Annotated in this window: 62 protein-coding genes (1 of these 62 only partly in view); 37 read left to right on the top strand and 25 right to left on the bottom strand. The window is 64.5% G+C overall.

Translation table 11 applies throughout. From position 1 onward, the window contains the following. The first annotated feature begins 155 nt into the window (after nucleotides 1-155). The 10 genes from SC1_RS02120 to SC1_RS02075 all read left to right on the top strand — a co-directional run bounded on the left by SC1_RS02120 (nucleotide 156) and on the right by SC1_RS02075 (nucleotide 9,278). Nucleotides 156-731, top strand: a complete 576-nt coding sequence (locus tag SC1_RS02120; RefSeq protein ID WP_062176960.1) for a GbsR/MarR family transcriptional regulator — start codon at nucleotides 156-158, stop codon at nucleotides 729-731. Between the two features lie 10 nt (nucleotides 732-741). After that, nucleotides 742-1,410, top strand: coding sequence for a DUF4166 domain-containing protein (locus SC1_RS02115; RefSeq protein WP_238586535.1), 669 nt, complete (start codon nucleotides 742-744; stop codon nucleotides 1,408-1,410). Further along, the gene (locus SC1_RS02110) at nucleotides 1,403-1,810 is read left to right on the top strand and encodes a thiol-disulfide oxidoreductase DCC family protein (RefSeq protein WP_062176958.1); all 408 of its coding nucleotides are present in this window, start codon (nucleotides 1,403-1,405) and stop codon (nucleotides 1,808-1,810) included. The genes SC1_RS02115 and SC1_RS02110 overlap by 8 nt, the downstream gene beginning before the upstream one ends. Continuing rightward, nucleotides 1,807-3,462, top strand: coding sequence for an SDR family oxidoreductase (locus SC1_RS02105; RefSeq protein WP_062176956.1), 1,656 nt, complete (start codon nucleotides 1,807-1,809; stop codon nucleotides 3,460-3,462). Before SC1_RS02110 ends, SC1_RS02105 begins: the two co-directional genes overlap by 4 nt. Nucleotides 3,463-3,547: 85 nt before the next feature. Next, a complete protein-coding gene (locus tag SC1_RS02100) occupies nucleotides 3,548-5,713 on the top strand; it encodes a prolyl oligopeptidase family protein (protein WP_083435626.1) in 2,166 nt (721 codons plus the stop codon). Beyond that, entirely contained in the window at nucleotides 5,713-6,201 is a 489-nt protein-coding gene (locus SC1_RS02095; protein ID WP_062176954.1) for a GAF domain-containing protein, read from the top strand. The genes SC1_RS02100 and SC1_RS02095 overlap by 1 nt, the downstream gene beginning before the upstream one ends. Before the next feature lie 116 nt (nucleotides 6,202-6,317). Continuing rightward, complete coding sequence (locus SC1_RS02090) at nucleotides 6,318-7,133, top strand: glycine zipper domain-containing protein (RefSeq protein WP_062176951.1); 816 nt, start codon at nucleotides 6,318-6,320, stop codon at nucleotides 7,131-7,133. A 187-nt stretch (nucleotides 7,134-7,320) separates the two neighbouring features. Then, nucleotides 7,321-7,854, top strand: a complete 534-nt coding sequence (locus SC1_RS02085; protein ID WP_062176949.1) for a hypothetical protein — start codon at nucleotides 7,321-7,323, stop codon at nucleotides 7,852-7,854. A 184-nt stretch (nucleotides 7,855-8,038) separates the two neighbouring features. Beyond that, on the top strand, nucleotides 8,039-8,572 hold the full coding sequence (locus SC1_RS02080; RefSeq protein WP_062176946.1) for a hypothetical protein: 534 nt from the start codon (nucleotides 8,039-8,041) through the stop codon (nucleotides 8,570-8,572). A 271-nt stretch (nucleotides 8,573-8,843) separates the two neighbouring features. Continuing rightward, nucleotides 8,844-9,278: a PilZ domain-containing protein gene (locus SC1_RS02075; RefSeq protein ID WP_062176944.1), complete on the top strand. Its 435-nt coding sequence runs from the start codon at nucleotides 8,844-8,846 to the stop codon at nucleotides 9,276-9,278. Between the two features lie 152 nt (nucleotides 9,279-9,430). On the opposite strand, the gene SC1_RS02070 is transcribed toward SC1_RS02075, so the two are convergent. Beyond that, nucleotides 9,431-10,360, bottom strand: a complete 930-nt coding sequence (locus SC1_RS02070; RefSeq protein ID WP_062176940.1) for an isopenicillin N synthase family oxygenase — start codon at nucleotides 10,358-10,360, stop codon at nucleotides 9,431-9,433. Nucleotides 10,361-10,494: 134 nt separating this feature from the next. On the opposite strand from SC1_RS02070, the gene SC1_RS02065 reads away from it, so the two are divergent. Next, the gene (locus SC1_RS02065) at nucleotides 10,495-10,920 is read left to right on the top strand and encodes an EVE domain-containing protein (protein ID WP_062176938.1); all 426 of its coding nucleotides are present in this window, start codon (nucleotides 10,495-10,497) and stop codon (nucleotides 10,918-10,920) included. Between the two features lie 23 nt (nucleotides 10,921-10,943). Here the strand turns inward: SC1_RS02065 and SC1_RS02060 are convergent, their stop codons facing one another. The 8 genes from SC1_RS02060 to SC1_RS02025 all read right to left on the bottom strand — a co-directional run bounded on the left by SC1_RS02060 (nucleotide 10,944) and on the right by SC1_RS02025 (nucleotide 15,971). Beyond that, the gene (locus tag SC1_RS02060) at nucleotides 10,944-11,273 is read right to left on the bottom strand and encodes a PilZ domain-containing protein (RefSeq protein WP_193749081.1); all 330 of its coding nucleotides are present in this window, start codon (nucleotides 11,271-11,273) and stop codon (nucleotides 10,944-10,946) included. Nucleotides 11,274-11,360: 87 nt separating this feature from the next. After that, entirely contained in the window at nucleotides 11,361-11,951 is a 591-nt protein-coding gene (locus tag SC1_RS02055) for an SOS response-associated peptidase family protein (RefSeq protein ID WP_083435624.1), read from the bottom strand. Nucleotides 11,952-11,960: 9 nt separating this feature from the next. After that, entirely contained in the window at nucleotides 11,961-12,362 is a 402-nt protein-coding gene (arfB, locus tag SC1_RS02050) for an alternative ribosome rescue aminoacyl-tRNA hydrolase ArfB (RefSeq protein WP_062176930.1), read from the bottom strand. Next, a complete protein-coding gene (locus tag SC1_RS02045; protein WP_062176927.1) occupies nucleotides 12,355-13,038 on the bottom strand; it encodes an RluA family pseudouridine synthase in 684 nt (227 codons plus the stop codon). The genes arfB and SC1_RS02045 overlap by 8 nt, the downstream gene beginning before the upstream one ends. A gap of 24 nt (nucleotides 13,039-13,062) precedes the next feature. After that, nucleotides 13,063-13,863: a class III extradiol ring-cleavage dioxygenase gene (locus tag SC1_RS02040; RefSeq protein WP_062176924.1), complete on the bottom strand. Its 801-nt coding sequence runs from the start codon at nucleotides 13,861-13,863 to the stop codon at nucleotides 13,063-13,065. 4 nt (nucleotides 13,864-13,867) lie between these two features. Then, nucleotides 13,868-14,470, bottom strand: a complete 603-nt coding sequence (gene wrbA, locus SC1_RS02035) for an NAD(P)H:quinone oxidoreductase (protein WP_062176921.1) — start codon at nucleotides 14,468-14,470, stop codon at nucleotides 13,868-13,870. Nucleotides 14,471-14,534: 64 nt separating this feature from the next. Next, nucleotides 14,535-15,131: an FMN-dependent NADH-azoreductase gene (locus tag SC1_RS02030; RefSeq protein WP_062176918.1), complete on the bottom strand. Its 597-nt coding sequence runs from the start codon at nucleotides 15,129-15,131 to the stop codon at nucleotides 14,535-14,537. A gap of 132 nt (nucleotides 15,132-15,263) precedes the next feature. After that, a complete protein-coding gene (locus SC1_RS02025) occupies nucleotides 15,264-15,971 on the bottom strand; it encodes a pirin-like bicupin family protein (protein ID WP_062176914.1) in 708 nt (235 codons plus the stop codon). 134 nt (nucleotides 15,972-16,105) lie between these two features. Between SC1_RS02025 and SC1_RS02020 the strand changes: the two genes are divergently transcribed. Further along, on the top strand, nucleotides 16,106-17,053 hold the full coding sequence (locus SC1_RS02020; protein ID WP_062176911.1) for a LysR family transcriptional regulator: 948 nt from the start codon (nucleotides 16,106-16,108) through the stop codon (nucleotides 17,051-17,053). A 180-nt stretch (nucleotides 17,054-17,233) separates the two neighbouring features. After that, nucleotides 17,234-17,941: a response regulator transcription factor CtrA gene (gene ctrA / locus SC1_RS02015; protein WP_037513859.1), complete on the top strand. Its 708-nt coding sequence runs from the start codon at nucleotides 17,234-17,236 to the stop codon at nucleotides 17,939-17,941. 658 nt (nucleotides 17,942-18,599) lie between these two features. On the opposite strand, the gene SC1_RS02010 is transcribed toward ctrA, so the two are convergent. Next, on the bottom strand, nucleotides 18,600-19,940 hold the full coding sequence (locus SC1_RS02010) for an acyltransferase (RefSeq protein WP_062176908.1): 1,341 nt from the start codon (nucleotides 19,938-19,940) through the stop codon (nucleotides 18,600-18,602). A gap of 99 nt (nucleotides 19,941-20,039) precedes the next feature. Between SC1_RS02010 and parC the strand changes: the two genes are divergently transcribed. Beyond that, a complete protein-coding gene (gene parC / locus SC1_RS02005; RefSeq protein ID WP_062176906.1) occupies nucleotides 20,040-22,343 on the top strand; it encodes a DNA topoisomerase IV subunit A in 2,304 nt (767 codons plus the stop codon). Nucleotides 22,344-22,432: 89 nt separating this feature from the next. Next, nucleotides 22,433-24,115: a bifunctional diguanylate cyclase/phosphodiesterase gene (locus SC1_RS02000; RefSeq protein WP_238586534.1), complete on the top strand. Its 1,683-nt coding sequence runs from the start codon at nucleotides 22,433-22,435 to the stop codon at nucleotides 24,113-24,115. Here SC1_RS02000 and SC1_RS01995 read toward each other — a convergent pair. The 4 genes from SC1_RS01995 to SC1_RS01980 all read right to left on the bottom strand — a co-directional run bounded on the left by SC1_RS01995 (nucleotide 24,088) and on the right by SC1_RS01980 (nucleotide 27,298). Next, the gene (locus tag SC1_RS01995) at nucleotides 24,088-25,308 is read right to left on the bottom strand and encodes a CCA tRNA nucleotidyltransferase (RefSeq protein WP_062183380.1); all 1,221 of its coding nucleotides are present in this window, start codon (nucleotides 25,306-25,308) and stop codon (nucleotides 24,088-24,090) included. The genes SC1_RS02000 and SC1_RS01995 overlap by 28 nt on opposite strands. Next, nucleotides 25,305-25,889 carry a CoA pyrophosphatase gene (locus tag SC1_RS01990; protein ID WP_152682261.1) on the bottom strand — a complete coding sequence of 195 codons (585 nt, stop codon included), beginning with the start codon at nucleotides 25,887-25,889 and terminating at the stop codon, nucleotides 25,305-25,307. Before SC1_RS01990 ends, SC1_RS01995 begins: the two co-directional genes overlap by 4 nt. Then, nucleotides 25,889-26,473, bottom strand: coding sequence for a DUF1285 domain-containing protein (locus SC1_RS01985; protein WP_062176899.1), 585 nt, complete (start codon nucleotides 26,471-26,473; stop codon nucleotides 25,889-25,891). Before SC1_RS01985 ends, SC1_RS01990 begins: the two co-directional genes overlap by 1 nt. Nucleotides 26,474-26,794: 321 nt before the next feature. Then, nucleotides 26,795-27,298, bottom strand: a complete 504-nt coding sequence (locus SC1_RS01980; protein WP_062176896.1) for a GNAT family N-acetyltransferase — start codon at nucleotides 27,296-27,298, stop codon at nucleotides 26,795-26,797. Nucleotides 27,299-27,388: 90 nt separating this feature from the next. Here SC1_RS01980 and SC1_RS01975 point away from each other — a divergent pair, with 90 nt between their 5' ends. Next, a complete protein-coding gene (locus SC1_RS01975; protein ID WP_062176893.1) occupies nucleotides 27,389-27,760 on the top strand; it encodes a dihydroneopterin aldolase in 372 nt (123 codons plus the stop codon). Then, complete coding sequence (locus tag SC1_RS01970; protein ID WP_062176890.1) at nucleotides 27,757-28,518, top strand: SDR family oxidoreductase; 762 nt, start codon at nucleotides 27,757-27,759, stop codon at nucleotides 28,516-28,518. The genes SC1_RS01975 and SC1_RS01970 overlap by 4 nt, the downstream gene beginning before the upstream one ends. 128 nt (nucleotides 28,519-28,646) lie before the next feature. On the opposite strand, the gene SC1_RS01965 is transcribed toward SC1_RS01970, so the two are convergent. Then, complete coding sequence (locus SC1_RS01965) at nucleotides 28,647-30,080, bottom strand: NAD-dependent succinate-semialdehyde dehydrogenase (RefSeq protein WP_062176887.1); 1,434 nt, start codon at nucleotides 30,078-30,080, stop codon at nucleotides 28,647-28,649. A gap of 137 nt (nucleotides 30,081-30,217) precedes the next feature. Further along, on the bottom strand, nucleotides 30,218-30,817 hold the full coding sequence (locus SC1_RS01960; protein WP_062176884.1) for a TIGR02466 family protein: 600 nt from the start codon (nucleotides 30,815-30,817) through the stop codon (nucleotides 30,218-30,220). A gap of 46 nt (nucleotides 30,818-30,863) precedes the next feature. Here SC1_RS01960 and SC1_RS01955 point away from each other — a divergent pair, with 46 nt between their 5' ends. Genes SC1_RS01955 through SC1_RS01945 form a run of 3 tightly spaced genes read left to right on the top strand, consistent with a single transcriptional unit; the run spans nucleotide 30,864 to nucleotide 33,000 of the window. Next, the gene (locus tag SC1_RS01955) at nucleotides 30,864-31,784 is read left to right on the top strand and encodes an SMP-30/gluconolactonase/LRE family protein (protein WP_062176881.1); all 921 of its coding nucleotides are present in this window, start codon (nucleotides 30,864-30,866) and stop codon (nucleotides 31,782-31,784) included. A 27-nt stretch (nucleotides 31,785-31,811) separates the two neighbouring features. Beyond that, nucleotides 31,812-32,276: a heme-binding protein gene (locus tag SC1_RS01950; RefSeq protein WP_083435623.1), complete on the top strand. Its 465-nt coding sequence runs from the start codon at nucleotides 31,812-31,814 to the stop codon at nucleotides 32,274-32,276. A 34-nt stretch (nucleotides 32,277-32,310) separates the two neighbouring features. Further along, complete coding sequence (locus SC1_RS01945; protein ID WP_062176875.1) at nucleotides 32,311-33,000, top strand: VIT family protein; 690 nt, start codon at nucleotides 32,311-32,313, stop codon at nucleotides 32,998-33,000. A gap of 26 nt (nucleotides 33,001-33,026) precedes the next feature. On the opposite strand, the gene SC1_RS01940 is transcribed toward SC1_RS01945, so the two are convergent. Beyond that, complete coding sequence (locus SC1_RS01940) at nucleotides 33,027-33,410, bottom strand: DUF488 domain-containing protein (protein ID WP_062176872.1); 384 nt, start codon at nucleotides 33,408-33,410, stop codon at nucleotides 33,027-33,029. 56 nt (nucleotides 33,411-33,466) lie between these two features. On the opposite strand from SC1_RS01940, the gene SC1_RS01935 reads away from it, so the two are divergent. Genes SC1_RS01935 through SC1_RS01925 form a run of 3 tightly spaced genes read left to right on the top strand, consistent with a single transcriptional unit; the run spans nucleotide 33,467 to nucleotide 35,696 of the window. Next, nucleotides 33,467-34,570 carry a DUF2855 family protein gene (locus SC1_RS01935; protein WP_062176869.1) on the top strand — a complete coding sequence of 368 codons (1,104 nt, stop codon included), beginning with the start codon at nucleotides 33,467-33,469 and terminating at the stop codon, nucleotides 34,568-34,570. Nucleotides 34,571-34,615: 45 nt separating this feature from the next. Next, nucleotides 34,616-35,017 (top strand): hypothetical protein, encoded by a 402-nt coding sequence (locus tag SC1_RS01930; protein ID WP_062176867.1) that lies wholly within the window; start codon nucleotides 34,616-34,618, stop codon nucleotides 35,015-35,017. Nucleotides 35,018-35,036: 19 nt separating this feature from the next. Beyond that, nucleotides 35,037-35,696 (top strand): HAD-IA family hydrolase, encoded by a 660-nt coding sequence (locus tag SC1_RS01925; RefSeq protein ID WP_062176864.1) that lies wholly within the window; start codon nucleotides 35,037-35,039, stop codon nucleotides 35,694-35,696. A 203-nt stretch (nucleotides 35,697-35,899) separates the two neighbouring features. Here SC1_RS01925 and SC1_RS01920 read toward each other — a convergent pair whose 3' ends face one another. After that, a complete protein-coding gene (locus tag SC1_RS01920) occupies nucleotides 35,900-36,793 on the bottom strand; it encodes a LysR family transcriptional regulator (protein ID WP_062176861.1) in 894 nt (297 codons plus the stop codon). Between the two features lie 90 nt (nucleotides 36,794-36,883). Here SC1_RS01920 and SC1_RS01915 point away from each other — a divergent pair, with 90 nt between their 5' ends. The 7 genes from SC1_RS01915 (at nucleotide 36,884) to SC1_RS01885 (ending at nucleotide 42,614) form a co-directional block, all read left to right on the top strand. Next, nucleotides 36,884-37,594, top strand: coding sequence for a CoA transferase subunit A (locus tag SC1_RS01915; protein WP_062176857.1), 711 nt, complete (start codon nucleotides 36,884-36,886; stop codon nucleotides 37,592-37,594). Next, the gene (locus SC1_RS01910) at nucleotides 37,594-38,472 is read left to right on the top strand and encodes an HAD family acid phosphatase (RefSeq protein WP_062176854.1); all 879 of its coding nucleotides are present in this window, start codon (nucleotides 37,594-37,596) and stop codon (nucleotides 38,470-38,472) included. The genes SC1_RS01915 and SC1_RS01910 overlap by 1 nt, the downstream gene beginning before the upstream one ends. 1 nt (nucleotide 38,473) lies before the next feature. Next, the gene (locus SC1_RS01905; RefSeq protein ID WP_062176850.1) at nucleotides 38,474-39,109 is read left to right on the top strand and encodes a CoA transferase subunit B; all 636 of its coding nucleotides are present in this window, start codon (nucleotides 38,474-38,476) and stop codon (nucleotides 39,107-39,109) included. Further along, a complete protein-coding gene (locus SC1_RS01900) occupies nucleotides 39,102-39,551 on the top strand; it encodes a hypothetical protein (RefSeq protein ID WP_062176847.1) in 450 nt (149 codons plus the stop codon). The genes SC1_RS01905 and SC1_RS01900 overlap by 8 nt, the downstream gene beginning before the upstream one ends. Before the next feature lie 70 nt (nucleotides 39,552-39,621). Continuing rightward, the gene (locus tag SC1_RS01895) at nucleotides 39,622-40,902 is read left to right on the top strand and encodes a serine hydrolase (RefSeq protein ID WP_062176844.1); all 1,281 of its coding nucleotides are present in this window, start codon (nucleotides 39,622-39,624) and stop codon (nucleotides 40,900-40,902) included. 66 nt (nucleotides 40,903-40,968) lie between these two features. Then, nucleotides 40,969-41,946, top strand: a complete 978-nt coding sequence (locus tag SC1_RS01890; protein WP_062176842.1) for an NAD(P)-dependent oxidoreductase — start codon at nucleotides 40,969-40,971, stop codon at nucleotides 41,944-41,946. Then, nucleotides 41,934-42,614 (top strand): glutathione S-transferase family protein, encoded by a 681-nt coding sequence (locus tag SC1_RS01885; RefSeq protein ID WP_062176840.1) that lies wholly within the window; start codon nucleotides 41,934-41,936, stop codon nucleotides 42,612-42,614. The genes SC1_RS01890 and SC1_RS01885 overlap by 13 nt, the downstream gene beginning before the upstream one ends. 92 nt (nucleotides 42,615-42,706) lie before the next feature. Here the strand turns inward: SC1_RS01885 and SC1_RS01880 are convergent, their stop codons facing one another. Continuing rightward, a complete protein-coding gene (locus tag SC1_RS01880) occupies nucleotides 42,707-43,225 on the bottom strand; it encodes a sterol desaturase family protein (protein ID WP_062176837.1) in 519 nt (172 codons plus the stop codon). 208 nt (nucleotides 43,226-43,433) lie between these two features. Here SC1_RS01880 and leuC point away from each other — a divergent pair, with 208 nt between their 5' ends. From leuC to SC1_RS01855, 5 genes are all read left to right on the top strand, one after another. Continuing rightward, a complete protein-coding gene (leuC, locus tag SC1_RS01875) occupies nucleotides 43,434-44,864 on the top strand; it encodes a 3-isopropylmalate dehydratase large subunit (protein WP_062176836.1) in 1,431 nt (476 codons plus the stop codon). Further along, complete coding sequence (leuD, locus tag SC1_RS01870; protein WP_062176833.1) at nucleotides 44,861-45,451, top strand: 3-isopropylmalate dehydratase small subunit; 591 nt, start codon at nucleotides 44,861-44,863, stop codon at nucleotides 45,449-45,451. The genes leuC and leuD overlap by 4 nt, the downstream gene beginning before the upstream one ends. A gap of 31 nt (nucleotides 45,452-45,482) precedes the next feature. After that, complete coding sequence (locus tag SC1_RS01865) at nucleotides 45,483-46,478, top strand: NADPH:quinone oxidoreductase family protein (protein WP_062183374.1); 996 nt, start codon at nucleotides 45,483-45,485, stop codon at nucleotides 46,476-46,478. Next, a complete protein-coding gene (locus SC1_RS01860) occupies nucleotides 46,475-46,756 on the top strand; it encodes a DUF167 domain-containing protein (RefSeq protein WP_238586712.1) in 282 nt (93 codons plus the stop codon). The genes SC1_RS01865 and SC1_RS01860 overlap by 4 nt, the downstream gene beginning before the upstream one ends. Nucleotides 46,757-46,830: 74 nt before the next feature. Further along, entirely contained in the window at nucleotides 46,831-47,124 is a 294-nt protein-coding gene (locus SC1_RS01855) for a hypothetical protein (protein WP_062176830.1), read from the top strand. A 63-nt stretch (nucleotides 47,125-47,187) separates the two neighbouring features. Here SC1_RS01855 and sdhA read toward each other — a convergent pair whose 3' ends face one another. From sdhA to ald, 6 genes are all read right to left on the bottom strand, one after another. Beyond that, a complete protein-coding gene (gene sdhA, locus SC1_RS01850) occupies nucleotides 47,188-48,990 on the bottom strand; it encodes a succinate dehydrogenase flavoprotein subunit (protein WP_062176828.1) in 1,803 nt (600 codons plus the stop codon). A gap of 1 nt (nucleotide 48,991) precedes the next feature. Then, nucleotides 48,992-49,399 carry a succinate dehydrogenase, hydrophobic membrane anchor protein gene (gene sdhD, locus SC1_RS01845; protein ID WP_062176825.1) on the bottom strand — a complete coding sequence of 136 codons (408 nt, stop codon included), beginning with the start codon at nucleotides 49,397-49,399 and terminating at the stop codon, nucleotides 48,992-48,994. After that, nucleotides 49,392-49,841: a succinate dehydrogenase, cytochrome b556 subunit gene (sdhC, locus tag SC1_RS01840; protein WP_083435621.1), complete on the bottom strand. Its 450-nt coding sequence runs from the start codon at nucleotides 49,839-49,841 to the stop codon at nucleotides 49,392-49,394. The genes sdhD and sdhC overlap by 8 nt, the downstream gene beginning before the upstream one ends. A gap of 111 nt (nucleotides 49,842-49,952) precedes the next feature. Beyond that, nucleotides 49,953-51,020 carry a S9 family peptidase gene (locus SC1_RS01835; protein ID WP_083435620.1) on the bottom strand — a complete coding sequence of 356 codons (1,068 nt, stop codon included), beginning with the start codon at nucleotides 51,018-51,020 and terminating at the stop codon, nucleotides 49,953-49,955. Nucleotides 51,021-51,057: 37 nt separating this feature from the next. Continuing rightward, the gene (locus SC1_RS01830) at nucleotides 51,058-51,288 is read right to left on the bottom strand and encodes a hypothetical protein (protein ID WP_062176817.1); all 231 of its coding nucleotides are present in this window, start codon (nucleotides 51,286-51,288) and stop codon (nucleotides 51,058-51,060) included. Nucleotides 51,289-51,311: 23 nt separating this feature from the next. Continuing rightward, on the bottom strand, nucleotides 51,312-52,427 hold the full coding sequence (ald, locus tag SC1_RS01825; RefSeq protein WP_062176813.1) for an alanine dehydrogenase: 1,116 nt from the start codon (nucleotides 52,425-52,427) through the stop codon (nucleotides 51,312-51,314). Between the two features lie 159 nt (nucleotides 52,428-52,586). On the opposite strand from ald, the gene SC1_RS01820 reads away from it, so the two are divergent. Together SC1_RS01820 and SC1_RS01815 are read left to right on the top strand one after the other, a co-directional pair. Beyond that, nucleotides 52,587-53,087: an Lrp/AsnC family transcriptional regulator gene (locus SC1_RS01820; RefSeq protein WP_193749080.1), complete on the top strand. Its 501-nt coding sequence runs from the start codon at nucleotides 52,587-52,589 to the stop codon at nucleotides 53,085-53,087. 105 nt (nucleotides 53,088-53,192) lie between these two features. Further along, nucleotides 53,193-53,989: the 5' portion of a methyl-accepting chemotaxis protein gene (locus tag SC1_RS01815; RefSeq protein WP_062176810.1), read on the top strand. Its footprint extends 556 nt past the window's final position; 797 of the gene's 1,353 nt are visible here — the first part of the coding sequence; the start codon lies at nucleotides 53,193-53,195; its stop codon lies off the right edge, out of view.

Below are 53,989 nucleotides of genomic sequence, written 5' to 3'. Positions count from 1 at the left end.
GGCGCCCACTGGCTTCAACTTCACGCGGGACCCCGGATCAAGTCGAACGAGCCACGTGTCGCGTTCGAGGGTAACGATGATGGAAAGGGCCGCAACCGGTCGAAACCCGCCCGCCGGTACTTGACTTCCTATCCCCTATGTCCGATATTTCTGTCATGACAGAAATTACCGAAAACCTGTCGAAGCTTTCCCCGGCCGCGACCGAGTTCATCCTTCACTGGGGCAATCTTGGCAACCAGTGGGGCGTCAACCGCTCGGTGGCGCAGATCCACGCGCTATTGTTCATCTCCGACCGCCCGCTCCATGCCGAAGAAATCGCAGAAATGCTTGGGCTGGCACGTTCCAATGTTTCCAATTCGATCAAGGAGCTGCTCGGCTGGCGGCTGATCGAACGCGTTCCGCTGCTCGGCGACCGGCGCGACCATTTCACGGCCGAGAAGGACATCTGGGAAATGGTCACGCGCATCGCCGCGGGGCGCAAGGCGCGGGAGGTCGACCCCGCCGAAGCGGCGCTGAAAGCGTGTGTCGCCCGCGCGGCGGATGACCCACAATTGAGCGGCGAAGCCAAGGCGCGGCTCGCCGACATGCTCGATTTCGTCACGACGATGGGGCGCTGGCACGACGAGATGCTGAGCGTGCCCAAACCTGCACTGATGCGGCTCATCAAACTCGGCGCCGGGGTGACCAAGCTGATCAACTGGCGCCCGGGCAAGGGCAAGGACGCCGGATAGGAGGCCAGCGATGCGCGGCACGGCAAAGCGGATGATCGACGCACGGGAACCCGCCGCGTGCGAAAGTGGCGAGGCGCTGTCCGACGATCGCTTCCGCCGCCTCGTTCCGCGCGCTGCATGGGACGCACTCCCCCATGATGTCCGTCAACGCTTCAGCAAGCGCCTCTCCGGCACGGCGGTCGCGACCTATCGCGGCGAGATTGTCTGGACGCGCCTTTCGCGCGCCGGATGGTTGCTCGCACAGTTCTGCCGGTTGATCGGCGCGCCCTTGCCGACCAGCCGCAGCGGCCCCGCACCTGCCGCCGTCGCCGTCAGCGAAGACCGCAAAAGCGGCGGCCAATGCTGGACGCGACTCTACGGTCGCGCCCGTGGCCACCCGCAAGTCATCCATAGTGCAAAAAGCTTTGCGGGACCGACGGGGCTGGAGGAACATATCGGTGGCGGCTTCGGCATGGCGCTTGCCGTCCGCGCCGAGGCCGACGCGCTGATCTTTACGTCCGATCATTATTTCTGGCAGGCGGCGGGACTTCGGTTCCGCATCCCCGGCTGGCTCTCCCCCGGCACGACCGTCGTGACGCACCAGCATCTGGGCAGCGGCCTTTTCGCCTTCGATCTCAAGGTCACGCATCCGCAGCTTGGCGAACTCCTCAACCAGCACGGGCTGTTCCGCGATGCCTGACCAAGCCGGCCCGATCATCCTGTTCGATGCCGAATGCGTGCTGTGCTCGGCCAATGCGCAATTCGTCCTGCGCCACGACAAGTCCGCACGGTTCCGCCTTGCGTCGATCCAGGGCGAGGCGGGCCGCGCATTATGCCGCGAACACGGTCTCGATCCGAACGATCCGACGACCATTCTCGTGATCAAAGACGCGCGCGTGCGGCGCGATAGCGATGCGGTTCTGGCGATTTACGAAGGGCTCGGCCGGCCCTGGCGGCTATTTTCGCTTTTACGCCTCGTTCCCGCGTTGCTCCGCGATCCGGTTTACCGATGGATCGCGCGCAATCGTTACCGGCTGTTCGGAAGACGCACGTCCTGTTGGATCGCCCCGCCCGAATATCGCAGCAGGATATTGCCATGAAGATATTGATCCTCGGGGGCTATGGCGTGTTCGGCGGCCGCCTTGCCGAACTGCTCGCCGATTTGCCCGACCTCGACCTGCTGATCTGCGGCCGCGACCTCGCCCGCGCGGAACGCTTCTGCGCGGCCTATCGTGGCGCCGCGCGCGTCCATCCGCACGCGCTCGACCGGCGCGATATCGCCGGCGCGCTGGACGATCTCCTGCCCGACCTCGTCGTCGATGCGTCGGGGCCTTTTCAGGACTATGGCGCCGACCGTTATCGCGTCGTCGAAGCCTGCATCGCGGCAAAGACCGACTATCTCGACTTTGCCGATGGCGCCGATTTCGTCTTCGGCATCGATCGCTTCGATGCACAGGCAAAGGCCGCCGATATCTTCATCCTGACGGGCGTCAGCAGCTTTCCCGCACTTACCGGGGCGGTGCTGCGCGAGATGGCAAAGACGATGGACATCCGCACCGTCGAAGGCGGGATCGCGCCCTCGCCTTTTGCAGGAATCGGGCTCAACGTGATGCGCGCGGTCGTCGGCTATGCCGGCGCGCCGGTTAAATTGCGGCGCGGCGGTCGGGACGGCCATGGCATCGGCCTGGCCGAGAGTCTGCGCTATACCGTCGCAGTCCCCGGCCGGTTGCCGCTCAGGAACATTCATTTCTCGCTCGTCGACGTCCCCGATCTCCAACTCATTCCGCGCGCATGGCCTGCGATTACGGACATCTGGATGGGCGCCGGGCCGGTGCCCGAAATCCTGCACCGCATCCTGAACCTTCTCGCCAAAACGCGCGCGCGTTTTCACCTGCCCTCGTTCGAGCCGTTTTCTCGACTTTTCTATGCAGTGCTCAACCGCATGCGTTTCGGCGAGCATCGCGGTGGCATGTTCATCCGCGCGCGCGGTCTGGTCGACGACCGGCCGGCGGAGCGGAGTTGGCATCTTTTGGCCGAGGGCGATGACGGCCCCTATATTCCTTCGATGGCGATCGAGGCGATCGTCCGCAAACTGCGCACCGGCGACCGCCCGGCCGCGGGCGCGCGATCCAGCGTCGATGCGCTGACGCTGGCCGACTATGACGCGCTTTTCGACGGCCGCTCGATCCACACCGGGTTTCGCAGCGAAGAAGCGGGCGCCCCGCTCTATCGTCAGATACTCGGAGCTGCCTTCGACACCCTGCCGCCGCAGCTTCGGTCGCTGCACGGAAGCAAGGCCGAACGCCGGTGGCAAGGCCATGCGGAAGTCCGCCGCGGCACGGGGCTGCTCGCGCGCCTTGCCGCCGCCATCATCGGTTTCCCCAAAGCCGCGGCAAGCGTGCCGGTCACGGTCGCTTTCACCGCCGAAGAGGGGGGCGAGCGCTGGAGCCGCGATTTCGGCGGCAAGCGCTTTTCGTCGCTGCAGTCGCGCGGAACCGGACGAAGCGACTATCTGCTCGTCGAACGCTTCGGTCCCCTGTCCTTTGCCATGGCGCTCGTGACCCGGGATGAGCGCCTCTATCTCGTCCCGCGCCGATGGTCGGCCTTTGGCATTCCCATGCCGCGCTGGCTGATGCCGGACGGCACGAGTTTTGAGGCGGAAGCCGATGGCCGGTTCTTCTTTGACGTGGAAATCTCTGCGCCGCTTGTCGGATTGATCGTCGCCTATCGCGGATCGCTCGAACCCGTCTGACGGGTATCAAATCCCCTTGCCCGTCTCCTGTCGATGCCTACATATCGGCGCACGATAATTTCCCCAGAAAAGAGGTCGCCTTGCCATGCCCCGTAAAACCCTGTCCGCGCCGCTGGCGCTTGTTGCCCTGACGATGATTCCGGGCGCAGCACAGGCGGCCGACGCCGCCGCGGCATCGGCATCGGCATCGGTCAAGGCGCTGGCCTATCCCGATACGGCGCGCGGCGACACGATCGACCCTCAGTTCGGGGTCGATGTCGCCGACCCCTATCGCTGGCTCGAGGATGATGTTCGCGTCAACCCCAAGGTCGCCGACTGGGTCGTGGAACAGAACAAGGTGACCGATGCCTATCTGGACACGCTGCCCGGGCGTGACACGTTCAAGAAGCGGATGACCGAACTTTACAACTACGAGCGCTTCGGCCTGCCGACGAAGGCGGGGACGCGCTATTTCTACAGCCGCAACGACGGGCTCCAGCCGCAGTCGGTGCTTTACGTCCGCGAAGGGTTGAAGGGCGAAGGCCGCGTGCTGATCGACCCCAATAGCTGGGCCAAGGACGGCGCGACCGCGCTCGGGGAATGGAATCCGTCGGAGGACGGCAAACATCTCCTCTATTCGGTGCAGGACGGCGGCACCGACTGGCGCATCGTCCGGGTCAAGGATGTCGCGACCGGGCAGGATTTGTCCGACGAGGTCCGCTGGGTTAAATTCTCCGCGCTCGATTGGGCAAAGGACGGCAGCGGCTTTTATTATTCGCGCTTCCCCGAACCCAAGGAGGGCGAGGCCTTCCAGTCGCTCAACGAGAATCACAGCGTCTATTTCCACAAGCTCGGGACGCCGCAGAGCGCCGACGTGCTGATCCACGCGACCCCCGACAAGCCCAAGCTGAACAACAGCGCGGTGGTCACCGACGACGGCAAATATCTGCTCGTCGTCTCGTCCGAAGGCACCGACGAACGCTATGGCCTGACGCTGTATCCGACCGACAAGCGCAGCGCGAAGCCGATCGTGCTGGTGGACGACTTTGCGAACAATTGGGAATATGTGACCAACGAGGGGCCGCGCTTCACCTTCGTCACCAACAAGGGCGCACCGCGCGGGCGCCTGGTCTCGCTCGACATCAAAAAGTCCGCGGCGCTGACCGAACTGGCCGGCGAGAATGAGGCGACACTGGTCGGCGCGTCGCGCGTCGGCAATCGCATCATCCTCTCCTACCTCGGCGATGCGAAGTCGGAAGCGCGGATGATCGCGCTCGACGGAAAGCCGGTCGCCAACATCAACCTTGCCGACATCGGTTCGGCCTCGGGCTTCGGCGGCAAGTCGAGCGATCCCGAAACCTTTTATGCCTTTTCAAGCTATGCGCGGCCGACGACTATCTATCGCTTCGACACGCAGACCGGGCGGAGCGAGATTTTCGCCGAGCCGAAGCTGACCTTCAAACCGGCCGATTTCAGCGTCGAACAGCGCTTTTACAAATCAAAAGACGGTACCGAAGTGCCGATGTTCCTGGTGATGAAAAAGGGCCTCGACCGCAGCAAGGGCTCGCCGACGCTTCTTTACGGCTATGGCGGCTTCAACGTCTCGATGACCCCCGGCTTCTCGCCGACGCGCCTCGCCTGGGTCGACAAGGGCGGCGTGCTGGCGATCGCCAACCTGCGCGGCGGCGGCGAATATGGGAAGGCGTGGCACGATGCCGGCCGCCTCGACAAGAAGCAGAATGTCTTCGACGATTTCATCGCGGCGGGCGAATATCTGATTGCAGAGGGGATTGCCGGCAAGGGCCAGATCGCGATCGAGGGCGGGTCGAACGGCGGGCTGCTCGTCGGCGCAGTCACCAACCAGCGCCCCGACCTGTTCGCCGCCGCGCTGCCCGCGGTCGGCGTGATGGACATGCTGCGCTTCGACCGCTTCACCGCGGGGCGCTATTGGGTCGACGATTATGGCTATCCGTCGAAGGAAGGCGATTTCAAGAACCTGCTCGCCTATTCGCCCTACCATAATATCAAGGACGGCACCGCCTATCCCGCGGTGCTGGTGACCACCGCCGATACCGACGACCGCGTCGTTCCGGGGCACAGCTTCAAATATACCGCCGCGCTCCAGCACGCGAAGGCGGGCGACAAGCCGCATCTGATCCGCGTCGAAACGCGGGCGGGCCATGGCAGCGGCAAGCCGACGGACAAGATCATCGCAGAGGCGGCCGACAAATATGCCTTTGCGGCGAAGTGGACCGGGCTGAGCGTCGAATAATGAGTTACGCGCTTTCCTTCACCGCAACCGATCCCGCTGAACTCTGGGCCGAGGCAGGCGACGCTGCCGCGGCGCTCGTCGAGGGCGAGCCCGACGGCATCGCCAATATGGCGAATGTCGCGGCGCTGATCTGGCAGGCGATCCCCGACCTCAACTGGGCGGGTTTCTATCGGTTCGACGGGACAGAACTGGTCCTCGGTCCATTCCAGGGCAAGGCAGCGTGCATCCGCATTCCGCTCGAAAAGGGCGTATGCGGTGCCGCCGCGCGGCTGCGTGCGACTCAGCGTGTCGAGGACGTTCACGCCTTTCCCGGCCACATCGCGTGCGACGCCGACAGCCGCAGCGAACTCGTCGTGCCGGTGATCGCGGGCGATCGCCTCATCGGCGTGCTCGATCTCGACAGCCCGCTTCCCGCGCGCTTCACGGCCGCCGATCAGGCGGGCGCCGAAGCACTGGTCGCGCGCATCGCTGCGTCGCTCGCCGCCTGAATCCCTGACCCAAAACGGGACGCATTCTTCAGGGTTAACGGATTCGCGACGAATCGCTAATTTTGCTAACAAACTGTTAACCAATCGGTTCGCGCCGAGGGAACAGGGAGTTTGGCATGCGTACGACTATGTTGTTGGGACTGGCCGCAGGGACGTTGCTGTTGACGGCAAACGCCAGCGCCGAACAGCCCGCGCTCGACTATGGCGTTCCGGCCGACCCCGATGCCCGCGTCTATACCGGCTATCCCGATCGCGTGCCGAGCGAAGTCGAGTACCGCCGCGTCTCGGGCTATGATGCCGAGGGTCGCTGGACCGGGACGTGGGACGGAACCTACGAGACTCCCGACGGCCGCCGCTACGAAGGCCGCTACGAAGGCACCATCGAAGGCCATGGCCCCGACTACCCCCCACCCCCCGCTTACGATCCTTATTATCACGGCGGATATGACGCCCGTTACAACGAAGAGATGGAACGCCGCTGTGGCCGGGGGGGCACAGTGGGCGGCGCGGTTGTCGGCGGGCTCGTGGGGGGCATCGCCGGCAACCGCATAGCCGGACGCGGTGACCGCACCGCCGGCACGCTGATCGGCGCCGGAGTCGGCGCGCTTGCCGGCAGCGCGATCGGCAATGCCGCGGACAAAAAGAAGTGCGAAGATTATTGGTCGAGCCGCAGCGCGCGCTACGACGGCTATTATCAGGGCGGCACTTATCCGGGCGGATATTCGACGACCTACCAATATGGCGGCTACGGCTATGGCTATTACACTCCCGGCGTCGTCGTCACGACGATCATCAGCGGAGCGCCAGTCGTGACCGAGCGGGTCGAGACCTCGACGCGCACCTATTATGAAAATGTGCCGGTGCGGAAACGTTATGTGGCGAAGAAAAAGTGGAGGCCGAAACCCAAGGCCGCCCCGCGCTGCGTCTGCTGAGATTTAAGAGACGGGTCTGGTCACCTGTAGCTGGTCCAAAGGCCCGTCATCTTCAGGATGGCGGGCCTTTTCCTTGGGGCTCGCCTTACCGCGCTGCGGCAACGGTTCAGCGGCGCGAAAGCATCGCGGGCGTAGGGCGGGATCATTGCGGGCCGGACCATCCGGGGCCCACAGGGAGTTTCCCTCGATGCGCAAATTGACCAGCTTCACCACCGCCGCGGCGATCGTCGTGACCTCGATCGGCCTTAGCGCCACCCCCGCCGAAGCGCGTGGACGATATGGCGGCTGGGGCTATCGCCACCACGACCGGATCAGCACTGGCGACGTGCTCGGCGGGCTGCTCATCATCGGCACCATTGCAGCCATCGCCAGTTCGGTCAGCAAGGACAAGCGCGAGCGCGCGCCCGATTATCGGTACGAGCCGCCGTATCGCAGCGATGACGGCCGGCAAGAAGTGCCGCGTTACGAACCCGAAGCGCAGAACGACGCCGTCCCCGGCCCCTATGGCCGCGGCGAAGCCGAAAGCCGTGCCGCCGATGCCTGTAGCTGGGCGGTCGAGGGCGAGTTGGGCGACGACGCCCGCGTCGACAGCATCACCGGGACCGAGCCCAACAATGGCGGCTGGTATGTCACCGGCACCGCCTCGCGCCTCGGCGGCGAGGTGAAAAGCTTTGGCTGCAGTTACCGGAATGGCCGCGTCGTCGACGTCAATTTCGGCTGACGGAATGCCATAGCGGCAAAGGCCCCCCGCCCCATGGCGCGGGGCCTTTTTCTTTATGAACGCCAGCAAAACCAAGGCTGAACGCCAGATAAGCGCCGGGTTCAGGACGGCGTCACAGCGCCTGCAATATATCATCCTCAACAGGCCGCGAAACGCCGCCTGCGCTTTTTGAGGAGACCGAACCATGGCTATCAATACCAACCTGACCAAGGCCGCAATTGGTGCGGCCACCGCCGGCGCGATGCTGATGAGCGCTGCCCCCGCCGCGGCACGCGACCGCTATGACCGCGACGGCATCAGCGCAGGCGAAATCATCGCCGGCGCGGTGGTGATCGGCGGGCTCGCCGCGATCCTGTCGAGCGGCAATAACGATCGTTACGACCGCGATGGCCGCTATGACGATCGTTATCGTGGCCGCTACGACGATGCGCGCTACGGCTACGGCTATGACTATAACCGCTATGGCAACAGCCGCAGCGCGGTCAGCCAGTGCGTCAACGCCGTCGAACGCGGCAGCCGCCGCTATGGCCGCACCGACGTCACCGAAGTGACGAGCATCGACCGCAAGCGCGAGGGTTATCGCGTCAAAGGCCGCGTGATCGTTAACGACGGCTGGCGTGGCCGCTGGGGCCGCGGCGGATCGTATGACAGGGGCAAGTTCACGTGCGACATCCGCTATGGCCGTGTCCAGGATATCCGCTTCTCGGGCCTCGGCTAATCTCCCGATGCCCTGACGATCCGGCCCGCCCGTGCTCAGGCACGCGGCGGGCCTTCTTTTTGTGCGGTTCCCGCCTCCGCGGCTGGTTGGGCCGCCGGATCCCGCGCTGGTGGAGGAATCACGTCCGCCAAATATCTTCGGCGACCCGAATAATTCGTGGATATTATCAAACACGCTATACGAAAATTTACCTTCCTCCTTTAGGACTGGGATCGGGACCAATCAGATAACCGTCCGAGGTGGGAATCGGGCGGCAGTTGTCGAGTCGCGCATGTCGAATCCCGAGGCCTCCCCTGCCTCATCGCTACCGGATGAAAAGCGCCAGCCGCGACAGTCACGGCTGGTCAAGGCGGCGCTCGGCTGTCAGCGGCTGGGCCGGTTCGACGTCACGCTTCGCAACGTCTCACTAACGGGAATCGGCGGACAAGGGCCGCATATCCTGCAGATCGGCGAGCGCATGACGGTGTTCTTGCCCGGGCACGAGCCAATGATGGGAACCGTACGCTGGGTCGCGGGAACACGCTTCGGAATCCAGACCGACCGCGAAATCGAAACCATCCGCCTGCGCGCTGCGCACAACGACCAGATCGTCGCCGCCGACAGCCGCGCCGATTTCCAGATCGTGCCGCCGCCGCGCGTCGACACCTGGCGCCCGGGACTGACGCGCGCGACCAGCCTGCCAGGGCAATTCGGGCGGAAGCGCTGACCGACGTCCATCCTGGAGCCGAGAAGCCGGTTGTGGACGTATCTTCGCGATCCGCTGACGCTTAAAGCCACAGCAGTTTTTTGCGGAAATCCGCCTAAGGGTGGCGAGCGGAGGCCAGCAGCTCCAACCCGCACCCCGGGACCGCGATTCGCCTATTTCTTGAGCCCGATTTCGCGGAGCCGTTCCTGCAAATAATCGTCCGCGGTTATCGGCGTCGGATAGAGGTTCGGGTGCGAGGCGTCGATGCAGCTTTCGAGCGTTTCGATCGGATAGTCCGAACGGAAATGCAGGAAGAAAGGCATCGAGTAACGCGCGACACTCGCGCGGCCTTCGTCGGGGTTGCGGACGCGGTGCGTCGTCGAGGGCAGCTTGTTGTTGGTCAGCCGCTGCAACATGTCGCCGACATTGACCGCCATCGCACCAGGCGGCGGGCTGACCGGAAGCCAGCTACCGTCCTTGTCGAGGATCTCGAGCCCAGCCTCTTCAGCGCCGAGCAGCAGCGTGATCGTGTTGATATCCTCATGCGCTTCGGCGCGGATGCCCTTTGCGGGAGCTTCGACCGGCGGGTAATGGAGCAGGCGCATCACGCTGTTGCCATCGGCGACGGTGTCATCGAAGAAATCGGGTGCGAGGCCAAGGTAGCGCGCGATCCCCGAAAGCAGCCGACCGCCCACACGGTCGAATTCGGCGAACAGCTTGTCATAGGCGGTGCGGAATCCTTCGACCTCGGCGGGCCAGACATTGTTCGGCTGCTGCGCCGCGAGGCGGTGGCCGACGGGCAGGTCGCGGCCGACGTGCCAGAATTCCTTGAGGTCGACTTCCTTTGCGCCCTTCGCGATCTCCGTCCCGAACGGGGTGTAACCGCGCGCACCGCCGCCGCCGGCGATATGATAGGCGCGCTTCGTTTCTTCGGGCAGCGCGAAGAAGGCCTTCGCCTTGTCCCAGGCTTCGTCGATCAGCGCAGGGTCGATGCCGTGGTCGGTGATCATCGCGAAGCCGAAACGTTCGAACGACGCTCCGAAATCTTTCGCGAACTGATCGGCAGGAAGCGACATGGAAATGACGGGAACGGCAGCGGTCATGAAAGATAAGTCCATCTGATAAGGGGCGGCGCCCGTCGGGGCGCGTCATGAGTCGCGATTTAGGCGCTGCGCGGCCGCGGTTAAAGGGAAAAAGGCGGTTTCGCCGCGCGATCGGCTCGGCTAAGTCCCGCCCCATGGCAAAGCAATATTGGCTGATGAAATCCGAACCCGACGCCTATGCGTGGGAACAACTCGTGCGTGAAGGCACAGGGATGTGGGACGGGGTGCGCAATCACACCGCGAAGCTGAACCTTATGGCGATGAAGGTCGGCGACGAGGCGCTCTTTTATCACAGCAATATCGGCAAGGAATGCGTGGGGATCATGACGATCACCGAGACCGCCTCGCCCGATCCCACCGCCGAAAAGGGTTCGCCCTGGGTCATCGTTCGCGTTGCCCCGGTGCGCGCGCTGAAGCATCCGGTAACGCTTGCGGCGATCAAGGCCGACCCGGCACTCGCTGACATGGACCTGATCCGTCAGTCGCGGCTGTCGGTCGGGCGCGTGACGCCCGCCGAATGGAAGCATATTCTGAAAAAGTCGGAAAAGCCCGAGGGCTGATCCCGCACCGTTACCGGGCTCCGTCACTCGCCACGAAGTTTCGCCTGCAGGTGCGCCGCCACCGACACATGAAGCGGGTTGACGAATTCGCAGCCGTAATTGTTGCCGTCGGCACGGCGGACGACGGCCTCCAGAGGCTGAAGTCCTGGCAGGTTCACCCAGATATTCTTGCCGATTTGCGGGCGGAACGAGGTTACCATGCGAAAACCGGTCGACGACAGGTCGAACAGCTCGACGTCGAAGGGGTTGAGTCCGGGTTCCCGAAAGCGCGCGCGCGCCTTAACGGGAGCGCGTTCGGCGCCACGCCCGGCGGTCGGCGCCTTTCTGGTTTCGATGGTGCGATTCCCCAACACGGCTTGGTCCCTGCGTTGATCTTTTGATTCGCCCGCTTTTAGGGCGCCGTTGGTTATCGTAAAGTGAAGCGATATGGTGAAAATCAGCTACACTGGAGGCGTGTCGCCCACCGCCATCAACTGGCTGGGATAGGGAATTGCGAGCGTCACCGCGGCACGCCATTCGCCGCTTAGCCAAGTAGCATAGTCCTCAGGATGCACGATCACCGGCATGCCCTTCGGCTGATGATATGCGACGAGCCGGTTCGGGTCGGTCATGAGCATCGCGAAGCAGGGCCAGTCCTCACCCTGGCGCAGGATTCCGGCGAAGGCGAACACCGGCCGCGATGGCACCGAAAACCAGTGCTGGCGCCGCGCGCCTTCGCTGCCCGACCAATATGCAAAGGCGGTGACCGGAATCAGGCAGCGCAGCTCGGCGTGGCGGAGCGTGCCGATCCAGAATGGGCTTTGAAGATTGCGGACATGGGTGACCGGCTGGGTGCCCTGCGGCGGCGGCGGAACGCCCCATAATTTTGGGCGGAGATAGCGGCGCGCGCCGCCGCGGCCGTCGCTGACGATCACCGGCGCAGGGCGCGCCGGCGCGACATAATCGCCGGTCCAGGGGTCCTTCCCCGCCTCGGCGCCGAACGCGGCGGCAATCGCGCTCGCGGGTGCATCGAGGCGGTAGAGACTTGTAATTGCGGGGCCTCAGTCGCTTCCGCGCACCCGCCCGCGTCCGGCCTTGATCGTGCTGCGCGCCTTCTTGCTGTCGACGCGCTTCGCCTTGGCCGCCTTGCTCGGCTTGGTCTTGATACGGCGTTCGGGGCGGATGAGTGCGGCGTCGATCAATTCGGAAAGGCGCGCACGCGCATCGGCGCGATTCGCTTCCTGCGTACGAAAGCTCCGGGCGAGAATGACGAGTTCGCCCGCTGCGGTCATCTTGCTCCCTGCGAGCGCCTTGAGCCGCCGATAGGTATCCGGCGCCAGCCCCAGCGCAAAAACGTCGACGCGCAGTTGGCAGGCGGTCGCGACCTTGTTTACATTCTGCCCCCCAGGGCCCGACCCCGCGAGAAACTTCTCGCTGATCGCGCTTTCTGGAATTTCAGCCACGCGTGGGCTCCGCTCCCTCCGGTGCCGCAAAGCCCAATGCGACGAAGCTGTCGGGGAACGGCGCCTCGGCAATTATAGACGGCTTGACGTCACGTTTTACGACCAGCCTTTCGGCGTGGAGCAAGGTGCGCGTTTTGGTGCCGCCGCGGCCGTAGACGGGATCGCCGACGAGCGGGAAGCCGAGCCCTTCGAGCGCATGGACGCGCAACTGGTGGGTGCGGCCGGTTTCAGGGCGGAAGCGCAGCAGGCTGCGGCCCTCGACGACGGCAAGCTTTTCCCAGTGCGAAACCGACGGCTTGCCCTTGGGATCGCCGACCATGCGCCAGCCATCTTCGGCGGTCGACACCTTGGCGAGCGCAATATCGATCGTGCCACCATCCCCTTCGGGCACGCCATCGACGATCGCCAGATATTGCTTTTCGACCTCGCGGCTCTCGAACGCGCGGGTGAAGCGGCCGTGCGCCTTGGGATTGCGCGCAAGGAGCAGGCAGCCCGAGGTGTCGCGATCGAGCCGGTGGACCGCGAGCGGCCAGCGCTTGAATCCGAACCGCAACAGGTCGAGATGATTTTCGAGGCTGAGGCTGCCGTCGCGCGGCGCATCGACGGGAAGGCCCGCTGGCTTGTCGATGACGAGGGCCTCGCCATCGAGGAAAAGGACACGATCTGAAAGGAGCATGGCGCGCTATAGGCGCGCCGCCGCCTAGTCGAAAGTGTAAACGTCCATTGCGAGCAGGCCATAGGTGACGCTGTGGTGCAAACGTTCGGCCTTAAGCGGCACTCCGCCAGCGCCCATCGCGACGAACAGCGGCAAAATATGGTCGGGCGTCGGATGATTGTCGGCGCCGTGCGGCGCCCGTTCGACGCAGTTCAGCACATCGTCGATGGCCCCCGCAGACATGCGTTCCGCGATCCAATCGGTGAAGTCGGTAACCCAGGCTGGCGCCGGGGCGTCGATCGGCAGCCGCGCCGAAAACAGCGCGCGGAGGTTGTGCGTGATGCTGCCCGATCCGACGATCAGCACGCCCTCGTCGCGCAGCGGCGCCAGCGCCTGCCCCAATGCGAAATGCCATTCGGGCGACGCGTTCGAGTGGATCGAAAGCTGGACCACGGGAATATCGGCGTGCGGATAGATCAGCGACAGCGGCACCCATGCGCCATGGTCGAGCCCGCGTTCGTGATCGGCGGTGACGGCAAGGCCGTGGCCAGCGAGCAATTCGACGACGCGCGATGCCAGCGCCGGATCGCCCGGCGCGGGATAGCGCATCGCGAACAGTTCATCGGGGAAGCCACCGAAGTCGTGGATCGTCGGCGGCGCGGGTGATGCCGTCACCGTCGCGCGGCCGCCCTGATACGCCGCGTCATGGTGCGCCGATACGACAAGGATCGCGCGCGGGCGTGGCAATTGGTCGCCCAGCCCAGCGAGGAAGTCCCGCGCCGGGCTGGGCTCGAGCGCCATCATCGGCGAGCCGTGCGAAAGGAAAAGGCTCGGGAGACGGCGCATCGTCTCAGACAATCAGTTTCGCGGCGGTGCGCGCGACGCGCTCGCCAAGATAGCGGGCGCCGGCAAGGTCGGCCTCGCCCGGCTGGCGCGAGCCGTCGGCACCGGCGATCGTCGTCGCGCCATAAGGCGCGCCGCCCTTCACCTCGTCGACTCCCATTTGGCCAGCAAAGCCATAGTCCAGCCCGACGATCGTCATGCCGAAGTGAATGAGGTTGGTGAGGACCGAGAAGAGCGTCGTTTCCTGGCCGCCATGCTGCGATCCGGTCGAAGTGAAGGCCGCGCCGACCTTGCCATTCAACTTGCCCTGCGCCCAGACGCCGCCGGCGGTGTCCCAGAAGCTTGCCATCTGGCTCGACATACGGCCGAAGCGCGTCGGCGTGCCGACGACGATCGCGTCATAATTGGCGAGTTCGTTGGGATCGCTGAGCAGCGGATGCGCGGTGTCGGTCTTGAACCCCGCGGCCTGCACGACCGCGGCGGGCGCGGTCTCGGCAACGCGGCGGATATCGACCTCGGCGCCCGCGGCGCGGGCGCCGTCGGCGACGGCGTCGGCCATCTGTTCGACATGACCATAGCTCGAATAATAAAGCACCAGTACCTTGGCCATCATATAGTCCTTTCATTCAAACGAAGCCGCCGCCGCGGGAGGAAGGCGCGACGGCGGCAGGGAGTCAGGCGGCCTGTTTCAGGTCTGCGATCGCAGTGGTCGCCTGGTTGATCGCTTCGCCGTTCATCATCTGCTGGTCGGCGGCGATGATGTTGACATCGGTGATGCCGACGAAGCCCAGAACGTGGCGCAGATAGCCGGTGGCGAAGTCATAATCGCTGCCGACGGGCACGCCGCCCGAGGTGACGACAAGATAGGCCTTCTTGCCCTTGAGCAGCCCCTCCGGCCCCGCTTCGGTGTAGCGGAAGGTCTTGCGGGCGCGGGCGATCAGGTCGATCCACGCTTTCAACGCGGCGGGGATGCTGAAATTATAGATGGGCACGCCGATGACGATCGTGTCGGCGGCTTCGAGTTCGGCGATCATTTCGTCCGACGCGGCGAGCGCGGCTTTCTGGTCATCCGAACGGTCGGCATCGTCGGTGAAATTGGCACCGACCCAGTTTTCGGTGAGCAAGGCCGGCGGCGTGTTCGCGAGATCGCGGTGGGTAACGGCGGCGCCGTAACCTTGTTCGACCAGGCGGGTCACAAGCTGGTCGGTCAACTGACGGCTCGTCGAACCATTGTGGCGGGCGCTCGAATCGATGCGGAGAATATGGCTCATCTTGCTGCTCCTTGATTTTGGATGGGAGGGAGGGGGTGCCGCGAGTCGCCCGATCTTTGGGGGGAAGGGAACTCGCGGCACAGGTTGGGCCGCCGACAGGGAGGGGGTTAGGCGGCGGCCCAGGGGACTTCGTCAGAGGCTGTCCACGAGCACCAGTTCGGCGTCGTCGAGCGCCTCGACCTCGATCGTGCCGACATCGCGGAGTGCGATGCCGTCGCGGGGGTCGGCGTCCGTGCCATTGACGCGGATGCGGCCCTTCGCGGCGACCAGATAGGCGTGGCGTCCGGGCTCGAGGTCGTAGGAGACGCTCTCACCAGCGTTCACCGCTGCTGCCGCGACGCGGGCATTGGCGCGGATCGGAAGGGCCCCAAAGCCCTCGACGTCGCCCTCGATGCCGCTTGCCAGCGTCACGAACTGGCCCGACCGGTCGGCTTTGGGGAACTGTCGAGCGCCCCAGCCGGGATTGCCGCCGTCGCGGTCGGGCATGATCCAGATCTGGAAAAGCGTCGTTTCCTCATCTTCCAGGTTGAACTCGCTGTGCGTCACGCCGGTGCCGGCGCTCATCACCTGGACGTCGCCCGCCGCGGTGCGGCCGGTGTTGCCCATGCTGTCGCGGTGCGTGATCGCGCCGGTGCGGACATAGGTGATGATTTCCATGTCACGGTGCGGGTGCGGCGGAAAACCCGACTGCGCCGCGATGGCATCGTCATTCCAGACGCGCAGCGCGCCCCAGCCCATCCGCTTCGGGTCGTGATAGCTCGCGAAAGAGAAATGGTGACGGGCGTCGAGCCAGCCGTGGTTGGCGTGGCCCAGCGTGTCGAATTTGCGGATGTCGATCATTGGCCTTGTCCTTTCCTTGCCGCCCGGCAGCTTTGATGCCCGGCGGCGTTCATCTGTTGAGGACAAAATAGTCATTGGGATCGTTTCGAAAATAGCGTAGATGGAAAACCATCGTTTCCAATCATGAGGTATTCGTGGCGCTTCCCGACTATGAAGGCTGGGCCTGTTTCGTTGCCGTCGCCGACGGCGGCAGCTTTACTTCGGCGGCGGCGTCGCTCGGCCTGTCAAAGGCGAGCGTGTCGAAGGCGGTGACACGGCTCGAGGCTTCGCTTGGCATCACCCTGCTTCATCGCAGTTCGCGCGTCGTCGCGGTTTCGACCGCCGGCGCGGGCCTGCTGGACGAGGCGCGCGCCATGGTCGCGGCAGCGACGGCGGCGACCGAGGCTGCACGCGGCGACCGCGTCGACCTTGCGGGCCCGATCCGCCTCGCCGCGCCGATGAGCTTCGGGATCAAAGTGCTCGGCCCCCCGCTCGCGGTTTTTCTCGACCGGCATCCCGCGGTCGAGATCGAGGTGTTGCTGAGCGACGCGCGCAACGATCCCGTCGCCGAAGGCATCGACCTGACTCTGCGTATCGCCCCGCTCGCCGATTCGAGTCTGCTCGCCCGCACGATCGCCCCGGTCGCGGCGTCGGTGATCGCAAGCCCCGCCTATCTGGAAAAGCACGGCGTCCCGAAACACCCGCTCGAACTCGCGGGCCATCGGTTGATCGGTTACGGTCACCGCCAGCGCGCGATGCCGCTGCACTTCCATCGCAAGGGCGAGGAAGCGACCGTGCTGCCGACCGGGCCGCTGTTCGCAAACAATGGCGATGTCGCGGTACCCCTGGTCGTCGCCGGGGTGGGAATTGCTGCCCTGCCCGACTTCATTGCCGCCGAGGCATTGGCATCGGGCGCGGTCGTCCCGATTCTGACCGACTGGTCGCTGCCGCAGTCGCACCTGCACCTGTTGTCGCCGCCGTCGCGGCTGCGTCCGGCACGCGTGCGCGCGCTTTCTGACCATCTCGTCGACACGCTGAAGATGTCCTGTACCGGGGCACATGACCGCTATGTGGCGCTTCACCATGATCTTAAAACGGCCTGAGCTACTGTTGCAAAATGGCCGCGACTCGCGGACTTCTGCGGGTTAAATCAAAATTAACCTTTTCCCTTCATTAGTTTCGTGGTTAATGTTCCGGCAGTCCCGCAACGGGGGTTGGTCGGTGACATCCTTGATGGTCACGCGATCGGTTCGCGGGATTATCGTGGGAAAAAGGGGTGCCCAATGCGCGTACTGCTGATCGAGGACGAGCCGACGACCGCGAAAGCGATCGATACGATGCTCACGACCGAAGGCTTCAATGTCTATACCACCGATCTCGGTGAGGAAGGCTTGGACCTGGGTAAGCTCTATGATTACGACATCATCCTGCTCGACCTGAACCTGCCCGACATGCACGGCTATGACGTGCTGAAGAAGCTTCGCACCGCCAAGGTGCAGACGCCGGTGCTGATCCTGTCGGGCATTTCGGAAATGGATTCGAAGGTGCGCTCGTTCGGCTTTGGCGCCGACGATTATGTCACCAAGCCGTTCCACCGCGACGAACTGGTCGCCCGCATCCATGCGGTCGTCCGCCGGTCGAAGGGCCACAGCCAGAGCGTCATCAAGACGGGCAAGCTGGCGGTCAATCTGGATACCAAGACGGTCGAGGTCGACACGACGCGTGTGCATCTGACCGGCAAGGAATATCAGATGCTCGAGCTGCTCAGCCTGCGCAAGGGCACGACGCTCACCAAGGAAATGTTCCTGAACCACCTTTATGGTGGGATGGACGAACCCGAACTGAAGATCATCGACGTCTTCATCTGCAAGCTGCGCAAGAAACTCGCGCTCGCCTGTCACGGCGAAAATTATATCGAAACGGTCTGGGGCCGCGGTTACGTCCTTCGCGATATCGATGACGAAGGCAATGAAGTACGCCGCGTCGCCTGACGCGTAGCGCATTATAGCAGTTTACCGAGGGAACCCGGCGCGGAGCGATCCGCGCCGGTTTTCGTTTTGGCGGTGTCGGTGATAGAGCGCGGAGTCAGATGACGACCGATTGCGGACCTCTCCATCATCGTCACCCCGGACTTGATCCGGGGTCCCGCTTGAAGTCGAAGTCGGTGAGTGCGTCAAAAAGCGGGATCCCGGGTCTAGCCCGGGATGACGAGAGCGAAGAAACGACCGGACACTAACGACGGTATTGTGTGCCCCGGCGAAGGCCGGGGTCCAGGGCGGCAATCCGCATAACTCGGCTTTCCAATGCCCTGGGCCCCGGCCTTCGCCGGGGTACAACATAGTAGCAAACGTCCGCTCCCCACCCCAAACAGACATCGCCTCCAAAAAGGTCTTTCCTACATTATCCGGCCGTGCCAGCCTTCATCCGGCTCTTTCATTCGGTGAACAAAAAGGGGGTCGCTGCCGGGCTTACGGTTGCGACCATGATGGGACGTGCCGCGCACATCCAGCGCTCTACAACTTGCAAATCGGCGCGCTCATAGGGCTGAACTTTCCTGAACTTTGGAATATTGCGCGGCCCTGATCCCGGATCCTGCCGGCGATATCCAAAGGGGGTAACGGCAGTTCCCCACCCCAATGCAGCCCCGCATCAGGTCCGCGACTGTGTCAGCCGATGAACCGGGCCGAACTGTGCAATTGCGGCACCGACGAACGGTAGCGCGACAAGCCAGAGCCGCACGCCCGTCACGCCCAGCGGACTCGCGATGCTGATCGCAGCCGTGGCGCCGAGTCCTGCGCAAATCAGCAGCAGGCCTACGATCAGGCGCCAGTGCGGCACCTCGCCGCTGTCCTTGCTCGCGCGTTCGTAGCGCGCGAAGAGCGTGATCAACGGGAAAAGCGCCGCGATGTAGAGGATGAACCACACCGGGCGCGCGAGCCACCATGCCGCGCTGCCGGGTTGCACATCGAGCCCGATCCCGCCGAGCAACCACGCCGCGACCATCACAAGGACAAAAGCGGTGAGGTGCCAGAGATAGATCGTCATGATCATGCCGTTGACGAGCACGACGCCGGTCCAGATGCGAAGATTATCGAGCATCCGCCGCCCCGCGGGTTCAAGCGCAAGCGCGAAACCCGCCTGTGCAATGCCGAGCGCAAGCAGCGCGAGCGTCGGCGGCATCGAGTTGCTGAGGCCGCTTCCCGGTACGCCGATCATCGCGATCGGATAGGGTCCGAGACCGACAAGCAGCGCGAGCGCGGCTAGCCCGCCAATGCCCCATAGAATCGCCCTGCCCGGCGCAAGTCGCCCCTCGCTCCACGCGAAACCGAGCTGGTGGATCGCAAGCCAAACGAAGGCGAAGTTGAGGAAATTGACGTAGGGCACGCCGAAGTGCAGGGCCGCGACGTCGATCGCGACCGCCCCCGCGACGAGCGCCCAGAAGGACGCAAAGCCCCAGCGTTTCCAGGCCTTCCAGGTCAACGGCACGACCGCCGCGACCATCAGATAGACCGACAGGAACCATACCGGGATCAGCGCGAGTTGCGCCGCCATTGCGACGATGCCGCGGTCGATCCCCGCGAGTGTCCCGAACATCGCGACGAGCGTCCAGATCAGGAACAGGGGCAGCACCGGGTTGATCAGCCGCTGCAATCGTCCGCTGTACCAGCTTTCATAGCTGCCGCCCTTGCGCAGCGTTGCCGCCCACGACATGCCGTTCGAGAAACCGCCGACGAGGAAAAAGAGCGGCATGACCTGAAAACCCCAGGTCAGCCACTGCGTCCACGGCAGGATGCCGAGCAGATGCCCGCCCTCGACCGCGCCGTCCTTCATATAGGGCGCGGCGACGAGCCAGTGACCGACGACGACCGCGAGGATCGACAGCGCGCGGAGGAAATCGACATAGCGGTTGCGTTCGGGCGGCGCCTGTTGCGCCATGTCCTTCGCGCGCGACCAGATGCTTTTGCGAACGGTGCCAGTGGTTTCGCTCAAGATGTCGTCCCTCTCCCGGTGGATATGCCAAGCTAGTGTTGCGCAGCGTCAACGCAAGCCTTTGCCTTGGCGCGCCAGCCTTGCTATCGGCTCCGGACAATGGCGAACACCACAGACGACTTCCCCCCTTCCGAACCCGTCCCCGGCATGACCGACACCTCGTTCGACAGCGCGCTGTCCGAACGCTATCTGGTCTATGCGCTGTCGACGATCACCGCGCGTTCGCTGCCCGACCTTCGCGACGGGCTGAAGCCCGTTCACCGCCGCCTGCTGTGGGCGATGCGCGCGATGCGGCTCGACCCGTCGCAGGGCTACAAGAAATCGGCACGCGTCGTCGGCGATGTCATCGGCAAATTCCACCCGCACGGCGACACCGCGGTCTATGACGCGATGGTCCGCCTCGCGCAGGATTTCTCGCTCCGCTATCCACTCGTCGACGGTCAGGGCAATTTCGGCAATATCGACGGCGATAATGCCGCCGCCTATCGTTATACCGAGGCGCGGCTGACGCGCGTCGCGGTCGACCTGATGCAGGGGCTCGACGAGGGCACGGTCGATTTCCGTCCGACCTATAATGGCGAGGATGAAGAGCCCGAGATCATGCCGGGCCTCTTCCCGAACCTGCTCGCCAATGGCGCGAGCGGGATCGCGGTCGGCATGGCGACGAACATCCCGCCGCACAACGCCGCCGAGGTGATCGGCGCCGCGCTGCTGTTGATCGAAAACCAGAACGCCGAGCTGTCCGAACTCCTCGAACATGTGAAAGGTCCCGATTTCCCGACCGGCGGGATCGTCGTCGACAGCGCCGAAACGATCGCCCACGCCTATGAAACCGGGCGCGGCGGCTTTCGCGTTCGCGCGCGCTTTTCGACCGGCAAACTCGGTGATGGCAGTTGGGAAGAGAGCGGGATCGAGAAATTGTCAGGCGGTACCTGGCAACTGGTCATCAGCGAAATCCCCTATGGTGTGGCCAAGGGTAAGCTGATCGAGCAGATCGCGCAATTGATCGCCGACAAGAAGCTACCGATCCTTGAGGATGTTCGCGACGAAAGCGCCGAGGATCTGCGCATCGTGCTCGAACCGAAGAGCCGCAATGTCGATCCCGAGGTGCTTAAGGACAGCCTGTTCCGGCTGACCGACCTCGAAAGCCGTTTCGCGCTCAATCTCAACGTCTTGGACGCGACGCGCACGCCGAAGGTGATGGGGCTGAAACAACTGCTCACCGAATGGCTGCAGCATCAGATCATCGTCCTCGTCCGCCGCGCGCAGCACCGCATCGCGAAGATCGACGACCGGCTCGAACTCGTCGCCGGCTATATCATCGCCTTCCTCAACCTCGACCGGATCATCGAAATCATCCGCACCGAGGACGAGCCGAAACCGGTGATGATCGCGGAATTCATCCTGACCGACCGACAGGCTGAAGCGATCCTCAACATGCGGCTGCGGAGCCTCCGCCGGCTCGAGGAAATGGAGCTGAAGCGCGAACAGGCCGATTTGACCGCCGAGCGCGAGGAGTTGGCCAAGCTCGTCGAAAGCCCGGCGCGGCAAAAGACGCGGCTGCGCAAGGACCTTGAAAAGCTTCGCGACGTCTATGGCTTGGAAACGCTGCTCGGCGCGCGCCGCACGACGATAGCCGAGGCCGCTCCGACCCGCGAAATCCCGCTCGATGCGATGATCGAGAAGGAACCCGTGACGGTGATCCTGTCGAAGCGCGGCTGGATCCGCGCGCAGCGCGGCCATGTCGCTGCCGACCAGTGGGGCGAGTTCAAGTTCAAGGAAGGCGACGAACTCCTGTTCGCAGCGCACGCTCAGACGACCGACAAGCTGCTGATCGCGGCGAGCGACGGGCGTTTCTTTACCGTCGGCGCCGACAAGCTGCCCGGCGGGCGCGGCTTCGGCGAACCGTTGCGGCTGATGGTCGATATCGATCCCGAAGCACGTATCGTCGCGATGATCCCCGCGAGCGCCGAAGGGCGGTTGCTGCTCGCCTCGACCAGCGGCCATGGCTTCGTCGCGCAGATGGCCGAAGTGGTCGCCGAAACGCGCAAGGGTCGCAACGTCGTCAACCTGAAACCCAAGGCTGTGCTTGCGGTAGTCCGGCCGATCGCGGCGGGCGACGACAGCGTCGCGGCGGTGGGTGAGAATCGCAAGCTCGTCGTCTTCCCGCTTGCCGAGGTGCCGGTGATGGCGCGCGGCCAGGGCGTAATGCTGCAACGCTATCGCGACGGCGGCTTGTCGGACGCGGTGAGCTTTGCCTTTGCCGAAGGGCTGAGCTGGGCGATGGGCGGCGATACGGGGCGCACGCGCACCGAAACCGACCTTGCGCCCTGGCGCGTCGCGCGCGGCGCTGCCGGCCGAATGCCTCCGACCGGTTTTCCAAGGAACAATCGCTTCGGCTGATCGTAATTCCGGGTAGCCGTAAATCCCTTCTTTACTTCCCGTGACCTAGGCTTTGGGCAATGGGGAAAGGTCGCACAAAACCCTCTGTTATGCCTATCGATAGAACCGGCGAAGACCGGCCCTTGTTGTTCGTCGGCTGGATCGACGCGTTGCCCGTTCCGGCCGCGCTGATCAGACCGATGGCGCGCGGCAATTTCCGACTCCACGCGAGCAACGCGGCGTTCGACCGGCTGAGCCTGTCGCCGGTGGGCGTCGATGCGCCGATCGAGCTGCTGCGCGCGATCGAACGGGCGTCGCAATTCCCCGATGAATCGCAGGAATTTTCGTGCCAGCTCGGCGACGGCCCCGCAGCCCGCGACCTGCGCGGATCCATCGGGCCGTTGCCGACCGAATCGGGCGACGACGGGCTGTTCCTGTTGACGCTGATCGACCGGACGCAGGAAATGATGACCGAGCGCAACCTGCGCCGCGAACTCGTTTCCGACAGTCTGACCGGCCTTCCCAACCGCGCCGGGTTCGAGGAACTCGTCGAACAACGCTCGATCACCGACGGCATCGGCGCCGACCATGCCATCCTGCTGCTCGACCTCGCGCGGTTCAGCCGCATCAACGAACATATCGGGCCGATGGCGGGCGACGAGTTGATCATCACCGTCGCGCGGCGGCTGAAATCGAGCCTGCGCAGCGGAGACATATTGGCGCGCACCGGAGGCGACGAGTTCGCAATATCGACGCGCGTCGCGGGCGGGCGCGCCGACGTGCGCGAGATGGCGCGGCGCATCCGTGGCTGTTTCGATCACCCTTATCGCATCGGCGAACTCAAGGTCAGCGTCGACTGCGCGCTCGGCTGCGCGATTCAGCCGGCGATTGACACCGATATCGCGGACCAGATCCGCCATGCCCAGATCGCGCTCAAGCGCGCAAAGCAGACCGACCGCATCGAAATCTATGAGCCTGAAGCGGCGATGCTGTCGGACAATCGTTTCGGGCTGGAAACCGAGCTGCGCAACGCGATCGAGGAAGACCGCCTCCACCTCGCCTTCCAGCCGTTGATCGAGCTGTCGAGCGGGCGCGTCGCCGGCTTCGAGGCACTCGCCCGCTGGGACAACAGCAACGGCCACTCGGTCTCTCCAACCGAATTCATCCCGATCGCCGAGGATTCGGGATTGATCGTCCCGCTGGGCCAATGGGCGATCGGCAAGGCGGCAGCCGTGCTCGCCGACTGGGACAAGCAGAATGGCGGCGCGGTCGTCGATGCCTATTTCTCGGTCAATGTGTCGGCGATCCAGCTAGTTCGCGACGATGTCGCCGCGGTCGTGCGCGACGCCCTCGAACGCGAAAAAATCGGCGGCGAGCGGTTGATGATCGAACTTACCGAAAGCGCGATCATCGGCGATCCCGACCTGGCGCTGTCGGTCCTCAGCGAGTTGAAGGCACTCGACGCGCGCGTCGCGATGGACGATTTCGGTACAGGCTATTCGAACCTAGCCTATCTGCAGCGGCTGCCGATCGACGTTCTCAAGATCGACCGCAGCTTTGTCGAGCATATGGTCGACGACCGCGACAAGGTGGCGATCGTCCGCACGATCCAGAGCCTGGCCGAGGTGCTGGGGATGCGCACGACGGCGGAGGGCGTCGAGACCGCCGATCAGGCGCGGCTGCTGTCGGCGCTCGGATGCGATTTCGGCCAGGGCTACCTGTTCGCGCGGCCGATGGATGGCAAGGCCGCGCTCGAATATTGGCGTCAGTCGTTGGTGCGGCCGATCTTCTGATCGACGAACTGGGCGACAAGCTCGGCGACTCTGGCGGCATCCGGAAAATCCTCCGCGACCCATTCGGCCTCGACCGCCTTCAGGATATGCGCAACCTCCGGCCCCGCCGCAATCCCGCGCGCGACGATGTCGCCGCCTTTCAGCGGCATTTCGGGGACGGTCCAGTCCGACAACGCCTCGACCGCCGCCCGTGCAGCAGCCGCATCGTCCGCGAGCAGATGCACGTCGCGCGCGGCGTCGACACCGACCGCATACGCCAGTTGCCGAACCGGGCGCACAATGTCGGCGCGGTGCCTGCCGAGCGCGGCGAGGTGCTTGCGCTGCCGCGTCGACAGGCGAAGGCGGCTCGCAACCTGTTCGGCGACAGCAGCGTCAGCGGGAAGCAGCGCCGCAAGACGGCGGAGCGGCACGATGACGGCGGCCGACGCTTCCTCATTCGCAATCAGACGATCGAAAGCCGAAGCGAAATCCGGTTCGAGTTCGGGAAGCAGCACCGCAAAAATACCGTCCGCCGCCATTTGCCGGACGATGCCGCGCGGATCGGCGAGTGACAGTATCTTGAGCAGTTCATCCGCGACGCGTTCGCGCGACAGGCTTTTGAGCGACTGGCGCGCGGTTACCACCGCAGCATGGCTCTCCGCGTCGAGTTCGCCACTACCGAAGCGCGCCGCAAAGCGGTAGAAGCGCAGGATACGCAGATGATCCTCGGCGATGCGCGTCGCGGCATCACCGATGAAGGCGACGCGCCCGGCGTCCAGATCGGCGATGCCGCCGAACCAGTCGTCGAGCGCGCCGCTATCGACATCGGCATAGAGCGCATTGATCGTGAAGTCGCGCCGCGCCGCGTCATCGCGCCAGTCGTCGGCGAAGGCGACCGTCGCGCGGCGGCCGTCGGTTTCGACATCGCGGCGCAGCGTCGTGATTTCGTGATGATCGCCGCTTGCGATCGCAGTGACGGTGCCATGCGCGATGCCAGTCGGGATAACCTTGATATCGGCCGCCTGAAGCCGCCGCGTTACCTCGGTCGGCAGGAGCGGGGTGGCAAGGTCGATGTCGGCGACGGGGAGCCCAAGCAGCGTATCGCGTACCGCGCCGCCGACCGCCTTGACCGCGCCGCCATCGGCAGTCAGCGCCGCAACGATGCGACGGAGCCCCGGTCGTTCGCGCCATTCGGCGGCGGGCAGCACGGTCACCGGTGCCACCCCGCAGGCAGACGCCGTGCCAGATTGATGATGATACCCGCCGTCACGCCCCAGATCCGCCGTCCCTGCCAGTCCATGTCGTAATAATGGCGGTCGTGCCCCTGCCAATTCGCATGTTGGCGCGCATAATTGTCGGGATCGAACAATATGTCGAGCGGCACCTCGAACCAATCCTCGACCTCGTCGGGATTGGGATCGAGCGGCAAGTCCGGCGGGATGACGCCGAGCACCGGGGTGATGAGGTAACCACTGCCCGACCGATAGGCTTCGGTGGCACCCGCGACCAGGACGTCGCGGCGGTTGAGGCCGATCTCCTCCTCGGCCTCGCGCAGCGCCGCATCGATCGCATCGCGGTCGCCCGGATCGATCTTGCCGCCCGGAAAGGCGACCTGCCCGGCATGGCTGCGCAGCCATTGCGGCCGCTGGGTCAGGATGACGCCAGGATCTGGCCGATCGGTGAAGGCGATGAGCACCGCAGCATCGCGCAGCGTCGGCATGCCGAGGTAGGTTTCGTCCTCGCCCGCGTCGGGCAGCAGATTGTCGAGCGCAGTACGCAGCTTTTCGGAGAGCATCAGCGATCCACCAACGGGAACCGCGCGCCGTTCGACCAGATCGCAGGCGGATCGCTTGCGTCGGCGAGCGCCATCTCGACAATCTCATAGTAAAGCGCGCGGTCGATCCGCGCCTCAAGCCCGTTGCCGACCGCGCCGCGCACATGCAGACGCGGGTCGGGGTTGTCGGGGTCGCTGCCAAAACCGAGTGGATGGTCGGGTCCCGCCATGACGAGATCATCGGTATCGAGGCGAAAGACGAGCTTGCGGCCCTCCCCTTCGCCTTCGCTTTTCATCTCGACCGCGCGGAAAGGCGTGTCCGCGACGGCAATTACCAATTTCTCCGCCGGGGTAACCAGAACATGGCTGCCGTCGGCTTCGCGGCGCAGGATGGTCGAGAAGAGTTTCACCATCGCGGGTCGGTTGATGCGTCCGCCCTCATGATACCAGCTTCCGTCGGCGTGAATCTCCATCGCGCTGTCACCGCTGCGCTCGGGATGCCATTGTTCGACCGGCGGCAGTTTGCGCGCCGCAAGCAGTTCGGCAGCCTCGGTCAGCGAAAGCTGCGCGAAGGCCTTGGGAAGTGAAGGTACGGGGGTGACCATCTCCCTGACATAGGAAGGTGGGTGCGCATGTAAAGGCGCGACGGCGCGGGCTTGCACAGTAAGAGCAGCGGAAAACTGCGCAACTTCACTCGCGATTTGCATTTGAGACGGTTGCGGTTGGCGGCCACGACGCGCGCGCACCCAGTCACGTCCGGGGTGACGAACGAGCGAACGTAGATAATGCGGGCGCGGAACGGCCATATTTTCGAAATCCGCAGAAAACTGCGTAACTTCACTCGCAAATCGCATCTGAAGAGGGAAAATCAGCACCATCCCACAACGCTATGCGGGCCGGATAATGTAGGACAGAATTTTTTGCCCCTATCGCGGCCCGATCATTCCCGCATCGGTCGGCAGGCTGTGCCCATTCACCGCCCGCGCGAGCAGGCGGCGCGCCTCGAACGGTCCGGGCAAGTCCCACGCGGCGGTCGCATCGGCATCGAAGCCGAAGAACCGGCCATAATATTCCGGATCGCCGATCATCATCAGTGCGCTGTCCGCTTTGGTTTCGGCGGCTTCGAGCATATGCGCCATCAGCGCGCGACCATGGCCGCCACGCTGGACGTCGGGGCGCACCGCGACGGGTCCGACCATGACAAGCGGCGTTATGGTGCCACCGGCCGCGCGGTGGGCGACGGGCCAGCACTGGATCGTGCCGATCAACATGCCGTCCTCGACCGCCGCGAAACTCAACGCCGGCACCGCATCCATGCCTTCGCGGATGCGGTAGGCGGTTCGTCCAAAGCGATCCGATCCGAAAGCGACGTCGAGGAGATCCTCGACTGCCTGCGGTTCGATATCGGACAATGGAAGTAACTCGACCAACGCATACCCTTTCGCTAATGCGGCGGCGCTTTAGGGTCCGGCGTCGGCAATGCAAAGCCGAATGTCGCGCTCGTTCGACAGGAATTTCTTGTGACCGATACATTGTGGCTGGAAGTGAACGGGCTGACCGTCGACGTACTGACCGGCATCTATTCCGAAGAAACGCACCTGCCGCAGCCGCTGCGCATCTCGGTGCGCGCGAAGCTGGCGATGGCCGATCACTACGAGCCGACGACGCCTTTGAGCCGTTCGAAGAACTATATGCACCTGAAATTCGCGGCGACCGAGGGTATTCCCAAGGATGTTCATTTCGTGCTGATCGAAAGCGTCGCCGACCATATCATCGACACCCTGTTCCTGCAGGACGAAAAGGTCGAGGAGGTCGAGGTCAAGATCGTCAAGCTCGCGATCGCTGAGGACGGCGAAGAGATCGGCATCACGATGCGGCGGGCGCGCAAGTGACGCAGAAGCTCGCTCTCGTCACGGGCGGGCTCCACCGCGTCGGTGCCGCGATTTCGGCGCGCCTCGCGCGCGAAGGCTATGCGCTGGCGATCCACAAGCGCAGTCCAGGCGACGCCGATCCGGTACTGGCGGATGCGCTCGCCGAGACGGGAGCGCTTGGCCACCGCTTCGCCGCCGACCTCGCCGATCCGGCGGCGGTCGACGGGCTGATCCCCGCGGTGATCGAGAAATTCGGCCGCGCGCCCGATTTGCTCGTCAACAATGCCGCGCTCTTCGCCGAAGGTGAGTGGCCCGACCTGTCCGCCGCAAAGCTGACCGAGATGATGCAGGTCAATCATCACGCCCCGGTGATGCTGGCGAAAGCGCTCGTCGCGGCGAGCGAGGGCAAGCGGCCCGCGATCGTCAATATCGTCGATCAGCGCGTCGTCCATCCGGTACCCGACCAGGTCGCATACAGCCTGTCGAAATCGGCGCTGTGGCAGGCGACCCAGACGCTTGCCGTCGCGTTCGGAAGCCGCGCGCGCGTCAATGCCGTTGCTCCCGGGCTGACAATGGCGACCGACGATTATTCGGCGGCGCAGGTCGAACGGCTGGCCAAGCTCATGCCGCTCGGCGCGCTGCCGACGCCGGCGCAGATTGCCGATGCGGTGGTCTATCTCGCGCGTGCCGAGGCGGTGACGGGGCAGACGATCTTCGTCGACGGCGGCGCGCATCTGGCACCGATGGAGCGCGATTTCGTCGCGCTGGAGCGCGACTGACCATATACTTGTTTCGTCAGCCCGGGCTTGGCCCGGGATCCCGCTTTTTCGGCGCCGGCTGACCTCGATTTACAGCGGGACCCCGGGTCAAGCCCAGGGTGACGAGAGAAAAGAAGGACCGACGCCCGTCAGTAAATATGGACGGCCTTCGTCGCGAGATATCCATCCAGCCCCTCGGGCCCGCTTTCGCTGCCGAAGCCGGATTCCTTGATCCCGCCGAACGGCATGTCGTTTGCCGAGATCACGAAGCTGTTGATCCCCACCATCCCGCTTTCGACGCCGTCGGCGATACGGTTGATACGGCGGCCATTCTCGGTGAAGGCAAAGGCGGCGAGGCCATAGGGCAGCCGGTTTGCCTGTTCGAGGGCCTCGTCCTCGGTCCCGAACGGGCGGATTAGCGCCATCGGGCCAAAGGGTTCGTTGTTCATCGCATCGGCGTCGAGCGGCACATCGGCGAGTGCGGTCGGCTGGAAGAAATAGCCCTCGCCTGTGGGCGCGCCGCCTGCGATGACTCGCGCGCCCTTCGCGGTCGCATCGGCAATCATCGCTTCCAAGGCGGGGGCGCGGCGGGCGTTGGCGAGCGGCCCCATCTGCGTATCGGCGTTGAGTCCGCTGCCGATCTTCACCTTCCTCGTCCGTTCTGCGAAACCCGCGACGAAGGCGTCATAGATGCCCTCCTGAACGTAGAAGCGCGTCGGCGAGATGCAGACCTGCCCCGCGTTGCGGAACTTCTGCAGCACGACGCGATCAAGCGTCGTTTCGAGATCGCAGTCGTCGAAGATCAGCACCGGGGCGTGGCCGCCCAGTTCCATCGTGATCCGCTGTACCCGGTCGGCGGCGAGCTTCATCAAATGCTTGCCGACTGCGGTCGAACCGGTGAAGCTAACCTTGCGGATCACTTCGCTGCCGAGCAGGTGGCGGCTGATCATATCCGGATTGCCATAGACGAGCTGGACGACATCGCCAGGGATACCCGCGTCGGCGAGGCAGCGCATGATCGCGCTGGTGCAGCCTGGCGTTTCCTCGGGCGCCTTGGCGATCACGACGCAGCCCGCCGCGAGCGCGGGGGCGATCTTTTTCACCATCAGATTGACCGGAAAGTTCCACGGGCTGAACGCTGCGACCGGGCCCACGGGCTGGCGCAACACCATCGCGCGCTGGCCCGCGGGACGCTGGACGACGCGGCCCCCGATGCGCTTTCCTTCTTCCGCGAAATATTCGAGCAGCGACGAGGCCGACAATACTTCGCCCCGCGCTTCGGCAATCGGCTTACCCTGTTCCAGCGTCAGCAGCGTCGCGATATGGTCGACGCGCTCACGGATGATGCCCGCGGCCTTGCGCATCAGCGCGGCGCGTTCGTCGGGGGTCTTCGCGCGCCATACCGGCCAGCCGCGCGCCGAGGCGGCGAGCGCCTCATCGAGATCGGCTGCGGTCGCGACCGGCAATTCGGCGATGGTGCCTGCGGTCGCGGGATTATAGACCGGCCGCGCCTCGCGCCCCTCGCCGCTCCGCCATGCGCCATTGATGAAGAGCTGGAGGTCGGCGTCGTAGGTCGCGGTCATATGCATTTCCTGTCTGATCCGTTCGCATCGAGCGAAGTCGAGATGCCCCTCGACCTTGCTCCACGCCGATGGGTGTCTCGACTTCGCTCGACCCGAACGGAAATGGGGGTGGTCAGATGCCGACCATATAATGCCGATCAGCGATAGTTAAAGCTGATGCTGATCCGTTCGCCCTTGCCCGAATGCGGCATGACCTCGTGACGCAGCCAGCTTTCCCATAGAAAGACGCGGCCGGCGGCCGGTTCGGCATAGATGAAGGGGCGCAGATGCTCGGGCGCGTCGTCGGTCCGGCCGGGCGCCGCCATCAGCATCGGCAGGCGCGGATCCTCGAGCTTGAGGGCGCCCGATCCCGGCGGGACCGCGACGTAAAAGGTGCCCGACACGATGCTGTGCGGGTGAATATGCCCGCTGTGCGTGCCGCCGGGCTTCAATATATTCACCCACAGGCTGTCGAGCTTGAGCGGCTTGGCGAGGTCGAAGTGGCAAGCCCTGGCAAACGCCTTCACTTCCTTGTCGAGCAGCTTCTTGAGGTCGTGGAACGCGGGGTCGCGCTCGGGCAGATCGCCGAGGCTCGCATAGCTGGTGTAACCCTTATAGCCATGCTCGCGGCTCCAGCGCCGCCCCGCGCCATCCTCTTCGGCGAACAGACGGCTGCTTTCCTCCAGCTCTTCGAGCAGGTCGGGCGTGCCGATGTCGGCCTCGTAAAAATTGGTGGCGAAGAGCGTGCGAACGGGCATGATGGCCGCAAAGCACAGCAAGTGCGGACACGCAAGGGAGATGGGGATGGCCGAGTTTGAACTGATCGCCGACGGATTACGCTTTCCCGAGGCGCCGGTGGTGATGGAGGACGGCAGCGTCATCGTCGTCGAGATCGAGGCGAAGCGCATCACGCGCTGCTGGCCCGGCGGAAAGAAACAGGTCATCGCGACCCCCGGCGGCGGCCCTAACGGCCTCGCCATCGGCCCAGACGGCAAGCTTTATTGCTGCAACAACGGCGGGTTCAACTATGTCGAATCGAACGGCTATCTGGCGCCGCACGGTATCGCCGACGATTATTCGGGGGGGCGAATCGAGCGCATCGATATCGAAACGGGCGCGGTCGAGGTGCTGTACAAATCGGGCGACCATGGCGTCGTACTGCGCGGGCCGAACGATATCATGTTCGACGCCCACGGCGGCTTCTGGTTCACCGATCATGGCAAGGTCGATTATGCGAAACGCTGCCACGACATCGTCGGCATCTTCTATGCCAAGGCCGACGGCAGCTTCATCGAGGAAGTGATCTTCCCAAGCTATAACCCCAATGGCGTCGGCCTCTCGCCCGATGGCAGCAAGCTCTACGTCGCCGAAACCTACACTTGCCGTCTGACCCAGTTCAACATCGTCGCGCCCGGTAAGGTCGACGATGCGGCGGGTCCCGGCGGCCCCGGCATCCCGCTCTATCGCCCGGCAGGTTATAAATTCTTCGACAGCCTCGCGATGGAGGCGAACGGAAATATCTGCGTCGCGACGATCGGCGAGTGCGGCATTTCGGTCGTCGGCCCCGATGGCTCGCTCGTCGAATTTGTCGCGACCGACGACATCTTCACGACCAACATCGCCTTTGGCGGGTCCGACCGGCAGGATGCCTATATCACCCTGTCGGGGACGGGCCGGCTCGTGAAGACGCGCTGGGCCAGGCCGGGGCTGCAACTGCAGTACTGACCCCGCGCCTCTGCAAGGGAGGCGAGGATGAGAATGATCCTGGTGGCGGCGCTGCTGATGGCGGCGCCCGCGAATGCGCAGGTGCTGAACGCCGAACAGGCCGATGCGATCATCAAGGGCTGCGCCGCGCACGCGCGTGCCAAGGGTCAGGGGCATGCGATCGCGGTCGTCGACCTCGGCGGCCATCCGGTCGCGATGTGGCGGATGGACGGCAATGCGTTCGGGATGATGGAGTTTTCACTCGAAAAGGCGCGCGCGGTCGCCGCATGGGGTTTCCCGACAAGCGGGATGGAGGAAGCAGCCAAGGGCACGCCGGGCTTCGCCGATGCACCGCATGTGGTCACCGTCGCCGGCGGCGTGCCGATATTCAGCGCCGACGGACGGACGCGGCTGGGCGGCGTGGGTGCATCGGGCGAGGCGCCGACCGACGATGCCGCTTGCGCCGCCGCGGGGATCGCGGCAGCAGGGCTGAAATCGGAGCGCGCGCGCTGACCATCGTGGCGCCTCCTGCAACAGGGAGCTCACGATGCACGAGGAAACCCATGCCGTCACGCGGATCGGCTGGCTGCGCGCCGCAATCCTTGGCGCCAACGACGGGATCGTGTCGACCGCAAGCCTGATCGCGGGCGTCGCGGCGGCGGGTGTGTCGCAATCCTCGATCCTCGTTACCGGCACCGCTGGACTGGTTGCCGGCGCGATGTCGATGGCGGCGGGCGAATATGTGTCGGTGAGTTCGCAGGGCGACGCCGAAAAGGCCGATGTCGAGCTGGAGAAGCGGCATCTCGCGGCCGACCCAGAGTTCGAGCTTGAGGAGCTGACCCAGATTTATCAGGACCGCGGGCTCAACCGCGCGCTTGCCGAAGAGGTGGCGGTGCAACTGACGGCGCACAATGCGCTCGACACGCATCTGCGCGACGAATTGGGCATGACCGACGCGATGGCAGCGCGCCCGGTGCAGGCAGCGGCGGCCTCGGCGGCAAGTTTCGCGATCGGTGCGGCGCTGCCGCTGGGGACTGTACTGGTCGATCGGGGGGATTCACTCCCCCTCACCGTATCGGCGGCATCGCTCGTTTTCCTAGCGATTCTCGGCGCGCTCGGCGCATGGGCGGGCAAGGCGCCGATGCTGCGCCCCGTCGTTCGAGTCACTTTCTGGGGCGCGATTGCTATGGCGGTGACGATCGCGATCGGATCGTTGCTGGGGACAACGGTGGGTTGATAGCTGCATGTGCAGCTTTTTATGATCTAGCGCCGCTTCAGCCACTCGCGCAGCGCGATGGCATTGTTCCGTTCCTCGCTCTTCGCGGCATAGAGCAATGTTACAGGTCCCGCCTGCGACGCAGCATTCAGCGTGAAGAGCGCCGCCTTCACCTCCTCGCCGCCCGCTTCGAGCTCGGCAAAATAGTCGCGGCGGAATGCGTCCCACGCCTCGTCCGAATCGGCAGTCTCGCCGTGGAAACGCTTGCGTAGGCCATCACTCGGCGACAGTGGTTTGAGCCACGCCGCGAGCGCCGCCTTTTCCTTCGACACGCCGCGCGGCCACAGCCGGTCGACAAGGAAACGCGTACCGTCGCCGGGAGCCGCCGGTTCATGAATGCGCTTGACCGCGATTGTCAGGGGCGGTGCCATCTGTATGACTATCGATCATCCCGCGTTCGCGGGCAAGTCAATCGGAGGGGTCCGGAATGAGCGCAAAAAGCTGGGCGATCGACATCGATCGCGACGATATCACGCAAGTTCAACTGGTTGAGGAAGCCCCGGCGCCGCTCGCGCCGGGTCAGATCCGTGTCCATCTCGACAGCTATGCCATGACCGCGAACAACATCACCTATGCGGTGTTCGGAAAGCCCGCCGGGTTGTTCGGCAATGATCAGGGCTATTGGGATTTCTTTGCCGAGCCCGGCGAACCCGGCCGCCTGCCCGTCTGGGGTTTTGCGACGGTGACCGAAAGCGCCGCCGAAGGCGTGGCGGTCGGCGACCGTTTCTATGGCTATTATCCGATGGCGAGCGATGCGGTCCTCAATGTCGGAAAAGCGGGGCCCGGCGGCTTTACCGACGTGACACCGCGGCGCACCACCCTGCCCCCCATTTACAACAATTATCAGCGAATCGCGGCGCTGCCCGACTATCGCGCCGCCGACCATGATTACTGGCCGGTGTTCCGCCCGCTCTTCCTGACCGGATGGCTGATCGCCGACCAGTTCGAAGATGAGGCCGATTATGGCGTCCAGCAGATACTGATCGCCAGCGCATCGAGCAAAACGGCCATCGGTCTTGGCTTCGCGCTGGGCCAGCGCGCAGAGCGTCCCGAAACGATCGGGCTGACCAGCGCCGCCAATGTCGATGCACTCGCCGCGCAGGGCATTTACGACCGCGTCGTCAGCTATGACCAGATCATGACGCTGAACGCGTCGACGCCGGCCGCGCTGGTCGACATGGCGGGCAATGGTGCGGTGACGCGTAGCGTGCACAGCCATTTCGGCAACCAGCTCAAGGCATCGATCATCGTCGGCAAGTCGCATTGGGATGCGCAAGCCGATGTCGAAGGCCTGCCCGGCCCCGAGCGGCAGGGCTTCTTCGCGCCGGGCCGCAGCCAGAAGCGCATCACCGATTGGGGCGGCGCGGCATTCGGGCAGAAGATTGCCGAGGCGTGGCTTGCCTTCATGGATGTTGCACCGCGGCTGGCATCGGTCGATAAGCGCAGCGGCGGCGACGCGGCGCTCGCTGCCTATCGGGAGATGCTCTCGGGACAGGCCGACCCCAAACAGGGGATCGTCGTCGTCCCATGAGGGTCGCATGAGCAGTCCCTTCCCCGCCGCACGAAAGGACCGACCATGCTTCGTACCCTAGTCTTCGCTGCCTCGCTCGCGCTCCTGCTTCCGGCGGGAGCGGCACTTGCCGAAACACCCAAGGCCACACCCGCGCACAAGCCCGACCTGGCGGACCGCGTCGCCGGCACTTACAAGGGCGACATCATCTCCGACGCACGCGGCTCGTCGAAAAACGGCGTGACGATCACGGTTACGCGCACCGGACCGAACAAGGTCGAGATCAAATCGAGCCATGCGCGCATCCCGACCGTCACCATCCCGCTCGAAAAGGCGATGGAAGCGATCCTTGCCGCAAGCGGACCCTATGTCTTCCTGCTCGACACGGTACGCTCGCCCGACCGGCTCGACCTTACCATCGACGATGCGAGTTGGTCGGGCAACCGCTCGGCCAGTCCCGCCAAGTAACAAGGTTCATCCCTCTCCCATGACTTATACGACCGTTATTTTCGATTTCGGCGGCGTCATCACCGCCTCTCCCTTCGAAGCGTTCAACCGGCTGGAGGGTGAGCGCGGCCTGCCGCGCGATTTCGTGCGCCGCGTCAACGCAATCAATCCCGACGCAAATGCCTGGGCGAAATTCGAGCGCGCCGAGATCGATGCAGCGACCTTCGACACGCTGTTCGCCGACGAGGCGCGCGCGCTGGGGCATGAGCTGGAAGGCGAAGCGGTGCTCGCCGTGATCGCGGGCGCGGTACGTCCGGCGATGGTAGCGGCGCTCGACACGCTGAAAGATCGAGGCTTCACCATCGCGTGCATCACGAACAATGTGCCGGGCGGCAAGATGGGCATAGGCGGCGCGGGCATGACGCGCAGCGAAGAGGCCGCGATCGAGGTCGCCGATATCATGGCGCGCTTCGCGCATGTTATCGAATCGAGCAAGGCCGGGGTGCGCAAGCCCGATCCGCGGATTTACCTGATGATGTGCGAGAAGCTGGGCGTCGAACCCGCTGAATGCATCTATCTCGACGACCTCGGCATCAACTGCAAACCGGCAAGCCAGCTTGGCATGCACGCTATCAAGGTGACGAGCGGCGAACAGGCGCTTGCCGACCTGTCGGCGGTGTTGGGGGTGAAGCTGCCCTGACGGTGACCTTTCTGTCCCGCCAAAGATGGCGGCATCGGGGTGGGGTGCTGACGTGCAGTCACTCTCTTCCGTCATCCCGGGCTTGACCCGGGATCCCGCTTTTTGAAGGCACCGGCACGCTTCACGAAATAGCGGGACCCCGGATCAAGTCCGGGGTGACGATATGGAGAGGCTCGAAACCCGTCGCTTGCGGCTCGTTTGGCTCAGACCGTCGCCTCCGCAAGATTCAGCCTCGCCGCGCGCTCGAAAATCTGCGTCAGCACCGGCTCGGTGTCGGCAACGCGCATCGCGACCTGAAACTCGACCGGGGCCAAAGCCGGCATCGCGTCGATTTCGACGAGCGCGCCGCTCGCCACTTCGCTGCGTACCATCGGTTGCGGAAAAATGCCGATGCCTCCGCCTGCCTTTGCGATGTCGATCATCGTGCGGGCATTGTTGCAGAGGTTGAGCGATTTTTGCGCGATGCGCGACGCCTCGATCGCCTCGCGCATACGGCCGTGGATCGGCGAATGGCTGGCGAGCGACCATATGGGAAGCATCGCCTTGCCGCCGGCAAAGGCCGATGCGACGGTGGGGCTAGCGAGCCAGACGAGTTCGACCGCACCAATCGGGCTGGTTTTCAGCGCCGGGTGCGCAATCGGTCCTGCGGCAAAAGCGATGTCGGTGCGGCCGGTGAGCAGTTGCTGGATCAGGTTCGCGGTGAGGTCGATTTCGATTTCGAGCCCGACATTGGGCATGTCGGTCTTGAGTCCGGCCACAAACGCCGGAAGGCAGCTCGCCGCCGCGATTTCTCCCGCACCGATGCGCACGACACCGCTCGCCTCGCCATAACCGCCGCTGCCGAGGAGCGCGACCTGCATGTCGCGGAGCAGCGGATCGCAATCGCGTACAAGCTTGCGCCCCGCCGCGGTGAGCGACATCGCGCGCCCCTCGCGGCGGAACAGCGCGGTGCCGAGCCGCTGTTCGAGTTCGCGCATCCGCGCCGAGACCGTCGGCTGCGTTGTATTGAGCCGCTCGGCCGCGGCCGAGAAGGTGCCGAGCCGGTCGATCCAGAGCAGAGTTTCGAGATGATAGAGCGAGACGCGATTGATAGACATCGTCTATGTATAATCCAAAAATCGAACAATTAGAATTGATGGATCAAATGCGCCAAGGTCGCGCGCGAAATCACTCAGGAGAGCCATCCCATGGGGAAGAAGCAATATCCCGACGCCGCCGCCGCCCTCGAGGGCCTGCTGTTTGACGGAATGCAGATTTGCGCGGGCGGTTTCGGCCTTTGTGGTATTCCCGAACGGCTGATCGACGCGATCCGCGATGCCGGGACGAAGGACCTCACCATCGCCAGCAACAATGCCGGAATCGACGGCGAAGGGCTGGGCAAGTTGCTCCGCACCAAGCAGGTCAAAAAGATGATCTCGTCGTACGTCGGCGAGAATAAGGAGTTCGAGCGGCAATATCTGGCGGGCGAACTCGAGGTTGAATTCTGTCCCCAGGGCACGCTGGCCGAACGCTGCCGCGCGGGCGGCGCGGGCATTCCAGGCTTCTATACCAAGACCGGCGTCGGCACGCTTGTCGCCGAGGGCAAGGAAGTGAAGAATTTCGACGGGCAGGATTATATCCTCGAACGCGGCATCTTCGCCGACCTTGCGATCATCAAGGGCTGGAAGGCCGATGAGAGCGGCAACCTCATTTTCCGCAAGACCGCGCGCAACTTCAACCAGCCGATGGCGACCGCGGCGAAAATCTGCGTCGCCGAGGTCGAGGAAATCGTGCCGGTCGGCAGCCTCGATCCCGACACGATCCACTTGCCCGGCATCTATGTGAAGCGGCTCGTCCTCGGCGCGCCGTACGACAAAAAGATCGAATTCCGCACGACACGCCCGCGCGAGACGGCGTGATGCGTAGCCTCGCCATCACGGCGACGTTGCTCCTCTCGGGCTGCGCCAGCGCGCCGGCCGAGGTGGCGGCGGTCCCGGCTCCGCCCGCAACGGCGGCCCCCGCTGAAGCCGCAAAGCCGCCCGTCGCGCTGCAATATCTCTATGGCTCGCCCGAAGCCGCGGTTGCAGTGCGCGCGACCAATGCGCGGATCGCCGATTATGGCGTGTGGCGGATCAAGCAGCGCCCGAAGGACAGCGTTGTGCTGGCGGCCGGGGCGTCGATCGACGCGCCGACGTTCGAGCCGTGCGGCGACAAGCCCTTCGCTGCGGTCTTCGACGCCGACGAAACGTTGATCTGGAACCTCGGCCCGATGCGGCATTTTGCCGAAAAGGGCACCGGCTTTGACCTCAAGGTCTGGGATCAGTGGGAAAAGACCGGCGCCGGCAAGGCGATCGCGATGCCCGGCACGGTCGAGATGGTGAACCGGCTCCGCGCTGCGGGCATCACCGTCATCGCCAACACCAACCGCAGCGCCGCCAATGCCAAGGGCAGCGAAGATACGCTCCGCGCCGCCGGGCTCGGCGAGTTCAAGCATGGCGAGACGTTGTTCCTGATGGGCGACGACGCCGGCGGGTCGAGCAAGGACCCGCGCCGCGCGACAATCGCCTCGAAATATTGCGTGATCATCCTCGGCGGCGACCAGCTTGGCGATTTCAGCCAGCAGTTCAACGTGAAGGATCTGCCCGCCGCGCAGCGCATGGCGCTCGCCACCAGCGCGGGCGCCATCGCACTCTGGGACAAGGGCTGGTTCCTTTTTCCCAACCCCGTCTATGGCCCGTGGGAAAAACTGGGCTGGGGCGACGCCTTCCCCTCCGACAAGCAATGGGAGCCTAACTGACATGGCCTGGACGCGTGATGACATGGCGGCGCGCGCCGCGAAGGAGCTGCAGGACGGCTATTACGTCAACCTCGGCATCGGCATCCCGACGCTCGTCGCGAATCATATCCCGGCGGGGATGACCGTGACGTTGCAGTCGGAAAACGGCATGCTCGGCATCGGGCCCTTTCCGTATGAAGGCGATGAAGATCCCGACCTGATCAATGCGGGCAAGCAGACGATCAGCGAATTGCCGCAGTCGGCCTATTTCTCGTCGAGCGACAGCTTTGCGATGATCCGCGGCGGGCATATCGACCTCACCGTATTGGGGGCGATGGAGATCGCCGAAAATGGCGACATCGCCAACTGGATGATCCCCGGAAAGATGATCAAGGGCATGGGCGGCGCGATGGACCTGGTCGCGGGCGTCAAGAAGATCATCGTGGTGATGGAACATAATGCCAAGGACGGCAGCCCCAAGTTCATCCCCGAATGCACGCTGCCGCTGACCGGCAAGAATGTCGTCGACATGATCATCACCGACCTCGCGGTGTTCAAGCGCGACAATCATGACAGCCCGTTCAAGCTGATCGAATTGGCGCCGGGCGTCACCGCCGAGGAAGTCGCGGAAAAAACGACGGCGCATTATATTGCATAATGTTGCGGCCAATCCCGGGACCACCTGGCTGATTGTCGGCGGGTGGCTGTCGGTCCTGGCCGCGCTGCTTCATATTGCCTGCATTTTCGGCGGCCCCGACTGGTATCGTTTTTTCGGCGCGGGCGAAGGCATGGCGCGCGCGGCAGCGCGCGGCGATCTGCGGCCGACGCTGATCACGCTGGCAATTGGTGCCATCCTGCTTGTCTGGGCCGCTTATGCCTTTTCGGGAGCCGGCTCGCTCCCGCGTCTGCCCTTGCTGCGGACGGGGCTGATCGTCATCGCCGCCATCTATCTGCTCCGCGGGCTCATTTTCGTACCGCTCCATATGTGGCGGCCGCAACATAGCGACAGTTTCGCGATCTGGTCGTCGCTGATCGTCCTTGTCTATGGTGCGGTTTACGCCGCCGGGACGTTCAAGGCGTGGCGCCATCTTGCACCCTGAGGGGTGACGGCCGCGGAAGTCGCGGCTAAGACGGCCGCCAATTACGAGGTCGCAGTCCAATCGAGAGTCAATGAAGCGGGTTTTTGTTTTTCTGATCGTGGCCGCCGCGCTGGTGGCCGCCGGCTGGCTTGGCATTCACGCCCTTGGCGGCAACCACCCGCTTGCGAGCGTACCGATCCCGATTTCGGCGCCCGAGAACCTGCCCGACACGCCCGCCGAATGGCGCGGCCGCATCGACTATCGCGCACTCGACCGGCAACTCGCCGCCCTGTCGCAGCGTCCCGAGATGGCAGGGCTGGCGGTGGCCGTGGTCGAAGACGGAAAACTCAGCTTCGTGCGCACCTATGGCGTTTCCGACGCCTCGACCGGTGCACCCGTAACGGCGCAAACGCTGTTTCGCTGGGCCTCGGTTTCCAAGACCGCAACGGGCGTTCTCGCTGCCGCGTTGGCCAACGACGGCTCGCTCGACCTGAACCGCCCGGTCGCGAGTTGGGGCACATCGCTGCGCCTGCCCCGCGGCGCCGAGGCGCACGTCACGCTGGACCAGCTATTGGCCCAGCGCACCGGCCTCACCAAAAACGCCTATGACGAGAAACTGGAGGAAGGGCAGGATCCGGCCGCGCTGCGCGCCAGCCTTGCCGCGGCACCGCTGCAATGTGATCCCGGGACGTGCCATACCTATCAGAATGTCGCTTTCGACACCGCGAGCGAGATATTGGGCAAGGCCGCGAACGAGCCTTTCGCCGACGCGGTCGAGGACCGTTTTTTCCGCCCGCTCGGCATGGTCAGCGCAGGCTATGGAAGGGATCGGCTGACAAGCGCAAAGGATTGGGCGAAGCCGCACCGCGGCGCGCAGATCCGCCCGATCAAGGAAGCCTATTGGCGCGTCCCCGCCGCCGCAGGGGTCGAAAGCGATATCGTCGATTTCGCCAAATGGATGCAGGCCATGATGGGGAAGCGCCCCGACGTGCTGCCGGATCCGGTGTTGCAGCTTGCCCACCACCCGCGCGTCGGCACCGGACGGCTTTATGGCGGCACCTTGCGGGCCGCGACGGGTGACGCGGGTTATGGCCTTGGCTGGCGGAGCTTTACCTATGCCGGCAACCGACTCGAAGGCCATTCGGGCGCGGTCGAGGGATATCGCGCGACGATGATCTTCGAACCCGCGACGCGGACGGGCGTCGTGGCGCTGTGGAACAGCGATTGGGGATTTCCGTTCCGTATCCCGTTCACGGTGATCGACAGCTATCACAAACGCGACGACGCAGGCTGGCTCGACCTGAGCGAACTGCCACAGCCGACAGCCGCCACCGCGAAGCCCAGACCGGCCACCGCAGATCCGAAAGGGTAACTGGCTTTCCCCACGTCCGCCGCCTGTGTATGAGGCGCGCGGACAAGGCCGGGAGGAGATTGATCGATGCGCGTGCTGCTGACCGGATCGTCGGGCTGGCTGGGGCGCTATCTCGCGCCGCTGCTCGCTGGAAACGGCCATGAGGTCACCGGGCTCGACGTCGTTCCCGGCGCGCACACGCAGGTGATCGGCACCGTCGCCGACCGCGCGCTGATCGACCGGACGATGGGCGAGCATGGCATCGATGCGGTCATCCACGGCGGCGCGCTGCACAAGCCCGACATCGCGCGTTATCCGCGGCAGGCATTCGTCGACGTCAATGTCAGCGGCACGCTCAACCTGATCGAGGCCGCGGTGGCCGCCGGCAACGACCGTTTCCTTTTTACCTCGACGACGTCGCTGATGATCCGCAGCGACGTGCGCGCCGGCGCAGGCGCGGCGGGCGCCTGGTGGATGGACGAGGATTTCGGTCCGATCGAACCGCGCAACATTTACGGGATCACCAAGCTTGCGGCCGAGCAGGCATGCAAGCTGGTCCACCGCGAGCATGGCATCGCCGCGCTGATCCTGCGTACCGGCCGTTTCTTCCCCGAGGATGACGACACGCATGCCGTGCCGAGCGGTCCGAACCTGAAAGCGAATGAGCTGCTCAATCGCCGCCTGACCGTCGAGGATGCCGCCGCGGCGCATCTCGCTGCGCTCGAGGCCGCGCCGTCGATCGGTTGCGACACCTTCATCCTCTCCGCCCCGCCGCCCTTCGCGCGCGAGGAAGCCGAGGAGCTCGCCCGCGATGCGCGCGCCGTCATCGCACGCCACTATCCAGACGCGGCCGACCTTTATGCCGCCAAGGGCTGGGTGCTCCCGGAAATCATCGACCGCGTTTACGATCCGTCGCGCGCCGAGCGTCGCTTCGGCTGGCGCGCCGCGACCGATTTCGGCAGCGTGCTCGCGGCGCTGCGCGAGGGCGCCGAGCTGCCCTTTGCACACGATCCCGACTATACCTCGCCCATCATCGCACAGGAGCGCCAAGCATGTATGTGCTGATCACCGCCAACCGCAATTATTCGAGCTGGTCGCTCCGCCCGTGGATGCTGATGCGCGCGCTGGGCATCGCGTTCGAAGACCAGATCGAACCCTTCAGCAACCCGATCAACTATGACGAGTTTCGAAGCTTTTCGCCGACGGGGCAAGTGCCCGCATTGCTCGACGAAGGGCGGACGGTTTACGACTCGCTCGGCATCACACTCTACCTCGCCGATCGGCATGACGGCGTGTGGCCGACCGACCCCGATGCGCGCGCCTGGGCGCAATGCGCGGCGGCGGAGATGCACAGCGGCTTTTCGGCGCTGCGCAACGATTGCACGATGAACGTCGGCGTTCGCGTCACGCCCAAGCCTCCGTCGGGGGCGCTGCGGCTCGACGTCGCACGTATCCGCGAATTGTTCGCCGAGGGCCTGTCGCGCTTTGGCGGCCCCTTCCTCGCGGGCGACCGCTTTACCGCAGTCGATGCCTTCTTTGCCCCTGTCGCCTTTCGCATCCGGACCTATGGCCTCGACGTTGGCGCCGGACAGGCGTGGGTCGACCATATGCTCGCACATCCGGCGATGCAGGACTGGGAACGGCAGGCGCTGGCCGAAAGCTGGCGGGAGGAAAGCCATGAGGCAGAGCTGATGGCGGCCGGCGCGATTACCGCCGACTATCGAACAGCCTAAGCCCCCTATCCGTCGTCATTGCGAGCGTAGCGAAGCAATCTAGAGCGGTTACGCTACTCTGGATTGCTTCGCTGCGCTCGCAATGACGGGAGTTAATCGACCAGCGCCTCGCGCACGACCGCGACTCCAGCCTCGCGTTGCGCCTTCAATTCGGCCTTCAGCTTCGCGGGATCGCGCGCGAAAACGAAACCGAAGCTCACGCCGCCTTCCTTGCCGATCGTCGCATGGTGGAGTTTGTGCGCCTGAACGAGCCGCTTTGCATAGCCGCGCCGCGGGACCCAGCGGAAATAGCGCTGGTGGACGAGCCCGTCGTGCACCAGCGTGTAGATGATCCCGTAAAAGAGGATGCCGAGCCCGATCCAAGTCCCAGGCTCCCACGCATCCGCGCCCATGATCATCGGGCTGCCGACAACGAACATCGAAATGCTCATCGCGGCGCCGACGAGGCCGAACAGATCGTTCTTTTCCAGCATCTTGTCGTGCGGCTCATGATGGTCGCGGTGCCATGCCCAGCCAAAGCCGTGCATGATATATTTATGGCTCGCCCAAGCGACCAACTCCATCGCCACGACGGTGGCGAGAATGAGCGCAAGGATGGCGAGCGTCGACATGCGAGGGATTATAGAACGGTTACAGCGACCGCGCCATCACCTCTCCGTCGCCCCGGACTCGATCCGGGGTCCCGCTTGTCACCGTCGCAATGAGGGATGTCGGATCAAGTCCGGCATGACCAAAGAAGGCAGAAAACGGCGCGACCGAAAATTGCGTTTTTGATCGCCACTCGCTTGCATTGTTATGCCACAGGCTTAAGTGAACCGCATGACTCGGCCCCGCACCCTTTATGAGAAAATCTGGGACGCGCATGTCGTCGAACAGCGCCCCGATGGAACCGCTCTGATCTTCATCGACCGCCACCTTGTCCATGAAGTCACCAGCCCGCAGGCTTTTGCAGGGCTTCGCGCGACTGGCCGCACGGTGCGCCGCCCCGATCTGACGCTTGCGGTCCCCGACCATAATGTGCCGACGACGGCCCGGCTCGACGCGGCCGGACACAAGCTGCCGATCGCCGACCCTGAAAGCGCGGCGCAATTGGCGGCGCTCGAAAAGAATGCGCCTGAATTTGGCATCCGCTACATCGACGCTGTCGCGCCCGAACAGGGCATCGTGCATGTCGTCGGCCCCGAACAGGGCTTTTCGCTGCCCGGGACGACGATCGTCTGCGGTGACAGCCATACGGCCTGCCATGGCGGCATAGGCGCGCTCGCCTTCGGCATCGGGACAAGCGAGGTCGAGCATGTGCTCGCGACGCAGACCCTGCTGCTCCAGCCGTCGAAGACGATGGAAGTGCGCGTCGAGGGCGAAGTCGGCCCCGGCGTGTCGGCCAAGGACGTCATTCTCCACATCACCGGCGTGATCGGCGCTGCGGGCGGAACCGGACATGTCATCGAATATACCGGCAGCGCGATCCGCGCCTTGTCGGTCGAAGGGCGGCTGACCGTCAGCAATATGGCGATCGAGGGCGGCGCGCGCGCGGGCCTGATCGCGCCCGACGAGGTCACATTCGCATACCTCAAGGGCCGTCCCTATGCGCCGAAGGGCGCCGACTGGGATGCCGCAGTTGCATATTGGAAGAGCCTCACGACTGATTCGGGTGCGACCTACGACAAGGTGGTGGTCATCGACGCCGCGGACATCGCGCCGAGCGTCACCTGGGGCACCAGCCCCGAGGATGTCGTGCCGATTACCGGCGTCGTGCCCGCCCCCGACAGTTTCGCCGATCCGTCGAAGCAAACCGCCGCCGCCAAATCGCTCGCCTATATGGGGCTCGAACCCGGCACGCGGATGCAGGATGTGCCGATCGAGAATATCTTCATCGGCAGCTGTACCAACAGCCGCATCGAGGATCTGCGCGCCGCCGCGGCGGTGATCAAAGGCCGCCACAAGGCCGACAATGTCCGCTGGGCGATCGTCGTCCCCGGGTCGGGGCTGGTCAAGGCACAGGCCGAGGCCGAGGGGCTAGACCGCATCTTTACCGACGCCGGCCTCGAATGGCGCGAGCCCGGCTGCTCGGCCTGCCTCGCGATGAACCCCGACAAGGTGCCTGCAGGCGAACGCTGTGCCTCGACGAGCAACCGCAACTTCGTCGGCCGTCAGGGTCCGGGCGCGCGCACGCACCTCGTCAGCCCCGCGATGGCGGCGGCGGCGGCGGTGACGGGCAAGCTCACCGACGTCAGGGAGCTGATGGCATGACCCCGCTCGACAAGGTCGAAGGCCGCGCGATCCCGTTCGGGCTCAAGAATGTCGACACCGACGTCATCATTCCAGCGCACTGGCTGAAGACGACGACGCGCGAGGGCATGGGGCGCGGAGCGTTCGAGAGCCTGCGCGCCGATCCCGACAATCTGTTCGACAGCCCCGAATATAAGGGCGCGCCGATCCTGATCGCGGGCGACAATTTCGGTTGCGGGTCGAGCCGCGAACATGCCGCATGGGCGCTCGGCGACCTTGGCATCCGCGTCGTGATTGCCCCCTCCTACTCGGACATCTTCTCGGGCAACGCGGTGAAAAACGGCATTCTGCCCGTCGTCCTGCCCCAGGCGGCGATCGACCGGTTGATGGAGGTAGCGGCCACGGACCCGGTGTTCGTCGATCTCGAGCATCAGACGGTGACGACGCAGTTCCAGGACCGCTTCACTTTCGAGATCGACCCGTTCCGCAAGATGTGCCTGCTCGAGGGGCTCGACGAAATTTCGCTGACCGAAAAGAGCGACGCGGCGATCGGCGCTTACGAAGCCAAACTCGACACCGAGCGGCCGTGGATGCGGCCCGCAGCATAAGGCACGATAAACACCATAAGAGGAGAAGATGATGAAGGCTCTCTTGTCGACCGCAACCGGCGGCCCCGAAACGCTCACTTTGGGCGAACTGCCACGCCCCAGTGCGGGCAAGGGCCAGATCGTGATCGACGTGAAGGCCTGTGCGGTCAACTTCCCCGACGTGCTGATCATCGAGGATAAATATCAGTTCCGCCCCGAACGCCCCTTTGCACCCGGCGGCGAAGTCGCGGGGCTTGTCGCCGAAGTTGGCGAAGGTGTCACGGAGTTCCAGGTCGGCGACCGCGTAATCGCAGGCTGCGGCAACGGCGGCATGTCCGAGGCGGTCGCGGTTTCGGTGCATAATGTCTATCACCTCCCGGAAGCGCACGGCTTCGCGGAAGGTGCCTCCTTGCTGATGACCTATGGCACCAGCATCCACGCACTTGTCGATCGCGGTCACATCGAGGAAGGCGACACCCTGCTCGTTCTCGGCGCCTCGGGCGGTGTCGGCATCGCGGCGGTCGAACTCGGCAAGGCATTCGGCGCGCGCGTCGTCGCCGGCGTGTCGAGCGAAGAAAAGGCCGAAATCGCTCGGGCCGCAGGCGCCGACGATGTGGTCGTCTATGGCCGCCAGCCGTTCGACAAGGATCAGTCGAAAGAACTCGCGAACAAGTTCAAGGAAGCCGTCGGGCCCAATGGCGCGAACGTCATCTATGACGCGGTCGGCGGCGACTATGCCGAGCCCGCGCTGCGCTCGATCGCGTGGGAGGGACGCTATCTCGTCGTCGGCTTCCCCGCGGGTATCCCGCGCCTGCCGCTCAACCTGACCTTGCTCAAGAGCTGCGACGTCGCCGGCGTGTTCTGGGGCGCCTTCGTGATGCGCGACCCAGTCCGCAACCGCGCCAATATCGCGCGGCTGTTCCAGCTGTGGGAACAGGGCAAAATCCAGCCGCGCGTCACCGAAAGCTTCAGCCTCGAAGACGGCGGCAAGGCGATTGCCAAGCTTGGCGACCGGACGGCGGTCGGCAAGCTGGTCATCACCATCTGAAATATCGCCCCGATCCCGCACTGACCGATGCGCTGCGCGCGCTCGCCGCATCGGGGCGGATCGAGGTCCGCGTGACGCCCGGCGCACGGCGCGACGAGGTTCGCGTCGAGGACGGCGCCGTGCAGGTCCGCGTCACCTCGCCGCCCGCCGACGGCGCCGCGAACGACGCGGTTCTGCGGTTGCTCGCCGCCGTGCTCGGCTGCCCGCCGCGCGATTTGACACTGCTCCGCGGCGCGGCGGCCCGCGTCAAACTGATAGGAATTGCGACGAGTCGATAGCGCCGGGTTAACCAATTAGCAGGAGCCGCGCGCTATAGACGGAGGTAGGACTAGCTGGGGCCAGGGTTGGAGCAATGGCGAAACGCCGATCGAAATCCGCGGAAGGTGACGCGAGTATCGCGAATATTTCGCGTACCCGCCGTGCTCAACTCGTCGCCGAATTCGAAGGCGAACTAGGCATCGACCACAAGGCCCGGGCCAAGGCTGCAGAAGCCGAACGCCGCTGGATCGCTCGCAAGACCTTCATCGTCTGGACGATTGCGGCAATGTTCTTTGCCATCGCGTGCCAGAAATTGTGGCTCATGGGCGAGGACGTCGATGTGCCCTTTTCCGACATCAACCCCGTGCGCAGTCTGTTCGGCGAGTAACGCAACCACTGGACAAAAAAGGGGCCGCGATCACTCGCGACCCCGTCTATCCCGCAAAGCCGATCAGTAAACGCGTGCTTTCGGCTTGATATACTCAACATCGTCCGACAGCGTATATTCGTGGACCGGACGGTAATCGAGGCGAACGCCGCCGCCCTTGCCGCCCCAACCGTCGAACCATGCGATCGTGTGCTTCATCCACGTCGCGTCGTCGCGATTCGGGAAATCTTCGTGCGCGTGAGCGCCGCGGCTTTCCTTGCGGTTGAACGCCGAATGCATCGTCACCGTCGCCTGGCTGATGAGGTTGTCGAGCTCCAGCGTTTCGACAAGATCGGTGTTCCAGATCAGGCTGCGGTCGGTGACATGCACGTCGTTCATGCGCTGATAGGTCTTGGTGAGTTTTTCCTTGCCCTCCGCCATCAGCTCGTCGGTGCGGAACACCGCCGCGTGCTGCGACATCGCGCGCTGCATCTCCGTACGGATTTCCGCGGTCGGCGAGCCGCCGTTCGCATTGCGGAAATGATCGAGGCGCGCGAGCGCGAGGTCGGCGCTGTCCTTCGGCAGCGGCTGCTGCGCCGCACCGGGCTTCAGGATCTCCTTCAGGCGATGCCCCGTGGCGCGGCCAAAGACGACAAGGTCGATCAGGCTGTTCGACCCAAGGCGGTTCGCGCCATGGACCGACACGCACGCGGCTTCGCCGACCGCGAACAGGCCCGGAACCACGGTGTCGGGACCGTCCTTGCCCAGCGTGACGACTTCGCCATGATAGTTACAGGGAATGCCGCCCATATTGTAATGGACCGTCGGCACGACCGGCAGCGGCTGGCGCGTGAGGTCGACGCCCGCGAAAATCTTGCCGCTCTCGGTAATCCCCGGCAGGCGCTCGGCGAGCACGGCGGGATCAATATGGTCGAGGTGCAGGAAGATATGGTCGTTGTGCGGGCCGACGCCGCGGCCTTCGCGAATTTCGAGCGCCATCGAACGCGACACGACGTCGCGCGACGCCAAATCCTTCGCCGACGGGGCATAGCGTTCCATGAAACGCTCACCTTCGCTGTTGGTCAGATAGCCGCCCTCGCCGCGCGCACCTTCGGTGATCAGCACGCCCGCGCCATAGATGCCGGTCGGGTGGAACTGGACGAACTCCATGTCCTGAAGCGGCAGGCCGGCGCGTAGCACCATGCCGCCGCCGTCGCCGGTGCACGTATGCGCCGAGGTCGCGGTGAAATAGCAACGGCCGTAGCCGCCCGTTGCAAGCACGACGGCCTGCGAACGGAAGCGGTGGATGCTGCCATCCTCCATGCACAGCGCAATCACGCCGCGGCACTCACCATTTTCCATGATCAGGTCGAGCGCGAAATATTCGATGAAGAAGTCCGCGTCATATTTCAGCGACTGCTGATAGAGAGCGTGGAGCATCGCGTGACCGGTGCGGTCGGCCGCGGCGCAGGTGCGCTGCACCGGCGGGCCTTCGCCCATATTCTGCATATGGCCGCCGAACGGGCGCTGATAGATGGTGCCGTCGGCGTTGCGGCTGAACGGCACGCCGGCGTGCTCGAGTTCGTAAACCGCGTTCGGCGCCTCGCGCACCATATATTCGATCGCGTCCTGGTCGCCGAGCCAGTCCGAACCCTTGACGGTGTCGTACATGTGCCACTGCCAATGGTCGGGCGAATTATTGCCGAGCGATGCCGCAATGCCGCCCTGCGCCGCAACCGTGTGACTGCGCGTCGGGAACACCTTGGTGATGCAGGCGGTCTTCAGCCCCGCTTCGGCGCTGCCCATCGTGGCGCGCAGGCCGGAGCCGCCGGCACCGACGACGACGGTGTCATAGATATGGTCGATGATCTTGTAGGCGTCGGTCATCTTACATGCCCCCCGGAGCGAGCCCGGCGGCGGGCGCAAGCGCGATGCGGATGATGGCGAAAATGCCGTAGGCAGCGCCGCCGATCGCGTAGAAGTTCAAAAGGACGAGCGACAGGATCTTGGTCGCTTCGCCGTGGACATAATCCTCGATCATCACCTGAAGCCCCAGCCGCAGGTGCCAGAAGACGCTGGCGGTGAGCAGGATCAGCGCGAGCGCGACGGTCGGGTTCGACGCCCAGCGCAGCACCGCAGCATGATCGCCGAGCGGCAGGCGGAACATCGAGACGACGAACCAGGTGACGAGCAGGACGTTGGCGAGCGCGGTCAGGCGCTGCTGGATCCAGTGGTGCGAGCCATGGTGCGACGAACCAAGCCCGCGCACGCGGCCGAGACGCGTTCCGTTACCCATTGAGCGCCTCCGCAAATACATAGAGCCAGACCGCAGCGGTCGCCGTGATCGAACCCACGAAAACGAGCGTCGACCAGATTTTATTGGTCTTGAGCTCATAGCCCGCGCCGGTGTCGAGCACGAAGTGGCGCAGGCCCGAGAAGAGATGCTGGAAGAAGGCCCAGGTCAGCCCGATCAGCACGACCTTGCCAAGAATGTTGGTGACCTGGTGCAGCGTGCCGACTTCGGGGCTGGGATCGTGCCAGACGCACGCGATGAACGCCGCATAGGCGTCGGGTCCCGCGGCGAGCGCCCCCAGCCACCAAAGGAACATCAGGCCGCCGACGATCGCGAGACCATCGCCGCTGACGCGGTGAAAGATCGAGACCGCCATCGCTGGGGTCCATTTATACACCTGTAGATGCGGAGAGCGCGGACGCGCGCTCGGTTGATTGCCAGCCATATCAGCCCTGTCCTGACTCTAAACGGTCGATGCGCCGCCGGTTAAGCCTTCCCGCCGCGATATGCAATTGCTTAGGAGCATAGGGGAATAAATCGCTCGGTTTCCGGCTATTCAGTTGGCGACGAACCCGTTGATCGCGAGCCAACTCGCCAGAAGAGCGATATATTCGGCCGAATCCGGCCGCTCGGTCCCGTCATGTTTCGGATCGAGCGAGACTTTCCGGTCGGCGGACATCTCCATAGCATGATCGGCGCCGGCGATGCTGTGCACCGCCATCTTCGGCTTTTGCGCCGCGATGGCTTTCAGACGCTCGACCGAAACCGCGACCGGCACGACCGCATCGTCGGCGCCATAGAGGACAAGCGTCGGGACGGTGACCGCCGACAGATTCTTGAGGGGATCATTCTCGATCTCGCGGCGCCAGCCCGAAACCGCGCGGTCGCGTACCGTTTCGCCCATATAGGTATATTTGAACCACGGCTGCGTCTTGGCCGCGTCGATCATTTTCTGCGCGGCTTCGCGGCTGCCCGACCCGCGCATATAATCGTCGACCGCTTTGCGCGTCGCAGCCATCTGGTCGACCTCGGCCTGCGAATGGCCGTTGGCGATGAGATGATTGGTCGAGGAGAAGAGCATCTGCACGTCCGCCGTCACGACGGGTGCCGAGACGGCGATCACAAACGCGATATCGGTACTGCGCGATGCCGCGAGCGGCGATATCCAGCCCCCTTGACTCAGTCCCCAGGTGCCGATGCGTTTCGGATCAATGCGCGGGTCCGCCTTCAGGCTCCGCACCGCAGCAACCGCATCGTCGGCGAGGAGCGCGAAGTCGCCCCCGGCCGTCTTTGTCCCGGATTGCCCCGATCCGCGCCGGTCATAGACAAAGACCGCAATCCCGAGTGCGGGGAGCGCAGTCTTGAGATGATCGTAAAGCGATGCGGTGCGAAGCGGCGACGAAGCGCTGTGCGTGACGACGACCGCCGCGACGGGCTTGCGGCTGGCCGGCATGTAGAGCGTGCCGACGAGTTCGGTATCGCCGCTCATGAAGCGGCGATCCTCGGTCGTCACCCGTGTCGTAGCGGGCGCGCTCCAGGGCGGCGGCGCGGCCGGGCTGGCTGTGGCGGGCTGCAAAACCGCAACGCCGGCCATGATGGCCCAAAGACCGGCGGCGGTTCGCATCAGGCCACCCGCACGCCCGAAGACGCCGGGAACAGCCTCACTTGATCTTGCCGCGGTTCGCGTAGAGCAGCGCCGCAATCACCGCAGCCGAGCCGATGCCAAGCCCAGCCGCCGCCGCGGTCTTCCAGCCGCGCTTGCCCTTGCCCGCTTCCTGATCGGCAGCTTGCGCCGCTTCGGCGGCTTCGCGCTGCTGTTGACGCTCGCGCGCCGCGCGCAGCACTTCATTTTCTTTCTCTTCGGGCGGGGGAGGTGCCACTGGCTCGGTCATCGTCTCTCTATATCCTTGTCTTATCAGGCGAGCGCCTGTTCGACAGGCACATAATCGGTTCCGACCGCTTCCGCTACGGCTTCGAACGTCACCTTACCATTCCAAACGTTCAAACCCTGCGCAAGATGCACGTCGCGCTTCAAAGCTTCCTTCCACCCCAGATCGGCGATGCGCAGCGCGTGCGGCAGGGTTACGTTGTTGAGCGCATAGGTGCTGGTGCGCGCGACTGCGCCCGGCATGTTCGCGACCGCATAATGGACGATGCCGTCGACGACGTAGGTCGGGTCGGCGTGCGTCGTCGCGTGGCTCGTCTCGAAGCAGCCACCCTGGTCGATCGCGACGTCGACGAGCACCGAGCCGGGGCGCATCGTGCCGAGCATCTCGCGTGTGACCAGCTTCGGCGCTTCGGCACCCGGGATCAGCACCGCGCCGATGACGAGGTCGGCCTCGGCGACGCATTCAGCCAGGTTCGCGCGATTCGAGAAGCGCGTCTTGGCGCGCGCCTCGAAAAAGGTGCCGACGCGTTCAAGCACTTCGGGATCGCGGTCGAGGATGGTGACATCGGCGCCGAGGCCCGCCGCCATCTGCGCCGCGTTGAAGCCGACGACGCCGCCGCCGATGACGCAGACCTTGCCCGGCGCGACGCCGGGGACGCCGCCGAGCAATACGCCGCGGCCGCCATGCGCCTTTTCGAGCGCGGTCGCGCCGGCCTGAATCGACATGCGACCCGCAACCTGGCTCATCGGCTTCAGGAGCGGCAGGCCTCCGTGCGGGCTGGTGACGGTTTCATAGGCAATGCAGACGGCGCCCGATTTCATCAGGTCGCGCGTCTGGTCGGGATCGGGCGCGAGGTGGAGGTAGGTGTAGAGGATCTGGTCAGGGCGGAGCATCGCGCGCTCGACGGGCTGGGGCTCCTTGACCTTCACGACCATTTCGCAGGTGGCGAAGATTTCTTCGGCGGTCTGAACGATCTCGGCGCCCGCTTCGACATAATAGCGGTCGTGCGCGCCGATCCCCTCGCCCGCGCCGGTCTGGACGAGGACGCGGTGACCGTGAACGACGAGTTCGCGCGCGCTCTCGGGGGTCAGGCCGACGCGATATTCGTGGTTCTTGATTTCCTTGGGGGTGCCGATGATCATGGTCGCTCTCCGAATATTGGGTGTCATCGGCGATCGATTATTGCCGCCGAAAACTTGTCGGCGCTTTTAACAGAAATAGCTCGCGAGGTGCTTGCATATCCTTCGCAGATTCGCGACATAATTGCACGATTTTGGCGTGAAATGGATCGATGGCGCACAATGATTGATCGGATCGACGTGAAGTTGCTCGACTTGCTCCAACGCGGCGGCCCGCGACCGGCGGCCGAACTGGGCGAAGCCGTCGGCCTGTCGGCGTCGGCCTGCCACCGCCGTATCCGCGCATTGGAGGCGGCGGGCATCATCGCCGGCTATACCGCGCGCCTGAATCCCGAAAGCATCGGGCTCGGGCTCGACGTGTTCGTCGACATCAGCCTGACGTCGCAAAGCGAGGAAGCGCTGACCGCGTTCGAGAGCGCGGTGAAGAGCTTCGACGAAATCCTCGAATGCCAGCTTTTGTCGGGGGCGTCGGATTACCGGCTGCGCGTCGCGGCGCGTAACGTTGCCGATTTCGATCGGCTGCACCGTCATTGCCTTTCGCGCCTGCCGGGTGTCGCGGCGATGCACAGCGCCTTTGCGCTGCGCACGATCAAGGCGTTCGAGGGCTATCCCGTGCCGTCCCCATCGACGGGCGCCGAAGGCAAGACGCTAGCCCGGGGTTAACACCGCTTTTACCATTTCCGTCGCATATCCCGTTCACCAGTTTCATGGGACGCATGCGGGCAACAGACCCGCGCGCCTTTTGGGTCGATCAGGGAAGCCAAGATCATGGTGAAGGAAAATCCGATTCACAAGCAGCAGATCGATCCGGTGCCGATGGCCGATCGCTTCCCTTATTATGATCTCGACGGACGCCTTGCCGCCAATGCCACCGAGATACATGGCATCATCGCCGGACGCGAAGAGGCGATCGCGAAAGCCTATTGGGACGCTTTCAACGCGCTGCCCGGCGTCGATCGCAAGGTCGAGGGCGAGCTTCTCGACAGCTATATCCGTGGCAGCGCGCGCCACACCTTTACCAAATATGCCGATGCCGCCGGACAGGAAGTCGCGACGATCGCGTGTCAGAACGCCCATATGGCGCGGCGCGTAAAGCTGCCGCTTGCTTCGGTCCTGTCGTGCATCGCGGAAAGCCAGCGGCTGACGATCGAATATATCGTCGAAGCTTGCATCGGCGAGCCTGAGCGGCTGGCGCGGCTGACGAGCGCGGTGAACCGCCTCGCGCTGCTCGAATTCGATATCATGCAGCGATATGCGAACAAACTCGACCGCGCGGTCTTTTCGAGCGAGCGGCAGGCGCTCGCGGGCGATTTCGATCGCTCCATCGCCTCGCTGGTGCAGGATACCGACGGGGTGCGCGATCAACTTGCACGGCAGGCGGCTTCGGCCGACCAGGCGGCGAAGGGAATGATCGCGAAGACGAGCGAAGTCGCCGCCGCCTCCGAACAATCGGCGATGGCGATGCGCGAAGCGGCTTCGACCGCCGCCGGGCTGATCCGCGCGATCGAGGACGCACGCAGCGAAGTCGAAGCCTCTGCCAGCGTCGCGACGCGTGCGTCGGAACA

The organism is Sphingopyxis sp. C-1, from assembly GCF_001047015.1.
In the GTDB taxonomy this organism is placed as follows: Bacteria; Pseudomonadota; Alphaproteobacteria; order Sphingomonadales; family Sphingomonadaceae; genus Sphingopyxis.
The sequence above is the reverse complement of the archived record's forward strand: the minus strand, read 5'-3'. Positions and strand labels throughout refer to the sequence as shown.

What these genes read in the sequence shown, in the direction of transcription:
- SC1_RS02120 (WP_062176960.1), top strand. Translation starts at nt 156, where the DNA reads ATGACAGAAATTACCGAAAACCTGTCGAAGCTTTCCCCGGCCGCGACC.
- SC1_RS02115 (WP_238586535.1), top strand. Translation starts at nt 742, where the DNA reads ATGCGCGGCACGGCAAAGCGGATGATCGACGCACGGGAACCCGCCGCG.
- SC1_RS02110 (WP_062176958.1), top strand. Translation starts at nt 1,403, where the DNA reads ATGCCTGACCAAGCCGGCCCGATCATCCTGTTCGATGCCGAATGCGTG.
- SC1_RS02105 (WP_062176956.1), top strand. Translation starts at nt 1,807, where the DNA reads ATGAAGATATTGATCCTCGGGGGCTATGGCGTGTTCGGCGGCCGCCTT.
- SC1_RS02100 (WP_083435626.1), top strand. Translation starts at nt 3,548, where the DNA reads ATGCCCCGTAAAACCCTGTCCGCGCCGCTGGCGCTTGTTGCCCTGACG.
- SC1_RS02095 (WP_062176954.1), top strand. Translation starts at nt 5,713, where the DNA reads ATGAGTTACGCGCTTTCCTTCACCGCAACCGATCCCGCTGAACTCTGG.
- SC1_RS02090 (WP_062176951.1), top strand. Translation starts at nt 6,318, where the DNA reads ATGCGTACGACTATGTTGTTGGGACTGGCCGCAGGGACGTTGCTGTTG.
- SC1_RS02085 (WP_062176949.1), top strand. Translation starts at nt 7,321, where the DNA reads ATGCGCAAATTGACCAGCTTCACCACCGCCGCGGCGATCGTCGTGACC.
- SC1_RS02080 (WP_062176946.1), top strand. Translation starts at nt 8,039, where the DNA reads ATGGCTATCAATACCAACCTGACCAAGGCCGCAATTGGTGCGGCCACC.
- SC1_RS02075 (WP_062176944.1), top strand. Translation starts at nt 8,844, where the DNA reads ATGTCGAATCCCGAGGCCTCCCCTGCCTCATCGCTACCGGATGAAAAG.
- SC1_RS02070 (WP_062176940.1), bottom strand. Translation starts at nt 10,360, where the DNA reads ATGACCGCTGCCGTTCCCGTCATTTCCATGTCGCTTCCTGCCGATCAG.
- SC1_RS02065 (WP_062176938.1), top strand. Translation starts at nt 10,495, where the DNA reads ATGGCAAAGCAATATTGGCTGATGAAATCCGAACCCGACGCCTATGCG.
- SC1_RS02045 (WP_062176927.1), bottom strand. Translation starts at nt 13,038, where the DNA reads ATGCTCCTTTCAGATCGTGTCCTTTTCCTCGATGGCGAGGCCCTCGTC.
- SC1_RS02040 (WP_062176924.1), bottom strand. Translation starts at nt 13,863, where the DNA reads ATGCGCCGTCTCCCGAGCCTTTTCCTTTCGCACGGCTCGCCGATGATG.
- wrbA (WP_062176921.1), bottom strand. Translation starts at nt 14,470, where the DNA reads ATGGCCAAGGTACTGGTGCTTTATTATTCGAGCTATGGTCATGTCGAA.
- SC1_RS02030 (WP_062176918.1), bottom strand. Translation starts at nt 15,131, where the DNA reads ATGAGCCATATTCTCCGCATCGATTCGAGCGCCCGCCACAATGGTTCG.
- SC1_RS02025 (WP_062176914.1), bottom strand. Translation starts at nt 15,971, where the DNA reads ATGATCGACATCCGCAAATTCGACACGCTGGGCCACGCCAACCACGGC.
- ctrA (WP_037513859.1), top strand. Translation starts at nt 17,234, where the DNA reads ATGCGCGTACTGCTGATCGAGGACGAGCCGACGACCGCGAAAGCGATC.
- parC (WP_062176906.1), top strand. Translation starts at nt 20,040, where the DNA reads ATGGCGAACACCACAGACGACTTCCCCCCTTCCGAACCCGTCCCCGGC.
- SC1_RS02000 (WP_238586534.1), top strand. Translation starts at nt 22,433, where the DNA reads ATGCCTATCGATAGAACCGGCGAAGACCGGCCCTTGTTGTTCGTCGGC.
- SC1_RS01990 (WP_152682261.1), bottom strand. Translation starts at nt 25,889, where the DNA reads ATGCTCTCCGAAAAGCTGCGTACTGCGCTCGACAATCTGCTGCCCGAC.
- SC1_RS01985 (WP_062176899.1), bottom strand. Translation starts at nt 26,473, where the DNA reads ATGGTCACCCCCGTACCTTCACTTCCCAAGGCCTTCGCGCAGCTTTCG.
- SC1_RS01965 (WP_062176887.1), bottom strand. Translation starts at nt 30,080, where the DNA reads ATGACCGCGACCTACGACGCCGACCTCCAGCTCTTCATCAATGGCGCA.
- SC1_RS01960 (WP_062176884.1), bottom strand. Translation starts at nt 30,817, where the DNA reads ATGCCCGTTCGCACGCTCTTCGCCACCAATTTTTACGAGGCCGACATC.
- SC1_RS01955 (WP_062176881.1), top strand. Translation starts at nt 30,864, where the DNA reads ATGGCCGAGTTTGAACTGATCGCCGACGGATTACGCTTTCCCGAGGCG.
- SC1_RS01950 (WP_083435623.1), top strand. Translation starts at nt 31,812, where the DNA reads ATGAGAATGATCCTGGTGGCGGCGCTGCTGATGGCGGCGCCCGCGAAT.
- SC1_RS01945 (WP_062176875.1), top strand. Translation starts at nt 32,311, where the DNA reads ATGCACGAGGAAACCCATGCCGTCACGCGGATCGGCTGGCTGCGCGCC.
- SC1_RS01940 (WP_062176872.1), bottom strand. Translation starts at nt 33,410, where the DNA reads ATGGCACCGCCCCTGACAATCGCGGTCAAGCGCATTCATGAACCGGCG.
- SC1_RS01935 (WP_062176869.1), top strand. Translation starts at nt 33,467, where the DNA reads ATGAGCGCAAAAAGCTGGGCGATCGACATCGATCGCGACGATATCACG.
- SC1_RS01930 (WP_062176867.1), top strand. Translation starts at nt 34,616, where the DNA reads ATGCTTCGTACCCTAGTCTTCGCTGCCTCGCTCGCGCTCCTGCTTCCG.
- SC1_RS01925 (WP_062176864.1), top strand. Translation starts at nt 35,037, where the DNA reads ATGACTTATACGACCGTTATTTTCGATTTCGGCGGCGTCATCACCGCC.
- SC1_RS01920 (WP_062176861.1), bottom strand. Translation starts at nt 36,793, where the DNA reads ATGTCTATCAATCGCGTCTCGCTCTATCATCTCGAAACTCTGCTCTGG.
- SC1_RS01915 (WP_062176857.1), top strand. Translation starts at nt 36,884, where the DNA reads ATGGGGAAGAAGCAATATCCCGACGCCGCCGCCGCCCTCGAGGGCCTG.
- SC1_RS01910 (WP_062176854.1), top strand. Translation starts at nt 37,594, where the DNA reads ATGCGTAGCCTCGCCATCACGGCGACGTTGCTCCTCTCGGGCTGCGCC.
- SC1_RS01905 (WP_062176850.1), top strand. Translation starts at nt 38,474, where the DNA reads ATGGCCTGGACGCGTGATGACATGGCGGCGCGCGCCGCGAAGGAGCTG.
- SC1_RS01895 (WP_062176844.1), top strand. Translation starts at nt 39,622, where the DNA reads ATGAAGCGGGTTTTTGTTTTTCTGATCGTGGCCGCCGCGCTGGTGGCC.
- SC1_RS01890 (WP_062176842.1), top strand. Translation starts at nt 40,969, where the DNA reads ATGCGCGTGCTGCTGACCGGATCGTCGGGCTGGCTGGGGCGCTATCTC.
- SC1_RS01885 (WP_062176840.1), top strand. Translation starts at nt 41,934, where the DNA reads ATGTATGTGCTGATCACCGCCAACCGCAATTATTCGAGCTGGTCGCTC.
- SC1_RS01880 (WP_062176837.1), bottom strand. Translation starts at nt 43,225, where the DNA reads ATGTCGACGCTCGCCATCCTTGCGCTCATTCTCGCCACCGTCGTGGCG.
- leuC (WP_062176836.1), top strand. Translation starts at nt 43,434, where the DNA reads ATGACTCGGCCCCGCACCCTTTATGAGAAAATCTGGGACGCGCATGTC.
- leuD (WP_062176833.1), top strand. Translation starts at nt 44,861, where the DNA reads ATGACCCCGCTCGACAAGGTCGAAGGCCGCGCGATCCCGTTCGGGCTC.
- SC1_RS01865 (WP_062183374.1), top strand. Translation starts at nt 45,483, where the DNA reads ATGAAGGCTCTCTTGTCGACCGCAACCGGCGGCCCCGAAACGCTCACT.
- SC1_RS01855 (WP_062176830.1), top strand. Translation starts at nt 46,831, where the DNA reads ATGGCGAAACGCCGATCGAAATCCGCGGAAGGTGACGCGAGTATCGCG.
- sdhA (WP_062176828.1), bottom strand. Translation starts at nt 48,990, where the DNA reads ATGACCGACGCCTACAAGATCATCGACCATATCTATGACACCGTCGTC.
- sdhD (WP_062176825.1), bottom strand. Translation starts at nt 49,399, where the DNA reads ATGGGTAACGGAACGCGTCTCGGCCGCGTGCGCGGGCTTGGTTCGTCG.
- sdhC (WP_083435621.1), bottom strand. Translation starts at nt 49,841, where the DNA reads ATGGCTGGCAATCAACCGAGCGCGCGTCCGCGCTCTCCGCATCTACAG.
- SC1_RS01835 (WP_083435620.1), bottom strand. Translation starts at nt 51,020, where the DNA reads ATGCGAACCGCCGCCGGTCTTTGGGCCATCATGGCCGGCGTTGCGGTT.
- SC1_RS01830 (WP_062176817.1), bottom strand. Translation starts at nt 51,288, where the DNA reads ATGACCGAGCCAGTGGCACCTCCCCCGCCCGAAGAGAAAGAAAATGAA.
- ald (WP_062176813.1), bottom strand. Translation starts at nt 52,427, where the DNA reads ATGATCATCGGCACCCCCAAGGAAATCAAGAACCACGAATATCGCGTC.
- SC1_RS01820 (WP_193749080.1), top strand. Translation starts at nt 52,587, where the DNA reads ATGATTGATCGGATCGACGTGAAGTTGCTCGACTTGCTCCAACGCGGC.